Annotated in this window: 42 protein-coding genes (2 of these 42 cut by a window edge); 31 read left to right on the forward strand and 11 right to left on the reverse strand. The window is 70.6% G+C overall.

Features of this window, described 5'->3' with window-relative positions:
• Nucleotides 1-396, reverse strand: partial view of a hypothetical protein gene (locus tag ACWD5F_RS08405; protein ID WP_451252378.1) — the 5' portion only. The gene continues 138 nt to the left of window position 1, outside the view; only the first 396 of its 534 coding nucleotides appear in the window; it begins with the start codon at nucleotides 394-396; its stop codon lies beyond the left edge, outside the window.
• 388 nt (nucleotides 397-784) lie between these two features.
• Here ACWD5F_RS08405 and ACWD5F_RS08410 point away from each other — a divergent pair, with 388 nt between their 5' ends.
• From ACWD5F_RS08410 to ACWD5F_RS08425, 4 genes are all read left to right on the forward strand, one after another.
• The gene (locus ACWD5F_RS08410) at nucleotides 785-4,882 is read left to right on the forward strand and encodes a golvesin C-terminal-like domain-containing protein (RefSeq protein ID WP_451252380.1); all 4,098 of its coding nucleotides are present in this window, start codon (nucleotides 785-787) and stop codon (nucleotides 4,880-4,882) included.
• Between the two features lie 155 nt (nucleotides 4,883-5,037).
• Entirely contained in the window at nucleotides 5,038-5,511 is a 474-nt protein-coding gene (locus tag ACWD5F_RS08415) for a hypothetical protein (RefSeq protein WP_451252382.1), read from the forward strand.
• 3 nt (nucleotides 5,512-5,514) lie between these two features.
• Nucleotides 5,515-7,044 (forward strand): tRNA (N6-isopentenyl adenosine(37)-C2)-methylthiotransferase MiaB, encoded by a 1,530-nt coding sequence (miaB, locus tag ACWD5F_RS08420; RefSeq protein WP_451252384.1) that lies wholly within the window; start codon nucleotides 5,515-5,517, stop codon nucleotides 7,042-7,044.
• 147 nt (nucleotides 7,045-7,191) lie between these two features.
• Complete coding sequence (locus ACWD5F_RS08425; RefSeq protein WP_451252386.1) at nucleotides 7,192-7,908, forward strand: class III extradiol dioxygenase subunit B-like domain-containing protein; 717 nt, start codon at nucleotides 7,192-7,194, stop codon at nucleotides 7,906-7,908.
• Nucleotides 7,909-8,398: 490 nt separating this feature from the next.
• Here the strand turns inward: ACWD5F_RS08425 and ACWD5F_RS08430 are convergent, their stop codons facing one another.
• The gene (locus ACWD5F_RS08430) at nucleotides 8,399-8,680 is read right to left on the reverse strand and encodes an antitoxin (RefSeq protein WP_451252387.1); all 282 of its coding nucleotides are present in this window, start codon (nucleotides 8,678-8,680) and stop codon (nucleotides 8,399-8,401) included.
• Nucleotides 8,681-8,752: 72 nt separating this feature from the next.
• Nucleotides 8,753-9,073, reverse strand: a complete 321-nt coding sequence (locus tag ACWD5F_RS08435; protein WP_401722212.1) for a hypothetical protein — start codon at nucleotides 9,071-9,073, stop codon at nucleotides 8,753-8,755.
• Nucleotides 9,074-9,255: 182 nt separating this feature from the next.
• Here ACWD5F_RS08435 and miaA point away from each other — a divergent pair, with 182 nt between their 5' ends.
• The 6 genes from miaA (at nucleotide 9,256) to hflX (ending at nucleotide 17,644) form a co-directional block, all read left to right on the forward strand.
• Nucleotides 9,256-10,194, forward strand: a complete 939-nt coding sequence (miaA, locus tag ACWD5F_RS08440) for a tRNA (adenosine(37)-N6)-dimethylallyltransferase MiaA (protein ID WP_451252389.1) — start codon at nucleotides 9,256-9,258, stop codon at nucleotides 10,192-10,194.
• Between the two features lie 105 nt (nucleotides 10,195-10,299).
• On the forward strand, nucleotides 10,300-10,809 hold the full coding sequence (locus ACWD5F_RS08445; protein ID WP_451253160.1) for a hypothetical protein: 510 nt from the start codon (nucleotides 10,300-10,302) through the stop codon (nucleotides 10,807-10,809).
• Between the two features lie 120 nt (nucleotides 10,810-10,929).
• Complete coding sequence (gene dapF, locus ACWD5F_RS08450) at nucleotides 10,930-11,805, forward strand: diaminopimelate epimerase (protein WP_451252391.1); 876 nt, start codon at nucleotides 10,930-10,932, stop codon at nucleotides 11,803-11,805.
• A 297-nt stretch (nucleotides 11,806-12,102) separates the two neighbouring features.
• Nucleotides 12,103-14,205: a RelA/SpoT family protein gene (locus ACWD5F_RS08455; protein WP_401722204.1), complete on the forward strand. Its 2,103-nt coding sequence runs from the start codon at nucleotides 12,103-12,105 to the stop codon at nucleotides 14,203-14,205.
• 236 nt (nucleotides 14,206-14,441) lie between these two features.
• Complete coding sequence (locus ACWD5F_RS08460; protein WP_451252394.1) at nucleotides 14,442-15,974, forward strand: M1 family metallopeptidase; 1,533 nt, start codon at nucleotides 14,442-14,444, stop codon at nucleotides 15,972-15,974.
• A gap of 176 nt (nucleotides 15,975-16,150) precedes the next feature.
• Nucleotides 16,151-17,644, forward strand: a complete 1,494-nt coding sequence (gene hflX / locus ACWD5F_RS08465; RefSeq protein ID WP_451252396.1) for a GTPase HflX — start codon at nucleotides 16,151-16,153, stop codon at nucleotides 17,642-17,644.
• A gap of 144 nt (nucleotides 17,645-17,788) precedes the next feature.
• Here hflX and ACWD5F_RS08470 read toward each other — a convergent pair whose 3' ends face one another.
• Together ACWD5F_RS08470 and ACWD5F_RS08475 are read right to left on the reverse strand one after the other, a co-directional pair.
• Nucleotides 17,789-18,994, reverse strand: coding sequence for a trypsin-like serine peptidase (locus tag ACWD5F_RS08470; protein WP_451252398.1), 1,206 nt, complete (start codon nucleotides 18,992-18,994; stop codon nucleotides 17,789-17,791).
• Nucleotides 18,995-19,194: 200 nt separating this feature from the next.
• Nucleotides 19,195-20,421 (reverse strand): trypsin-like serine peptidase, encoded by a 1,227-nt coding sequence (locus tag ACWD5F_RS08475; RefSeq protein WP_451252399.1) that lies wholly within the window; start codon nucleotides 20,419-20,421, stop codon nucleotides 19,195-19,197.
• Between the two features lie 225 nt (nucleotides 20,422-20,646).
• Between ACWD5F_RS08475 and ACWD5F_RS08480 the strand changes: the two genes are divergently transcribed.
• The 6 genes from ACWD5F_RS08480 to ACWD5F_RS08505 all read left to right on the forward strand — a co-directional run bounded on the left by ACWD5F_RS08480 (nucleotide 20,647) and on the right by ACWD5F_RS08505 (nucleotide 30,607).
• Nucleotides 20,647-21,279, forward strand: coding sequence for a DUF1345 domain-containing protein (locus tag ACWD5F_RS08480; RefSeq protein WP_401722190.1), 633 nt, complete (start codon nucleotides 20,647-20,649; stop codon nucleotides 21,277-21,279).
• A gap of 129 nt (nucleotides 21,280-21,408) precedes the next feature.
• A complete protein-coding gene (locus ACWD5F_RS08485) occupies nucleotides 21,409-22,344 on the forward strand; it encodes a Dyp-type peroxidase (RefSeq protein WP_451252401.1) in 936 nt (311 codons plus the stop codon).
• A gap of 132 nt (nucleotides 22,345-22,476) precedes the next feature.
• Nucleotides 22,477-24,801: an FdhF/YdeP family oxidoreductase gene (locus ACWD5F_RS08490; RefSeq protein ID WP_451252403.1), complete on the forward strand. Its 2,325-nt coding sequence runs from the start codon at nucleotides 22,477-22,479 to the stop codon at nucleotides 24,799-24,801.
• Between the two features lie 346 nt (nucleotides 24,802-25,147).
• Nucleotides 25,148-27,250: an IucA/IucC family protein gene (locus ACWD5F_RS08495; RefSeq protein WP_451252404.1), complete on the forward strand. Its 2,103-nt coding sequence runs from the start codon at nucleotides 25,148-25,150 to the stop codon at nucleotides 27,248-27,250.
• Nucleotides 27,251-27,304: 54 nt separating this feature from the next.
• Nucleotides 27,305-28,114 carry a GNAT family N-acetyltransferase gene (locus ACWD5F_RS08500; RefSeq protein WP_451252406.1) on the forward strand — a complete coding sequence of 270 codons (810 nt, stop codon included), beginning with the start codon at nucleotides 27,305-27,307 and terminating at the stop codon, nucleotides 28,112-28,114.
• Nucleotides 28,115-28,558: 444 nt separating this feature from the next.
• Nucleotides 28,559-30,607, forward strand: a complete 2,049-nt coding sequence (locus ACWD5F_RS08505) for an ATP-dependent DNA helicase (RefSeq protein WP_451252408.1) — start codon at nucleotides 28,559-28,561, stop codon at nucleotides 30,605-30,607.
• Between the two features lie 180 nt (nucleotides 30,608-30,787).
• Here ACWD5F_RS08505 and lexA read toward each other — a convergent pair whose 3' ends face one another.
• Nucleotides 30,788-31,567 (reverse strand): transcriptional repressor LexA, encoded by a 780-nt coding sequence (lexA, locus tag ACWD5F_RS08510; RefSeq protein ID WP_123997280.1) that lies wholly within the window; start codon nucleotides 31,565-31,567, stop codon nucleotides 30,788-30,790.
• A 563-nt stretch (nucleotides 31,568-32,130) separates the two neighbouring features.
• On the opposite strand from lexA, the gene nrdR reads away from it, so the two are divergent.
• Both nrdR and ACWD5F_RS08520 read left to right on the forward strand, forming a co-directional pair.
• Nucleotides 32,131-32,682, forward strand: a complete 552-nt coding sequence (nrdR, locus tag ACWD5F_RS08515; RefSeq protein ID WP_401722174.1) for a transcriptional regulator NrdR — start codon at nucleotides 32,131-32,133, stop codon at nucleotides 32,680-32,682.
• 165 nt (nucleotides 32,683-32,847) lie between these two features.
• Nucleotides 32,848-35,745, forward strand: a complete 2,898-nt coding sequence (locus ACWD5F_RS08520) for a vitamin B12-dependent ribonucleotide reductase (protein WP_451252410.1) — start codon at nucleotides 32,848-32,850, stop codon at nucleotides 35,743-35,745.
• 117 nt (nucleotides 35,746-35,862) lie between these two features.
• Here the strand turns inward: ACWD5F_RS08520 and ACWD5F_RS08525 are convergent, their stop codons facing one another.
• A complete protein-coding gene (locus ACWD5F_RS08525) occupies nucleotides 35,863-36,396 on the reverse strand; it encodes a TerD family protein (protein WP_451252412.1) in 534 nt (177 codons plus the stop codon).
• Nucleotides 36,397-36,555: 159 nt separating this feature from the next.
• Between ACWD5F_RS08525 and ACWD5F_RS08530 the strand changes: the two genes are divergently transcribed.
• The 3 genes from ACWD5F_RS08530 to ACWD5F_RS08540 all read left to right on the forward strand — a co-directional run bounded on the left by ACWD5F_RS08530 (nucleotide 36,556) and on the right by ACWD5F_RS08540 (nucleotide 38,858).
• Nucleotides 36,556-37,161 (forward strand): YdbC family protein, encoded by a 606-nt coding sequence (locus ACWD5F_RS08530; RefSeq protein WP_401722166.1) that lies wholly within the window; start codon nucleotides 36,556-36,558, stop codon nucleotides 37,159-37,161.
• Nucleotides 37,162-37,280: 119 nt separating this feature from the next.
• Nucleotides 37,281-37,940: a histidine phosphatase family protein gene (locus tag ACWD5F_RS08535; RefSeq protein ID WP_280879735.1), complete on the forward strand. Its 660-nt coding sequence runs from the start codon at nucleotides 37,281-37,283 to the stop codon at nucleotides 37,938-37,940.
• A gap of 12 nt (nucleotides 37,941-37,952) precedes the next feature.
• Nucleotides 37,953-38,858 (forward strand): ADP-ribosylglycohydrolase family protein, encoded by a 906-nt coding sequence (locus tag ACWD5F_RS08540; RefSeq protein ID WP_451252415.1) that lies wholly within the window; start codon nucleotides 37,953-37,955, stop codon nucleotides 38,856-38,858.
• A 361-nt stretch (nucleotides 38,859-39,219) separates the two neighbouring features.
• On the opposite strand, the gene ACWD5F_RS08545 is transcribed toward ACWD5F_RS08540, so the two are convergent.
• On the reverse strand, nucleotides 39,220-40,752 hold the full coding sequence (locus ACWD5F_RS08545; protein WP_451252417.1) for an MFS transporter: 1,533 nt from the start codon (nucleotides 40,750-40,752) through the stop codon (nucleotides 39,220-39,222).
• A gap of 235 nt (nucleotides 40,753-40,987) precedes the next feature.
• Between ACWD5F_RS08545 and ACWD5F_RS08550 the strand changes: the two genes are divergently transcribed.
• From ACWD5F_RS08550 to ACWD5F_RS08560, 3 genes are all read left to right on the forward strand, one after another.
• Entirely contained in the window at nucleotides 40,988-41,611 is a 624-nt protein-coding gene (locus ACWD5F_RS08550) for a TetR/AcrR family transcriptional regulator (protein WP_451252419.1), read from the forward strand.
• 82 nt (nucleotides 41,612-41,693) lie between these two features.
• A complete protein-coding gene (locus ACWD5F_RS08555; protein ID WP_123997271.1) occupies nucleotides 41,694-42,395 on the forward strand; it encodes a ribonuclease HII in 702 nt (233 codons plus the stop codon).
• Nucleotides 42,396-42,463: 68 nt separating this feature from the next.
• Entirely contained in the window at nucleotides 42,464-43,129 is a 666-nt protein-coding gene (locus ACWD5F_RS08560) for a hypothetical protein (protein ID WP_401722154.1), read from the forward strand.
• Between the two features lie 163 nt (nucleotides 43,130-43,292).
• Here ACWD5F_RS08560 and ACWD5F_RS08565 read toward each other — a convergent pair whose 3' ends face one another.
• A complete protein-coding gene (locus tag ACWD5F_RS08565; protein WP_451252421.1) occupies nucleotides 43,293-43,928 on the reverse strand; it encodes a hypothetical protein in 636 nt (211 codons plus the stop codon).
• Nucleotides 43,929-44,246: 318 nt separating this feature from the next.
• Between ACWD5F_RS08565 and ACWD5F_RS08570 the strand changes: the two genes are divergently transcribed.
• Nucleotides 44,247-46,406: a RecQ family ATP-dependent DNA helicase gene (locus ACWD5F_RS08570; RefSeq protein WP_451252423.1), complete on the forward strand. Its 2,160-nt coding sequence runs from the start codon at nucleotides 44,247-44,249 to the stop codon at nucleotides 46,404-46,406.
• 78 nt (nucleotides 46,407-46,484) lie between these two features.
• Here ACWD5F_RS08570 and ACWD5F_RS08575 read toward each other — a convergent pair whose 3' ends face one another.
• Nucleotides 46,485-47,129 (reverse strand): response regulator, encoded by a 645-nt coding sequence (locus ACWD5F_RS08575; protein WP_451253162.1) that lies wholly within the window; start codon nucleotides 47,127-47,129, stop codon nucleotides 46,485-46,487.
• Nucleotides 47,130-47,218: 89 nt separating this feature from the next.
• Entirely contained in the window at nucleotides 47,219-48,466 is a 1,248-nt protein-coding gene (locus tag ACWD5F_RS08580) for a sensor histidine kinase (protein WP_451253164.1), read from the reverse strand.
• 320 nt (nucleotides 48,467-48,786) lie between these two features.
• Here ACWD5F_RS08580 and ACWD5F_RS08585 point away from each other — a divergent pair, with 320 nt between their 5' ends.
• From ACWD5F_RS08585 to ACWD5F_RS08610, 6 genes are all read left to right on the forward strand, one after another.
• The gene (locus ACWD5F_RS08585) at nucleotides 48,787-49,497 is read left to right on the forward strand and encodes an ABC transporter ATP-binding protein (protein ID WP_451252425.1); all 711 of its coding nucleotides are present in this window, start codon (nucleotides 48,787-48,789) and stop codon (nucleotides 49,495-49,497) included.
• Complete coding sequence (locus tag ACWD5F_RS08590) at nucleotides 49,494-52,055, forward strand: ABC transporter permease (RefSeq protein WP_451252427.1); 2,562 nt, start codon at nucleotides 49,494-49,496, stop codon at nucleotides 52,053-52,055. Before ACWD5F_RS08585 ends, ACWD5F_RS08590 begins: the two co-directional genes overlap by 4 nt.
• Nucleotides 52,056-52,275: 220 nt before the next feature.
• On the forward strand, nucleotides 52,276-52,704 hold the full coding sequence (locus ACWD5F_RS08595) for a cold-shock protein (RefSeq protein ID WP_451253166.1): 429 nt from the start codon (nucleotides 52,276-52,278) through the stop codon (nucleotides 52,702-52,704).
• Between the two features lie 277 nt (nucleotides 52,705-52,981).
• Complete coding sequence (locus ACWD5F_RS08600; RefSeq protein ID WP_451252428.1) at nucleotides 52,982-54,556, forward strand: DUF4192 domain-containing protein; 1,575 nt, start codon at nucleotides 52,982-52,984, stop codon at nucleotides 54,554-54,556.
• A 578-nt stretch (nucleotides 54,557-55,134) separates the two neighbouring features.
• Nucleotides 55,135-57,003, forward strand: a complete 1,869-nt coding sequence (locus tag ACWD5F_RS08605) for a glycogen debranching N-terminal domain-containing protein (RefSeq protein WP_451252430.1) — start codon at nucleotides 55,135-55,137, stop codon at nucleotides 57,001-57,003.
• 151 nt (nucleotides 57,004-57,154) lie between these two features.
• Nucleotides 57,155-57,671, forward strand: partial view of an NUDIX hydrolase gene (locus ACWD5F_RS08610; RefSeq protein WP_451252432.1) — the 5' portion only. The gene runs 242 nt beyond the window's last position; 517 of the gene's 759 nt are visible here — the first part of the coding sequence; it begins with the start codon at nucleotides 57,155-57,157; the stop codon falls past the right edge of the window.

Here is a 57,671-nt window from a genome sequence, read left to right on the forward strand (position 1 = left end):
ACCGCAGGGGTCCGCTGAGGCCGCGTTGTTCTTGATCGCCTGGGCCGCGCCGGGGCGGTTGCCCAGCGTGCTGAAGACGAAGACGTAGATGCCGTTGCCGTCCAGGCCGCCGGAGAAGTCGTAGATGTCGCCGTACATGTCGGCGATGGCCCCGGGGGCCGGCTTGTTGCCGCTGTCGGGTGACGAGTTGTAGTTGATGAAGAGGTCCGCTTCGCAGTCGTCGTCGTAGCCCCGGGAGTCGCGGGAGGTGCACGGCGAGGACGTGTACTTGGCGGTGACCGCGTGGGCGTCGCCGGCCGCCGCGAACGTGGTGACGCCCGTGCAGGAGACGACGGCGAGGGCCGTCGCGACCGCCTGTCTGTTGACGCGGCGGACCGCGGAAAGAGCACTGACCATGAGGGGCACTTCTTCCATTTCATCCGTTGCCCGAAGGCAGGGTGGAAAGGTGGATCGTGCATCGGTTTCGCGCCGCCAGAGAGTTTCACGGCCGTGCATCAAGAGTCAACAGATTTCGACCGACCGTTCTGTGGCTCTCTGATGGCGGCCCTTTCATCACGGGGCGCACCCAGTAAGTGATTTGCGGGAACTTTACGTCGGGTTTAGAACCCCCGAACCAGGCAGCGCTTACCGTGCATTCCGAGCGCCGTGGGGGATGGGGCGCGCTCAGGGGGAACGGGGACATCGGGGCCGTGCGTCCACGTCTGCCCGCACCAGGGGTCCCGTCCCTCGCCCGCGGTCGCGGAGTACGTACAGACACCTGCGCTTGTGGACCTTGGAGAACCCTTTGAGGCTCAGACCTGGAGCACGTACGTCCATCGCGCTGACGGCCGCCCTGCTGGCGGTCGGCGGCCTGACCCAGACCGGACCGGCCTGGGCCGCGCCACCCGTTTCGACGAGTACGACCGCCACCGGCACCCAGGACACGGCGGGCACGACCCAGGACTCCGCGGCCACCGGAACCGGGGATCCGAAGCCGCCGCGGCAGGACCAGTCCGCCGAGGTGCTCTCCCCGGACAGCGTGCTGCCGAAGACCTGGAAGACCTCCGCCGACCGCGCGGTCACGGTGGCCGGCGACGGATCCGGCCTGCACCTGCTCGCCGCCGCGAGCCGTGACGCCTACCAGTGGCGGACGGTCGCCACGCTCTCCGAACCCGGCTTCGGCACCGACCTGTGGATCGGCAACGCCTGTGTGACCGGCTCAGGGAAACGCGCGGTGGTCGTCTACGCGCCCCGCGCCTTCACCAACGACCCGCAGCTGATGGAACGCGGCGGCTTCGCGGCCGTCGTCGACCTGACCAGCGGCAAGGTGACCAAACTCGCGGACACGGTGACGCTGGCGTACTTCGACCCGGGATGCGGCACGGGGGAGACCGCCGTCCTCACCCAGGTCGGCGACGACAAGACCGACCGGACCCGGCTGCTGACCGTCGACACCGTCACCGGCAAGGTCACCCACCGGCAGACCGAGAGTGCCCAGGTCACCTCCGCGGTGCCGACCGGGGACACCATCGTCGGCGCGGCGGCCGGCCGCCTGATCCGCTTCGACCGGACGAACCGTGCCACCGAACTCGCCCGCACCTCGGGACCCGCCTTCGACCTCCGCGTCGACAGCGCCGGTGGCGTCAACTTCCTTGACCAGCAGGGAGACAGGGCCCGCGCCCGCCGTACCGCGGACGGGAAGACCACCACGTACGCCCAGGGCCCCTCGGGCAACGTGGGCCTGCGCTCCGGCACCACCGGCCGGGTGTTCCTCACCGGCACGGCCACCGCGACCGCGTCCCTGCCCGGCGCCGTGCGGCAGTTGAAGGTCGGGGCGGACGCGACCGTCTCCTCCACCGGCGCGCTCGCCGTCGACCAGGCGGTGGCCCAGAGCCTGCGCAGCCATGTCAGCCAGCCGTTGGCGGCCACCGCGTGGAACACCCCCGCACCGGTCCAGCTGACGACCGAGGTGCCGTCGACCGGCAAGAAGATCTCCTTCACCGTCGGCGCGGCGGCCACCGGCCCCAAGGCCACGGGGAAGAAGACCTCGCCGGCACTGACGACTTCGGGCGCCGCGAGCACCAAGTCCTCGTCGGCATCGGTCGGTTCGGGTGCCGGGTCCGGTGTCGCGACCACGAAGGCCACCGAACTCTCCGCCGCCGCGGCGACCGTCGCCGGTGATCCGAACTCCACCGTCGACAACGACCGCACCTGCTCCCAGCCCCGCAACGACCCGGCCCAGCAGGCCTACCAGCCGACCCCCAACCAGGTCGAGTGGGCCGTCGACATGGCCGTCCGCGGTGACCTGACCAGCACCTACGTCCGCCAGGGCGGCTGGCGCACGGCCGACGGACTCGGCACGGTGAACCCGCAGGGCATGTTCCCGCTGCCCGGCCTGACCGGCAGCACCGGACGCATCCCGGCCCAGGTGCTCCTCGGTGTGCTCGCCCAGGAGTCCAACCTCTGGCAGGCCGAGGGCGGCGCCCTGCCCGGTCAGACCAGCTCCACCCTCGCGAGCACCAACGGCTTCTACGGCCACCCGAGCACCCCGGCCACCCCCGAGGACCACTGGCTGATCGACTGGTCCAAGACCGACTGCGGCTACGGCATCGGCCAGCAGACCGACGGCATGAAGACCGGCTCCGTGGACGAACTGCCGGCCGCCCAGCAGAAGGCCATCGCGCTCGACTACACCTCCAACATCGCCGTCGCCGCGCGGACGCTCGAGACGAAGTGGAACGAGCTGCACGACACCGGCATCACCCCCGGCGGCATCAAGCTCAACACGGACGACCCCGCGGGCGTGGAGAACTGGTTCGCCGCCCTGTGGGACTACAACTCCGGCCTCAACTACTACGTCCCGGCCACACCGTCCGCCAACTGGGGCCTGGGCTGGCTGAACAACCCGTCCAACCCGATCTACCCGCCGGACCGGCACGCCTTCCTCGACGCGAACACCTACGCCGACGCGGGCCACCCGCAGGACTGGCCCTACGAGGAGAAGGTGCTGGGCTGGGGCGCCTGGCCCATCGACACCGGCCGCGCCTACGCCGACAGCGGCGCCGTCAACAACAGCAACACCGCCGGTTACTCGGCCGCCTGGTGGAGCAGCGACGCCGACCGCTCCAGCGTCAAGCCGGGACTCGACACCTTCTGCTCCCCGCTCGTGAACGACTGCGACCCGGCGAACCCGCCGCGCTGCGAGGTCGACCACCTGGGCGAGACCTGCGATCCGCCGCACTGGTACCACGCCAACCAGACCACCTGGAAGGTCGGTTGCCCCACAAGTTGCGGCCACGAGTACCTGACCTACCAGACCCTCAAGGTCGAACTGGGCAACGGCAACAACGGCACCGGGCACATGTGCGACAACTCGCCGCCGTCCGGGTCCGTGGTCGTGGACGACGTACCGACGTCCATCCCCACCATGACCGACGGCTGTGCCAAGTCGGGCTGGAGCAACGGGGGTTCCTTCTCCTTCAGCGCCTTCGACGCCGATGCGCAGAGCCACTACGAGGCCAAGGGCGACCTGCACCAGATCGGCGGCGGCTTCGGCGACCACTTCTGGTACGCCCACAGCCGCAACCTCGACACCGGCGCGGACAACCAGTACAGCTACGACCTCTCGCAGCCCCCTGACGTCTCCGGACCCATGGCGGTCACCGGCACGTGGAAGCTGAGCCGGCAACTGGACGGCTGGACCCGGGTCCTGGTCCATCTGCCCGACACCGGATCGCAGACGCAGGACGCCGTCTACACCGTGCACCCGGGCGCCGGAACGGCCGAGAACCGCATCCTGAACGTGCATGCGCAGACCAACTCCTGGGTCAGCCTGGGGGTGTTCGACTTCGCCTCGTCGTCCAGCGCCTACCAGGGGGTCTCCCTCAGCAACTTCGCTCCCGACGGCACCGCGGACGAGGACGTCGCGTGGGACTCGGTGGCCTTCCAGCACCTGTCGGCGAAGCCCAAGGACTTCGTGGTGCAGATGGGCGACTCGTACTCCTCGGGCACCGGCGCCGGGTCCTACGACTACGGCACGGCCACCGGCCCGTACGCCTCCATCGCCACCCAGTCCTCTCCCGGACACACCTGGAACGCCTGCCTGCGCAGCGCCAACTCCTGGGGCCGCAAGGCGGATCTGCCCGGTACCTCGACCTCGATCGGGGCCCGTGCCGACGCCCTCGACACCACGCTCGACTACCACTCGGTGGCGTGCAGCGGCGCCTACTCCTACGACATGGACACCGCCCTCGACACCAACGGCAGCGGAGGGCCCGGCACGCTCGGGCAGTACGGCGAGGTGTCCCAGCTGGACTCCGGGTTCCTCGATCCGAACACCACGCTCGTCGCGCTCACCATCACCGGCAACGACGCCAACTTCGGCGGCATCGCCGGCGCCTGCGGCGACCTCACCCAGGGGTGCCCGTCGAACTCGACGGTCCAGCAGAACCTGACCTACGCGTCCGGGAAGATCCCCCCGCTCCTGGCGGACATCCACGCCAAGGCCCCCAACGCGAAGATCATCCTGCTCGGCTATCCACAGCTCTTCGACACCGGCAGCCTCACCTGCATCAGCGTCATGACGGCGGGCGCGCAGGCCCAACTCAACCAGTGGGCCGACGACATGCAGGCCAAGGAGCAGGCCGCCGCCGACCAGGCGAAGGCGGCGGGAGTCCCGGTGACGTTCTACTCACCCGACGACGAGTTCAGTGGCTACCGCATGTGCGACTCCCCGTCGGGCATCAACGACCTGGTGGCCGGACCCGCGTCCGACAACCCGGCCGACTTCTCCTGCCCGGGCAGCCCGATCTGCCCCGGGATGGAGAGCTACCATCCCACCTCGACGGGCACGACCCGCTACGCCCTGGCGTTCCAGAACGCCATGACAGCGGCCAAGTACTGACCCGGCGTGCCGGCCCGCGGAGTGGTGACCTCCACACCTCGCGGGCCGGCACTCCGGCCCGACTCCCACCCCACCGGTCCGCTCCGGCCCGACTCCCACCCCGCCGATCCGCTCCGGCCCTCATCCCGCCGCTCCGCATCGGCACGGAGAACCCCATGAACCCCGGTGCTGTTCTTCCGCCCCGGCGCACGGCCTACCGGACCGTGGCCGTCTGCGGCACCCTCGTCCTGGCGATCGCCGTCATCGCGTTCGTCTGGGTCCTGGTGTCCTGGCCGCACTCCCCGCCCGCCGGCACCACGACCAGCACCCAGGCGCGCGAGCGCATGAAGCAGGACGCCTGGCGCTACGCCGACGCCCTCGCCGTGGCCCGCCGCACCGCACCCCTCACCCCGACGACCCTGCCCACCCCGGCCAACCTGTCCGTGGGCACCCCGACGGTCACCACCCGGCACGGCACCACGGTCGTGACGTTCTCCACGCACGCGTCCTACGGCAGCCCGGACGCCCGCACGCCGGTGACAGCCTGCTACCGGGCCACGCTGACCTCGGCGAGCAAGGCTCCGGCGGTCGCGGAAGTGGCCGGTGCCACCTGCCGCGCTCAACCCGTTCCGACGAGCACCTACCCTTGAGGAATGACCAGCAGCAGCGACCGGAGCCCGGCAGTGGACGAGCGTTCATCCAAAACGTATGAAGTGCGCACTTATGGGTGCCAGATGAACGTCCATGACTCCGAGCGATTGTCCGGGCTCCTGGAGGACGCCGGTTACGTCCGCGCCCCCGAGGGATCGGACGGGGACGCCGATGTGGTCGTCTTCAACACCTGCGCCGTGCGGGAGAACGCCGACAACCGGCTCTACGGCAACCTCGGCCGGCTCGCGCCGCGGAAGGTCTCGCGGCCCGGGATGCAGATCGCGGTCGGCGGCTGTCTGGCGCAGAAGGACCGCGACACCATCGTGAAGCGGGCCCCCTGGGTGGACGTCGTCTTCGGCACGCACAACATCGGCAAGCTGCCGGTCCTGCTGGAACGCGCGCGCGTGCAGGAGGAGGCGCAGGTCGAGATCGCCGAGTCCCTGGAGGCGTTCCCCTCGACGCTGCCGACCCGGCGCGAGAGCGCGTACGCGGCGTGGGTGTCGATCTCCGTCGGCTGCAACAACACGTGCACGTTCTGCATCGTCCCGGCCCTGCGCGGCAAGGAGAAGGACCGCCGCACCGGCGACATCCTCGCCGAGATCGAGGCCCTGGTCGACGAGGGCGTCTCCGAGATCACGCTGCTCGGCCAGAACGTCAACGCGTACGGCTCCGACATCGGCGACCGCGAGGCCTTCAGCAAGCTGCTGCGGGCCTGCGGGAAGATCGACGGCCTGGAGCGCGTCCGCTTCACGTCTCCCCACCCGCGTGACTTCACCGACGACGTCATCGCCGCCATGGCCGAGACGCCGAACGTGATGCCGCAGCTGCACATGCCGATGCAGTCCGGCTCGGACACGGTCCTGAAGGCGATGCGCCGCTCGTACCGCCAGGAGCGCTACCTGGGGATCATCGAGAAGGTCCGCGCCTCGATCCCGCACGCGGCGATCACCACCGACATCATCGTGGGCTTCCCCGGCGAGACCGAGGAGGACTTCGAGCAGACCCTGCACGCGGTCCGCGAGGCGCGGTTCGCGCAGGCGTTCACCTTCCAGTACTCCAAGCGGCCCGGCACCCCCGCCGCCACCATGGAGAACCAGGTCCCCAAGGAGGTCGTCCAGGCGCGCTACGAGCGTCTCGTCGCCCTTCAGGAGGAGATCTCCTGGGACGAGAACAAGAAGCAGGTCGGCCGCACCCTGGAGCTGATGGTCGCCGAGGGCGAGGGCCGCAAGGACGGCGCCACCCACCGCCTCTCCGGCCGCGCCCCCGACAACCGTCTCGTCCACTTCACCAAGCCGGACGCCGACGTCCGCCCCGGCGACGTCGTCACGGTCGAGATCACCTACGCCGCCCCGCACCACCTCCTCGCCGAGGGCCCCACCCTCGACGTGCGCCGCACGCGCGCGGGCGACGCATGGGAGAAGCGCAACGCCGAGGAGTCTGCGAAGCCGACGGGCGTCATGCTGGGCCTGCCGAAGATCGGCGCCCCCGAGCCCCTGCCGGTGGCCACGGGGAGCGGCTGCGGCTGCGACTGACCTCACGGCCGTCGGCATGATGGCCACCGGCGTCACCGGCGTCACCGGCGTCACCGGCGTGACCGACTCCACCGACGTGCTCGTCAGTCACCGACGTGCTCGTCGAGGACTGACGCCCGCCCGCCCCGCGGGGTTACGCTGCCGATCATGCTTGTAGCCGCCGTAGTCTGTCCCTGCCCGCCGCTCCTGGTGCCCGAGGTCGCCGCCGGTGCCGCCTCCGAACTGGACGTCGCGCGCGCCGCGTGCACGGACGCGCTCGGGGTGCTGGCCGCCGCCCGGCCCGACCGGCTCGTGGTCCTCGGTCCCGCCGAGCAGAGCGGGCGCGGTACGCATCCCGCGGGCACGCCGGGGTCCTTCCGGGGATTCGGCGTCGAGGTCGACGTACGGCTGGGCGAGCGGGGGCCGGATCTCCCGTCCGAGCGACGGTTGCCGCCCTCGCTCGCCGTCGCCGCGTGGCTGTTGGAGCGGACCGGGTGGTCCGATGCCCCGATCGAGGGACTCGGCGTGGGGGAACCTCTCGCCGCCGAGCGGTGTATCCAAGTCGGAAGGGACCTCGCGACCCGTGCCGAGCGGGTGGCGCTGCTGGTGATGGGCGACGCCAGCGCGTGCCGCACGCTCAAGGCGCCCGGTTACTTCGACGAGCGGGCGGCGCCGTTCGACGCGGAGGTCGCACGGGCGCTGGGCACGGCGGACGTGGCGGCCGTCAAGGCACTGGACAGCGAGCTGGCGTACGAACTGAAGGCCTCGGGCCGCGCCCCCTGGCAGGTCCTCGCGGGCGCGGCGGAAAACGCGGAGCTGACCGGCACGCTGCTGTACGAGGACGCCCCGTACGGGGTGGGGTACGTGGTCGCGACCTGGTCTTGAGACGGGCCGTCGAGGCGGGCCTCGCGGGTCCTGGGGTGGGTCTAGGGGGCGGGTCCAGGGGCGGGCTGATCGGGAGCCGGCCACGGCGGTCCCGGCCGGCAGCTCGGAGACGGTAGTTCCGAGACGGAGGGCGGGTCTCGGGGCGGGCTGTCCGGGAGCTGGCCACGGCGGTTCCGGCCACGACGGTCCCGGCCGGCAGCTCCGTGACGGCAGCTCCGAGACGGAGGGCGGGTCTAGGGGCGGGGTGTCCGGCAGCCGGCCACGGCGGTTCCGGGCACGGCAGCTGCGAGACGGTAGTTCCGAGACGGAGGACGGGTTTAGGGGCGGACTGTCCGGGAGCCGGCCACGACAGTCCCGGCCACGGCAGCTCCGACAGAGCAGCTCCGGGACGGCAGCTCCGACAGAGCAGCTCCGGACACGGCAGTTCCGGACATGGCGAACGGCCGGGAGGCCCTTGGCCCCGCGGCCGTCCGTCGATGTGTCGTGCCGGTCAGGTGGTCGGCGGGGGCGGAGTCTCCGGCGGCGGTGTCGTGCCGCCGCTCGGGGGCGTGCCCGCCGGGTCGTCCTTGTGGGCGAGCCGGTCCATGGCGCCCTTGGCCTTGCCCGTCCCCGTCTGGATCCGGTCGCTGTACTTGCCCTTGGTCTTCTCGTCGACGGCCTTCGCGGCCTTGTCGATACCGGTCGAGATCTTGCCCCCGTGCTGCTGCGCGAGGTCCGAGACCTTGTCCTTGGCCGGAGAGAGCTTGGCCTTCAAATTGTCCAGGAGACCCATGGTCCACCTTCCGTGTGTCCCGGCCCCGTACGCCCGCCGGGTACCCCGTCGGCGCACGCGTATGCCGGGCGGCTACGTGCGGGCGCCCTCGCCGGCCTCACTGTCGGCCGTCGCCTCGGCGGACTGCTGCTTGGGGATCTCGACGCCCTCGCCGGAGCCGGCCTCGGAGCCCGCCTGCTCGGCCGGGGTCTCCGCCTGCGCCGCCGTCGGCTCGACCTCGGCCGCACCCGCGTCCTCGGACGGGACCTCGGACGCCTCGGCCGACCCCTTCGCCGCTGCCGCCTGCTCCGCCGCCGACTCCGAGCACGCCGTCAGCGCGCCGTCCTGAGCCTCGGCGGTCGACGCCTCCTCCGTGGCCTTCGACCTCCGGAGAAGTCGTGCGAAAACACCCATATCCACTCCATACGTTACTCGTGCGGGCGAAATCCCGCGTCGTCCGGTGCGCCCGTTCGCGTCACCCGCCCCGCCGCCTCCTGCGAACCGGCGGCGAGGACCTCGACCGGGCAACGACCCCGTCCCGTCACCGTCACGTAACTCGTTCGAGGAGTGGTCGCCGGGTTTGCGAGACTGGTCCGGTGAGCACCGCACCCCCCGCCCCCCGAGTCATCGCCGTCGTCGGACCCACCGCGGCGGGAAAGTCCGATCTGGGCGTCTTCCTCGCCCGGCAACTCGGGGGCGAGGTCGTCAACGCCGACTCCATGCAGCTCTACCGGGGGATGGACATCGGCACCGCCAAGCTGACGCCCGAGGAACGCGACGGCGTCCCGCACCACCTCCTGGACATCTGGGACGTCACCGTCACGGCCTCCGTCGCCGAGTACCAGCGGCTCGCCCGCGAGCGGATCGACGCCCTGCTCGCCGAGAACCGCTGGCCGATCCTCGTCGGCGGCTCGGGCCTGTACGTCCGCGGGGCCGTCGACAACCTCGAGTTCCCCGGCACCGACCCCGAGGTGCGAGCCCGCCTCGAGGAGGAGCTCACCCTGCGCGGCTCGGGCGCGCTGCACGCCCGCCTCGCCGCCGCCGACCCCGAGGCCGCGCACGCGATCCTCCCCAGCAACGGCCGCCGTATCGTCCGGGCACTCGAAGTGATCGAGATCACCGGCCGGCCCTTCACCGCCAACCTCCCCGGCCACGACTCGGTCTACGACACCGTCCAGATCGGCGTCGACGTGGCCCGCCCCGAACTCGACGAGCGCATCGCCCGCCGCGTCGACCGGATGTGGGACGCGGGGCTCGTGGCGGAGGTGCGCGCGCTGGAGGCGCAGGGCCTGCGTGAGGGGCGTACGGCCTCGCGCGCGCTGGGCTACCAGCAGGTCCTGGCCGCGCTCACGGGAGAGTGCACCCTCGACGAGGCGCGCACCGAGACCGTCCGTGCCACCAAGCGCTTCGCGCGCCGTCAGGATTCATGGTTCAGGCGCGATCCACGGGTGCACTGGTTGAGTGGGGCCGCGGCGGATCTCACAGAACTTCCGCACCTCGCACTGGCGTTGGTCGAACGACCGGTCACAGCCTGATCACGTCATGGCATCGGGACGCTCCGGCCGTCATCGCGGCCTCCGGTGCCGTGCCATCATCGAGCTTCGATCGACCTAGTTCCTAAGTTGGGAGGGCGCGTGGCGATGGAGGCCGGCCCTCGCGACACCGCACACGGCACCGAGCCCCTGACCGCTGAGAACAGTGGGCCGGAGCTGGAACTGGACGAGGACCGTCTGAGCCCCGACGGGCCCGACGACACCCAGGGCGGAGTGACCGCGGACGGTCCCGAGCCCGAGGAGATGTTCGCGAGCGGCCCCGAGGTCGAGGTCGAACTGCGCCCGCAGCGCCGACTGCGCATCTGGCAGCTCGCCCCCATCGTCGCCCTGGCCGCGGTCGGCTCCCTGATGTTCGCCTTCCCGCTCGCCTTCGACTTCGGCGACAGCGGCGCCGTGATCGCCATGCTGGGCCTGCTGATCTGCTCCTGCGCGGCCGGCTGGGGCATGATGGCCGCCCGCCGCGTCGGCTACACCGGGCCCGGCCTGCCGCAGCGCGGTTCCGGCTCCCGGCCGGACTGGCGGGTCGTGCTGGCGTACGTCGTGGTCGTGGCCGCGGTGGTCGTGCTGGCGGTATGGCGCGTGGCGCGGCTCCGCTGAAGGGCCTTTCGGGCTTTTGAGGGGCGCGGGGCTGCTGTACCGATGTGCGGCACCGCAGTGCGGGCGCGACCAGCTCCCACCGGCCCGCAGTCGAAACGCGACACCCTTTACGATCGAAGAATGAGCACCCGCGCGCGGATCCCCTTCCTCAAGGGCCACGGCACCGAGAACGACTTCGTCATCGTCCCGGACCCCGAGAACACCCTCGACCTGCCGGCGGCGACCGTCGCCGCCCTGTGCGACCGCCGTGCGGGCATCGGCGGTGACGGGCTGCTGCACGTGGTCCGGTCCGCCGCGCACCCCGAGGCTCGGGAGATGGCGGCCGAGGCGGAGTGGTTCATGGACTACCGCAACGGCGACGGCTCGATCGCGGAGATGTGCGGCAACGGCGTACGGGTCTTCGCGCGCTACCTCCTGCGCGCCGGACACATCGGCGAGGGCGACCTCGCGGTGGCCACGCGCGGGGGCGTGAAGGCCGTGCACATCGCCAAGGACGGTGACGTCACCGTCGGCATGGGCCGGGCACGCCTCCCCGAGGGGGACGTCACGGTGAGCGTCGGTGAGCGCAGCTGGCCCGCGCGGAACGTGAACATGGGCAACCCGCACGCGGTGGCCTTCGTCGACGACCTCGCGCACGCGGGCGACCTGTACTCCCCGCCGCCGGTCGGCCCGGCCGCCGCCTACCCGGACGGGGTCAACGTGGAGTTCGTCGTCGACCGCGGCCCCGGCCACGTGGCGCTGCGCGTGCACGAGCGCGGGGCCGGCGAGACCCGCTCGTGCGGCACGGGCGCGTGCGCGGTCGCCGTGGCCGCCGCGCGCAGGGACGGCGCCGATCCCGCCGTCACCGGCGCCCCGGCGACGTACACCGTGGATGTGCCCGGCGGAACGCTGGTGATCACCGAACGGACGGACGGCGAGATCGAGATGACCGGCCCGGCGGTGATCGTCGCCGAAGGCGAGATCGATGCCGAGTGGCTGGAAAAGGCCGCCAGTTGAGCTGTGTGATGGCTTGGCATCCGAGGCGCGCACGCGTGCGTGGTGCATGAGTTGTCACCCGGGGAGCGGTCGTGGGTTCGAAAGCACGGCCGACCGCTTTCCGCGTGGCGCGAAACCGTAAACCTACAAACCTTCGCTCGAATGGGTGATCCGTTTCACGCTCGACGAGAGGCGGTCAGTCGCACGTGGTGGGCTCGGTAGCATCAAGCACCGGCCCGGACGGGGAGTGTTGCCGCTCCCTGAGCCGTGTCCGCCCTGGGGCACCCCGTCCGCCGGTCCACGCAGCCGGAGGTGCCCATGAGTGCGGAGGCCACGAACCCCGCGACCCCAGGTCCGATGACCGGGTCCGCGGCTCGCTGGCGGGCGCGGATCGATCTGCGCCGGCTGGGCCGGGCGGCCCTGCTCGGCCCCACGGCCCGTGACCGGCTGCCCGACGCCATCGGCCACGTCGCCGAGGCCCACCGCGCCCACTACTCCGACGCCGACCTCGAACCCCTGCGCCGCGCCTACGTGTTGGCCGAGTCCTCGCACCGCGGCCAGATGCGCAAGAGCGGCGAGCCGTACATCACGCACCCCCTCGCCGTGACCCTGATCCTGGCCGAACTCGGCGCCGAGACCACGACCTTGACGGCCTCTCTGCTCCACGACACCGTCGAGGACACCGACGTGACGCTGGACCAGGTCGGCGAGGAGTTCGGCGCCGAGGTCCGCTATCTCGTCGACGGCGTCACGAAGTTGGAGAAGGTCGACTACGGCGCCGCCGCCGAGCCGGAGACCTTCCGCAAGATGCTCGTCGCCGCCGGCAGCGACGTACGCGTGATGTCGATCAAACTCGCCGACCGGCTGCACAACATGCGCACCCTCGGCGTGATGCGCCCCGAGAAGCAGGCGCGCATCGCCAAGGTGACCCGCGACGTCCTCATCCCGCTCGCCGAACGGCTCGGTGTCCAGGCGCTCAAGACCGAGCTGGAGGACCTGGTCTTCCAGATCATCCATCCCGAGGAGTACGAGCACACACGGGAGTTGATCGTCGACAACGCCTCCCGCGCGGACGATCCGCTGGCCGAGATGGCCGAGGAGATGCGCGTGGTGCTGCGCGACGCCGACATCCCGGCCGAAGTCCTCATCCGGCCACGGCACTTCGTCTCCGTCCACCGCGTCGCCCGCAAACGCGGCGAGCTGCGCGGCGCCGACTTCGGGCGGCTGCTCGTGCTCGTGAACGAGGACGCGGACTGTTACGCGGTCCTGGGCGAGCTGCACACCTGTATGACGCCCGTCGTCTCGGAGTTCAAGGACTTCATCGCCGTACCGAAGTTCAACCTGTACCAGTCGCTGCACACCGCGGTGGCCCGCGGGGACGGCCAGGTCGTCGAAGTCCTCATCCGCACCCCCCAGATGCACAAGGTCGCCGAGGCCGGCGTCGTCGCGCTCGGCAACCCGTACGCCCCCGCGCCCGAGGACCCCGCCGACGGCGAGCGCGTCGACCCCACCCGGCCCGGCTGGCTCTCCCGTCTCCTCGACTGGCAGGAGGCGGCGCCCGACCCCGACACCTTCTGGTCGACCCTGCGCGAGGACCTCGCCCAGGACCGCGAGATCACCGTCTACCGCCCCGACGGCGGCACCCTGGGCCTGCCCGACGGCGCCACCTGCGTCGACGCCGCCTACGCGCAGTACGGCGAGGACGCGCACGCGTGCATCGGCGCCCGCGTCAACGGCCGCCTGGCGACGCTCAGCACGGCCCTGCGCGACGGGGACACCGTCCAGCTCCTCATGGGACAGGACCCCGCCTCCGAGCCCTCCAGGGAGTGGCTGGAGCACGCGCACACGCCCGCCGCCCGGATCGCCATCCAGCGCTGGATCACGACGCACCCCTCGCAGGACGCCGCCGAGGAGGCCGAGGGCCCCGCCGTCACGCAGCGGCCCACCGCCGAGGCGCCGACCACCCGCCCCGCCACCGATCACGTCACCGTCGACCAGCCCGGCGCGACCGTGCGCCTCGCCGGCTGCTGCACGCCCGTGCCGCCCGACGACGTGACCGGCTTCGCCGTGCGCGGGGGCGTGGTGACCGTGCACCGCGTGGAGTGCGCCGGGGTGGCGCGGATGAAGACCGCGGGGCGCCCGGAGGTCGGCGTGCGCTGGGGCGACACCGCCGAGTGCCGGGTCACCCTGGTCGCCGAATCGTTCGTCCGGCCCCACCTGCTGGCCGACCTCACCGAGGCCATGGCCCTCGAAGGCGCGGAGATCGTCTCCGCGACGGTCGAACCCCCGACACAGCAGCAGGTGCGCCACACGTACACCGTCCAACTCCCGGACGCGGCCCACCTTCCGGCCCTGATGCGGGCCATGCGGAACGTGCCCGGGGTGTACGACGTGAGCAGGGCGCAGACGGCGGGGCTGTGAAGGACGGGGCTCCGAAAGACGGGGCTCCGAAGGCCGGACTCTGGAGGCCGGACACTGGAGGCGAGCTCGCCTCCGCAGCGGTCCCTCGGCCTCCTCGACGGCGTCCCGCGAGGGGCGTGCGCGATAGCTGACGCGCCGGTGTGTCACGCCATGCACCCCCGCCCGACCTACCCGTTCGGGTGGGCCGAACGCGCGCCGTCGCCGCAGCGCACGCGCGCGCTGGTAGGTCGTGGTGCATGCTGCTCACCCCCCGCGTCCGGGCGGCCCGCCCCCAGGCCGCCGCCCCGCACACCGCAGGCCCCCGCACGAGGAGCCCCCGCCGCCTGAAGGCGACCGCGCTGCTCGCCTCCGCCGTCTCCGTCTGCCTCCTCGCCGCGAGCGCCCCGGCGGCCCCGCTGGGCGTCGGCGACCGCCTCTTCCCGTACCTCGGCAACCCCGGGTACGACGTGGCGTCGTACGACCTCTCCTTCACCTATCCGGGCTCCAACAGCAAGCCCCTCCAGGCGGTCACGACGATCGACGCCTGGACGACGACCAACCTGGACCGCCTCAACCTCGACTTCGCGCACGGCAAGGTCGAGTCGGTCGACGTCGACGGCGAGCCGGCGTCGTACACCAAGGCGGGTGACGACCTCGTGGTCACGCCGCGGGAGCCGCTGACCGAGGGGAGTTGGACGCGGATCACCGTGCGGCACACCAGCGACCCGGTGCCCGCCGACGGGCAGGACGGCGGCTGGGTGCGCACCAAGGACGGGCTCGCGATGGCCAACCAGGCAGATGCCGCGCACCTGGTGTTCCCGTGCAACGACCACCCCTCCGACAAGGCGATGTTCACCATCAGGGTCACCGCCCCGAACGGCTACACCGCCGTCGCCAACGGCCTCCCCGCGGGCGTGGACCGCGTCGGCAGGGCGACCACCTGGACGTACCGCACCCAGCACCCCATGGCCACCGAGCTCGCCCAGGTCTCCATCGGCCGCTCCAGCGTGGTGCACCGCGACGGGCCCAACGGGCTGCCGGTGCGCGATGTCGTGCCCACCAAGGACCGCGCGGCGCTCGAACCGTGGCTCGCCAAGACGCCCGACCAGATCGCCTGGATGGAGAGCAAGGTCGGCCCGTACCCCTTCGAGACGTACGGCGTGCTCATGGCGGAGGCCACCACGGGCTTCGAGTTGGAAACTCAAACCCTCTCCCTCTTTGAGAAGGACCTCTTCACCGAGCCCGCCTACCCGAAGTGGTACGTCGAGTCGATCATGGTCCACGAGCTGTCCCACCAGTGGTTCGGCGACAGCGTCAGCCCGCGCGCGTGGTCCGACCTGTGGCTCAACGAGGGACACGCCACGTGGTACGAGGCGCTGTACGCGCAGGAGAAGGCCGGCCGGTCGATGGAGGCGCGGATGAAGGCCGCGTACGGCGCCTCGGACCGCTGGCGCGCCGCCGGGGGACCGCCCGCCCGGCCCAAGGCGCCCCAGCCCGGCCAGAAGATCAGCATCTTCCGCCCCAACGTCTACGACGGCGCCGCGCTCGCCCTCTACGCCCTGCGCGAGGAGATCGGCCGCTCCGACTTCGAGCGCCTGGAACGCACCTGGCTCGAACTCCACCGCGACGGCACCGCGACGACCGCCGACTTCGAACAGCTGGCCGCCGAGATCTCCGGCCGCGACCTCGGTGACTTCTTCAAGGGCTGGCTGTACGGCGAGAAGACCCCGCCGATGCCCGGTCACCCGGACTGGAAGGCCGTCGAGCCGGTGAAGAAGGCCGGGAAATAGGCGACTGAGGCCGGTAAGGAAGGCGCTGAGGCTGGGAAATAAGTCGGTGACGAGACGAGGCGTCCCGTGCGACCATCGTTCGGTCGGCGCGGGACGGGACACGGGAATCTCCCGGGGTACTCGGACGTTGAGACTGATGAGCGCCGTATCGCACTCCCCATCTACGTAAGGATCCAATGACCTCCTCTTCTTCCCCTTCCCAGGACGCCAAGCGCTTCGCGCACGACAACCCAGACGGTCTTCGGGCCGATGCCCTGATGGAAGAGGACGTCGCCTGGAGCCACGAGATCGACGGAGACCGGGACGGCGAACAGTTCGACCGCTCCGAGCGCGCGGCCCTGCGCCGTGTGGTCGGCCTCTCCACCGAACTCGAGGACGTCACCGAGGTCGAGTACCGCCAGCTCCGGCTGGAGCGGGTCGTCCTCGTCGGCGTGTGGACCACGGGCACCGCACAGGACGCGGAGAACTCCCTCGCGGAGCTCGCCGCCCTCGCGGAGACCGCCGGCGCACTCGTGCTCGACGGTGTCGTCCAGCGTCGCGACAAGCCCGACGCGGCCACCTACATCGGCTCCGGCAAGGCGACCGAGCTCAGGGACATCGTCCTGGAGACCGGCGCCGACACCGTGATCTGCGACGGTGAGCTCAGTCCGGGCCAGCTCATCCATCTCGAAGACGTCGTCAAGGTCAAGGTCATCGACCGTACGGCCCTGATCCTCGACATCTTCGCCCAGCACGCCAAGTCCCGAGAGGGCAAGGCGCAGGTCGCGCTCGCGCAGATGCAGTACATGCTGCCGAGGCTGCGCGGCTGGGGTCAGTCGCTGTCCCGGCAGATGGGCGGCGGCTCGGGCGGCGGCCTCGCCACCCGTGGTCCCGGTGAGACCAAGATCGAGACGGACCGGCGACGGATCCGCGAGAAGATGGCGAAGATGCGCCGGGAGATCGCGGAGATGAAGACCGGCCGCGACATCAAGCGCCAGGAGCGCAAGCGCCACCGGGTGCCGTCGGTCGCCATCGCGGGCTACACCAACGCCGGCAAGTCGTCCCTGCTCAACCGCCTCACGGGCGCGGGCGTCCTGGTCGAGAACTCCCTGTTCGCGACCCTGGACCCGACCGTCCGCCGGGCGGAGACCCCGAGCGGCCGGCTGTACACGCTGGCCGACACCGTCGGATTCGTCCGGCACCTGCCGCACCACCTGGTCGAGGCGTTCCGTTCCACCATGGAGGAGGTCGGCGAGTCCGACCTGATCCTGCACGTGGTGGACGGCTCGCACCCCAACCCGGAGGAGCAGCTGGCCGCCGTGCGCGAGGTGGTCCGGGACGTCGGCGCCACCAAGGTGCCCGAGATCGTCGTGATCAACAAGGCGGACGCGGCCGACCCGTTGACGCTCCAGCGGCTGATGCGGATCGAGAAGCGTTCCATCGCGGTCTCGGCCCGTACCGGCCAGGGCATCGCGGAGCTGCTCGCGCTCATCGACAACGAGCTGCCGAGGCCGTCCGTCGAGATCGAGGCGCTCGTGCCGTACACCCACGGCAAGCTGGTCGCCCGCGCGCACGACGAGGGCGAGGTGATCTCCGAGGAGCACACCCCGGAGGGCACGTTGCTCAAGCTGCGGGTGCATGAGGAACTGGCGGCGGAACTCACGCCGTACGTTCCGGCGCCGCTGATCTGAGTGTCGTAGGACGTCTGTCGCGACTGGGCGTCCGTGGCATGTGGGACGTCCGTCCCGTTGAACGGCCCGAAGGCCCGCCCCTGTTCGATCGGGGGCGGGCCTTCGGCGTTGCCTGCGGTGTCGGTTTCTCCGGCTTCTCCGGCCTCACCGGCCGCCGTACGTCCGGCTCATGTTCTCGTAGAGCGACTCGGCCGTCCGTCCCAACTGCGGGCCGGCCAGCCAGGTGTTGTCGGACGGGCCGATCGACGTGTTGGAGACCAGCTCGGTCTCGCCGTCCACCACCCGGAACCAGCCGCCGCCGGACGAGCCGCCGGTCATGGTGCAGCCGATGCGGTACATCGTCGGCAGGGTCGGGTCCAGCGAGAACCGCCCTGGCCGGTCGAGGCACTTGAACATCTGCAGACCGTCGTACGGCGGCGCCGCCGGGTATCCCCAGGCGCCCATCTCGGGAACCTTGGGCGCGGACGGCGCCGAGAAGTCGACGTCGAGCGCCGCACCGACCGTCTCCTCAAGGGACTTGGTGCCCTGTTCGGGCTTCACATGCAGCACGGCGAAGTCGTACGCCGCACCCGCGCCGCCCGACTCCGAGCCGCCCTGGATCCACTGGCTGGAGGTCGACGCCCAGTCCGCCCACCAGTTGCCGTACGGGGCGATCTCGGCGGCGTTCACGTTGCTGAGCTGCGACGCCGACTCGCCGAGGTCGTTGTAGGCCGGGACGAAGGCGATGTTGCGGTACCAACCGCCGCCCGCGCCCGCGTGCACACAATGCCCGGCCGTCCAGACCAGGTTGGACCTGCCCGGATGGTTCACGTCCTTGATCACCGTGCCCGAGCAGACCATCGAGCCCTCGGGGGAGTCGAAGAACACCTTGCCGACCGGGGCCGCGTTCTCGTGGTACGGCGTCATCTCGGCCGTGGCCTCGACGGGCGCCGGCACCGGGTCACTGACGCCCTGGTCGGCGGCGGCGTCCTTGGTCGACACCGTCTTGTTCGCCTCGTGGGCGGACTTCATCCGCTCGGGTTTCCAGAGGTCGTCGATCACCGGGTTGACGAAGTCCTTCGCGGCGCTGAGCCACTTGTCCTTGTCCCAGTCCTTCCAGCCGCCCTTGGCCCACTCGTCGACATCGATCCCGTGCTCCTTGAGCCTGCTCGCTATGTCGGCCGGGATGTACGGCTTGCCGTCGCCGGTGCCGGACGACTGCGAGGCGGTGGCCGGCTTGTCGCCGGCGCTGTCGTCGTCCGCGCCGTTGCACGCGGTCGCGGTCAGGGCGAGCGCGGTGAGCAGGCCGGTGGCTGCAAGTGCGGTGCGCCGGTGGCGGCCCGGCCCAGTGGGTGTGCGGGTGGAAGGCATGGTGCGATAACCCCCGTTGAAACGTGCGGTGTTGGTGCTCCCAGTGGTGCCGTGGCCGGTGAGTGGTGTCGCCCGGGGGTCGAGGGCGGACGGGGACGGGGTGGTGAATGTGTTCCTGGGCACCCCGTCGCCCGCCGTGTCCGTCTACCGCGTCCGCTGATCCGTCACGGTCCGCTGTCCCGTCACCGTCCGCTGCTCCGTCACTGACCGGCGAACTTCTCGCTCACCGAGTCGTACACGCCCTTCGCCACGTCGCCCAGCCGCGGACCGGCCAGCCAGCCCGCGGTCACCGGACCGATCGAGGTGTTGGACACCAGCGCCGGCTTGCCGTCCGACCCCGTCGCGACCCAACCCCCGCCGGACGAACCGCCGGTCATGGTGCACCCGATCCGGTACATCGTCGGGTCCGCGGTGTTGATCGACAGCCGACCCGGCTTGTCCTGGCACTGGTACAGCAGTTGGCCGTCGAACGGAGCCGCCGCCGGATAGCCGGTCGCCGTGATGCTCGCGACCTTCGGCACGGCCGGGGCGTTGAAGTTCACCGGCAGCGCCGCACCGACCGTCTCCTCGAGGGACTTGCCGTTGCTGCCCTTCTCGGGCGTCACATGAATGACGGCGTAGTCGTACGAGGCTCCGTCGCCGCCGGTCTCGCCGCCCTGCTCGATCCACTGCTGGGAGGTCTGCGCCCAGTCACCCCAGTACACGCCGTAGGGAGCGGTCTCCTCGCGGGTGGCGTTCTCCAACTCGGCGGCCGACTTGCCCTGGTCGTTGTACGACGGCACGAACGCGATGTTGCGGTACCAGCCGCCCTTCTTGCCGGCGTGCACGCAATGGCCCGCCGTCCAGACCAGGTTGGACTTCCCCGGGTGCGCCGGGTCCTGCACGACCGTCGCCGAGCAGACCATCGTGCCCTCGGGGGAGTCGAAGAACACCTTGCCGGCCGTCGCCGCGTTGGCGTGGTACGTAGGCGGCACGGCCTTCGCGTCCACCGGCTCGGGCGTCGGGTCGGTCACGCCCTGGTCGCCCGAGAGGTCGCTGTCGTCGACGCCCTTGTCCGGGTCGTCGGCGTCCCGCATCCGCTCCGGGTCCCACAGGCCCTTGATGATCGGGTTGACGAAGTCGTCGGCCTCGCGCAGCCAGTCGTCCTTGTCCCAGTTCTTCCAGGCGCCGTCCTTCCATTTGTCGATGTCGATGCCGTGCTCTTTGAGCTTGTCCCTGATGTCGTCCGGGATCTTGAGCCCGCCGTCGTCCGACGCGGCGGCCGCGGCCGAGGCCCGCCCGTCCGCCTTGGTGTCGTCGCCGGAGCCACAGGCGGTGGCGGTGAGTGCCAGCGCGGAGGCGATCGCGACGGCGGTCAGCACGGGGGAGACTCTGCGGCGCGCACTCCTCCCCGGGCGGGTGGTGAAGGACGGCCGGATGGGTCGCATGGTCTGACTCCCCCTGGGTTCAACGGATTTCGGCGGAACGGCAACACAGACTATGGGTCCGCTGTGGGTGACGTCGCACGGAACGGCAACGGTTCGGCTACAAGCGGTCTGACCTGGGTGTCGAGGGTTCTGACCTGGCCATCGAGGGGGCCGACGCGACCCGCTTCGCCGACCCGGCGGGCCCTGCCGAGCCGGACGGTGCCGATGGGGCTACGGTGTTCACCCATGGGGACTCGTCAGCCGCTGAACGCCCTGTCCAGGCTCGCCGGCGCGACGGTCCTCGGAACCGTCGTCGGTGTGGCCGTCGGGCTGCCGACCGACCTGGATCTGGGTCTGATCGCGGGCATCGCCGCCACGGAACTCATCTTCGTCGTGACGGGCTGGGTGGTGCTGTGGCCGATGGACGCCACCGACACCCACCGCAACGCCCAGCGCGAGGACTTCCGGCCCCTCGTCGAGGAACTCCTGGTCGTCGCGGTGGCCCTGGGTGGACTGGTGGCCATCGTGCTGCTGCTCGTGCGCGGCCGATCCGATCCCGGCCACGCCACGGCCACGACCGCACTGTGCGCGGTCTTCCTGGCCTGGGCAGCACTGCACCTGATGTACGCCGCCCGCTACGCGTACGTGTACTACGAGACCGGCAAGGGGATCGACTTCAACTCCGACCAGCCGCCGGCGTACCGGGACTTCTTCTACTTCAGCTACAACCTCGGCATGACCTACCAGGTCTCCGACACCGACGTCTCCAGTCCGGAGATCCGCGCGATCGTGCTGAGGCACTCGCTGCTGTCCTACGTCTTCGGCACCAGCATCCTCGCCACCGCCATCAACCTCGTCGTGGGCCTCGTCGGCGGCTGAGCCACTGTGTCCCTTGTGTCCTCGGTGTCCTCGTGCGGATTTCCCGGGGACACAGCAGGATGGCGGAGAACGGACCCACCCCGGGACCCCTCGCGGGACCCGTCTCGTACAGGTTGAGGAGGCCGACCCGTGGTCGAGTCGCAGCCAGTGATCGTCCCTCCGGCCAGGGCTGCCATGTTTCTCGTGGTCACCATCACGCCGGGGCAGGAGGAGACGGTCCGCGATCTGCTGGAGGACGTCTCGGGGCTGCGCCGCTCGGTCGCCTTCCGCGCTCCCGACGACGAACTCACCTGTGTCGTCGGCATCGGATCGGACGCCTGGGACCGGCTGTTCAGCGGACCGCGCCCGCAGCAACTGCATCCGTTCGTCGAGTTGACCGGTGACCGGCACCGGGCCCCGTCCACGCCGGGCGACCTCCTCTTCCATGTACGCGCCCGTCGGATGGACCTCTGCTTCGAACTGACCCGGCTGTTCGCCGAACGGCTGGCCGGCGCGGTCACGGTCGTCGACGAGGTGCACGGCTTCAAGTACTTCGACGAGCGGGACCTGCTCGGCTTCGTCGACGGCAGCGAGAACCCCGAGGGCCGGCTCGCTTCCGACGCCGTGCTCATCGGTGACGAGGACCACGCCTTCAAGGGCGGCAGCTACGTGATCGTCCAGAAGTACCTGCACGACATGACGGAGTGGAACGCCCTGCCCGCCGACGAGCAGGAGAACGCCATCGGACGCACCAAGCTGGCCAACCTCGAACTCCCCGACGACGTCAAACCCGCCGACTCCCACGTGGCCCTCAACGTCATCACCGACGAGGACGGCAACGAGCTCAAGATCGTGCGGGAGAACATGCCGTTCGGGACCGTGGGCACCGGCGAGTTCGGCACGTACTTCATCGGCTACGCCCGTACGCCCGAGGTGACCGAGCGGATGCTCCGGAACATGTTCCTCGGCAACGACGGGGCCAAGCACGACCGGATCCTCGACTTCTCGACGGCGATGACGGGATGCCTGTTCCACGTGCCGACCGTCACCTTCCTGGACGACCTGCCTGCGGCGCCGACGGGCTGACCTGGGCTGGTCGGACGGGCGAGCGGTTCGGGCGGAAGCGTGTCCTGCCGAATCGCGTCGGCGTGGGCACTGTGGAATCGTAGATGTCTGAAAAGCGCATTTCTCCTGGTGCCTGCCCGCCCGGACGGGGAGATGGTGAGACCCGTGACCACCACGCACGACGGTCAGAACGGTCCGCAGCCGCACGTGGGGCCCGATCCACAGGGCGAACCACAGGCCCACCCCTACCGCCACCCCGCCGCCGGCTGGGGCGCGGCCAAGAGCGTGGGCAAGGTGCTGGTGCGCGAGGGCGCGCTCGTGGACGGGCCACGGGCGATCATGCGGATGAACCACGAGAACGGCGGCTTCGACTGCCCCGGGTGCGCCTGGCCGGACGACACCAAGGGCCTGCACCTGGACATCTGCGAGAACGGCATCAAGCACGTCACCTGGGAGATGACCCCCAAGCGGGTCGGCCGTGACTTCTTCGCCGCCCATTCGGTCACCGAACTGTCCGGCTGGAGCGACTTCGACCTGGAGGACCAGGGCCGGCTCACCGAACCGATGGTCTACGACCCCGAGTCCGACCACTACGTCCCGATCGGCTGGCACGACGCGTTCGAGACGGTCGGGCGTGTCCTGCGCGAACTGGACAGCCCGAACCAGGCTGCCTTCTACACCTCCGGCCGGCTCGGCAACGAGGCCACCTTCCTCTACCAGTTGATGGCCCGCGAACTGGGCACGAACAACCTGCCCGACTGCTCCAACATGTGCCACGAGGCCAGCGGGCGCGCGCTCACGGCGTCCCTCGGCACAGGCAAGGGGACCGTCGACCTCAAGGACTGGGAGGCCACCGATGCCCTGTTCATCATGGGCGTCAACGCCGCCTCCAACGCGCCCAGGATGCTCACCGCCCTGGCCGAGGCATACCGGCGCGGCGCGCAGATCGTGCACATCAACCCGCTGGTCGAGGCGGCGGCGACCCGCACCATCGTGCCGCACGACTTCACCGACATGGCCCTCTTCAAGTCGACGCGGACCAGCACCCTGAACCTGCAACCGCGCATCGGCGGTGACATGGCCCTCCTGCGCGGCGTCGCCAAGGCGATCCTGGAACAGGCCCGGACCGACCCCAAGGCACTGGACCAGGTGTTCCTCGACCGCCACACCGAGGGCTTCGACGCCTACCGGGCGCTGTGCGAGGCCACCCCCTGGGCGGAGATCGAGCGCCAGTCGGGGGTCGACCGCGACGACATCCTCAAGACGGCACGCGTCTACCGCGACGCCGACCGCAGCATCGTCAGCTGGTGCCTCGGCGTCAGCCAGCACGAACACGGCGTCGACACCGTCCGCGAGATCGTCAACCTCCTTCTGCTGCGCGGAAATCTGGGGCGCGAGGGCGCGGGACCGTCTCCCGTACGCGGGCACAGCAACGTGCAGGGCAACCGCACCTGCGGCATCGACCACCGGCCCACCGAGACGTTCCTGGAGCGCCTCGCCGAGGTCTGCGCGATCGACCCGCCGCACGAGCACGGTCTGGACACCGTCGGCACCATCCAGGCCATGCACCGCGGCGAGGTGAAGGTGTTCGTCGGCATGGGCGGCAACTTCGCGCTCGCCGCCCCCGACACCCCGTACACCTACGAGGCCCTGCGCACCTGCGACCTCACCGTCCAGGTCAGCACCAAGCTCAACCGCAGCCATCTCGTGCACGGCAGGCGGGCGCTCATCCTGCCGTGCCTGGGCCGCACCGAGAAGGACCAGCAGCGCCACGGCGTCCAGCGCACCTCGGTCGAGGACTCGATGAGCATGGTCCACCTCTCCCTCGGCATGAAGCGCCCCGCCTCGCCCCACCTGCTCTCCGAGCCCGCCGTCATCGCCGGAATGGCCCGCGCCGCCCTGCCCGACAGCTCCACCCCCTGGGAGTGGTACATCGAGGACTACGACCGCATCCGCGACACCATGGCCCAAGTCCTGGACGGCTTCGAGGACTTCAACCGCCGGGTACGGCTCCCGCTCGGCTTCCGCATCAAACAGCCCGCCCGCGAACTGGTTTTCCTCACCCCGTCGGGCCGCGCCGAATTCTCCACCGCGCCCCTGCCCGACGTGGTCCCCGCCCCGGGCACCCTGGCGCTGGGCACGATGCGCTCCCACGACCAGTGGAACACCACCATCTACTCCGACAACGACCGCTACCGCGGCATCGAGAACCTCCGCACCCTCGTCTTCATGAACAAGGACGACATGCGCGAACGCGGGCTCGCCGAGTTCGACCCGGTGGACATCACCAGCACCGCCAAGGACGGCACCCGCCGCCACCTCAACGGCTACCTGGCCATCCCCTACGACATCCCGCGCGGCTGTGCGGCCGGCTACATGCCGGAAATGAACGTCCTGTGCGCCATCGGCGACTTCAGCACCCAGAGCGACCAGCCACTCATGAAGCACGTCAAGGTCACCATCGAACCGGCCGCCTAACAGCGCGACTTGGGACGCGACGACATCAACGTCCATGCCCCGGCAAGGATTGTGAGGCCACCCGTAACCCCGTGCACGCAGCGGGGTTGGTACCGATGGGGGTCCTGCTGTCCGTGTCCGGCCTCCGCGGTGGCAAATCCCCTTTCCACGGCGGCAGGACAGGAAGCCTCGGCGCGCGCGCAGCTCTGCCGACTGTCTTCCACACATGACCGGTACCCCTAACTCCTTGCATTCAGCACGATCACCAGACCAGGCAAAACACCAGGCTGACCACCAGGCAAAGCACCAGGACGAACCGCCAGCGCGAGCCGACCGCACGGCCCAGAACCACCCATGAGGAACCACCTTGAACACCACCTCCGCACCCGACTCCCACGCACCGACGCCCACACCGGTGCCGTGCCAACAGGGCGACACCTCGGCGCAGGTCAGGGTTCCGGAGCAGGCCAAGGCGCCGGAGACATCGGAGACGCCGGAGGCCCCGGTCCCGTCGCAGAGCCGCACCCCGCACGTGGAACCCCCGCGCCCGCCTCACACCCTCGCCAACCCGCTGGACCACGCCGACCCACTGGAAAACGTCGACCCCATCACCGCAGCTGACGCCGCCACCGTCGAAAACCTCCTCCGCTGCTGGGTACGCGAGACCGGCATCCCCGCCCCCGCCGACGGCACCCTCCGCATCTCCCTCCCCGCAAGCGGTACGACTCTGCACGCCCCGATCCACTACTGGTCCCCGACCGGCTGGCACCGCTTCGGCATCCCGTACTTCGCCGACGCCCCTGACTCCGACGCCTCTGAATCCGACCGGTCCTCCTCACCGGCGGACGCGGTCACGGTTGCGGCGCTGCTGGCCCGGGAGACGCCTGTTGCTACCCCTGCGCCTGTTGTCACCCCTGCGCCCTCGACTTGCCCTAAGTCCACCGCTGGTCCTGAGTCCACCTCCGGTACCGCGCCCACGACGAACCCCGCGCCCGCACCTGACCTTGCCGACATGCCCGGCCCCGACCTGGTCGCCCGCGTCATCGACTCCCTCCGCCGTACCGCCACCTTCCTCACCCACCGCCGCCGGCACCCTTCCGACGGCCCCGACCTCTTCCTCGCGGCCGAACAGGCCCTCCTGCTCGGACACCCCCTGCACCCGACCCCCAAGAGCCGCGAAGGTCTCTCCGAGTCCGAAGTACGGCTGTACTCACCGGAATTGCGAGGCTCCTTCCCCCTGCACTGGCTCGCTGTCGCTCCATCCGTACTCGCCACCGACTCCGCCTGGACCGAGCGCGGTCGTCTCGTCCCCGCGCCCCACCTCACGGCACGACTTGCTGGTGGCGAGCACCCCTTGCTGCCCGATGGTTACGCGGCCCTGCCCATGCACCCCTGGCAACTCCGGGAGCTCCGCCGGCGCAGTGAAACCGCGGCCCTGCTCGACGCCGGACTGCTCCGCGACCTCGGAGTACAAGGCCTCCCGTGGCACCCCACCTCCTCCGTACGAACCGTCCACCGCTCGGGCGCCCCCGCCATGCTCAAGCTGTCTCTGGGCCTCCGCATCACCAACTCCCGTCGTGAGAACCTCCGCAAGGAACTGCACCGAGGCGTCGAGGTCCACCGCCTGCTGCGCAGCGGCCTCGCCAAGCAGTGGCAGGCAGCCCATCCTGGGTTCGACATCGTCCGCGACCCTGCCTGGCTCGCCGTCGACGATCCGAACGGTGTCCCGGTTGCCGGCCTCGACGTGGTGGTCCGGCACAACCCGTTCAGCCCCTCGGACGACGTCTCCTGCATCGCCGGACTCGTCTCGCCCCGACCGCGTGACCCGGAGGCGGAGGGCCGGCCGACCATGCGATCCCGACTCGCCGACCTCGTCACGAGCCTGGCCCGCCGAACCGGCCGTCCGCGTGGGGCCGTTGCCGCCGAGTGGTTCCTGCGCTACCTCGAACAGGTGGTCCGCCCCGTGCTGTGGCTGGACGCGGAGGCCGGGATCGCGCTGGAGGCCCACCAGCAGAACACGCTGCTTCTGCTGGACGCCGACGGTTGGCCCGCAGGCGGTCGTTACCGCGACAACCAGGGCTACTACTTCCGCGAGTCCCGTCGCGCGGAACTCGACGCCCGGTTGCCCGGTATCGGCGAGCACAGCGACACGTTCGTCTCCGACGAGGTCACCGACGAGCGGTTCGCCTACTACCTCGCCATTAACAACGTGCTTGGCCTCATCGGCGCGTTCGGCTCCCAACGTCTGGCCGACGAACGCGTGTTGCTCGCCGCCTTCCGCCGCTTCCTCGGCGATGTCGCCTCCGGCCCCGCGCGGCTGCGCACCTCCCTGCCCGCCCGCCTGCTCGACTCACCCGTACTGCGCTGCAAGGCCAACCTTCTGACCCGACTGCACGGCCTCGACGAACTCGTCGGTCCGGTCGACACCCAGTCCGTTTACGTCACCATCGCCAACCCCCTTCACCTCTGAGCACCTGAGGAACGTCCCACCCCGCCTACCGAGACCTCTGAGAGGAGCGTCACTGTGCTTCCCACTGACGCCGGAGCGAACGCAGCCCCCGCCTCTGTCTCCGCCGCCCCCGCCTCTGCCGTCACCGACCTGGGCGCCGGCATCGGATCCGACTGCGAGGACACGCTGGACCTGCGTCTGCCCGACGAGCTGATCGCGCTCTTCGCTCAGGACACCGCTGCCGGCACCGACTCTCACGCCGACCTCCGCGACCGGTCCCCTCTAGACGCGTCCGTCACCGATCCGTTCTCCGACGACCTACTCGACCAGATCGCCGACTGGGGCCCTGTTCTCACGCCCGCGGGCGTGTTCCAACTCGTCCCCGTCCACATCGAGCGAGACGTCCCGCTGATCAGCCGCTGGATGAACGACCCCGCTGTCGCGGAGTTCTGGGAGTTGGCCGGCTTCCAGGCCGTGACCGAGGACCACCTGCGGGCCCAGCTCACCGGCGACGGACGCAGCCTTCCCTGCCTCGGGGTGTTGGAGGGCACGCCTATGAGCTACTGGGAGATCTACCGGGCGGATCTGGACCCACTGGCCCGCCACTACCCCGCTCGACCTCACGACACCGGAATCCACCTCGTTATCGGCGGCGTCGCCGATCGCGGGCGAGGGCTCGGCAGCACGCTGCTCCGAACCGTCGCTGATCTGGCCCTGGACAAGCGGGCCGCCTGCGCGCGTGTCATCGCGGAACCCGACATTCGCAACACCCCTTCCGTAGCTGCCTTCCTGCGCGCCGGATTCCGTTTCTCCGCCGAGGTCGACCTGCCCGCCAAGCGGGCCGCCCTCATGATCCGAGACCGGTCCCTGCGCGACCTGCTGTAACGCCATGCCGCGACATCGCTACTTTTGGTACACCGCTCGCGCCGAGCCGGTTCCCACTTCCGCCGAACTGATTTCCGCGCCTGCGGATCGGCTGCCGCCGACCGAACGCCGACCGAACGCCGAATACCGCACTGCCGGCCGCGTTCCCGTTCCACCTCTCGGACGCCCGGCTTTCGGACAGCCCATTCGCGACCACGTCCCGCGCGATCGGGCCCCCCTCGCGACCCGACGCGAAACCGCACCCACGCCCCACCGATCGGATCCGATGCCACCCCAACCACAGCCGATCCCCACTCGGCCCTCATCCGATCCGACTCCGGTCGGACTCCGACCCCATCCCGCTCCGCCCCGGTCACCGGCCGAGACGACCAAGGTCCTGATCCCATCGCTCCCACCAGGCTTGATCACCCGTTTGTCAGTCCCGGGCCGTAGGGTGGTCGCCCTATGACGAAGTCCTCACTCCCCGAACTCCTGCATGCTGCCGTCACTGCTGTCGGCGGTTCGGAGCGCCCTGGCCAGGTGACCATGGCCGAAGCCGTCGCGGAGGCTTTCGACGGCGGTTCCCATCTGCTGGTCCAGGCCGGCACAGGCACCGGAAAGTCGCTGGGCTATCTGGTGCCCGCGCTCGCGCACGGGGAGCGGGTCGTCGTGGCGACGGCCACCCTCGCCCTGCAGCGCCAGCTCGTCGAGCGCGACCTGCCGCGTACGGTCGACGCACTGCATCCCTTGCTGCGCCGCCGCCCGGAGTTCGCGATGCTCAAGGGCAGGTCGAACTACCTGTGCCTGCACCGTCTGCACGAGGGAGTTCCGCAGGACGAGGAGGAGGGCCTCTTCGACCAGTTCGAGGCGGCCGCGCCGACCAGCAAACTGGGCCAGGACCTGCTGCGCATGCGCGACTGGGCCGACGAGACGGAGACCGGCGACCGCGACGACCTCACGCCCGGTGTCTCCGACCGCGCCTGGGCCCAGATCTCGGTCTCCTCCCGCGAGTGCCTGGGCGCGACCAAATGCGCGTACGGCGCCGAGTGCTTCGCAGAGATGGCCCGTGAGCGCGCCAAGCTCTCCGAGGTGATCGTCACCAACCACGCGCTGCTCGCGATCGACGCCATCGAGGGCGCCCCGGTCCTCCCGCCGCACGAGGTACTGATCGTCGACGAGGCGCACGAACTGGTCTCCCGGGTCACCGGTGTCGCCACCGGCGAGCTCACTCCCGGACAGGTCAACCGCGCTGTGCGCCGCGCCGCGAAGCTGGCCAACGAGAAGGCCGCCGACCAGCTCCAGACCGCCGCCGAAGGCTTCGAACGGCTGATGGAACTGGCTCTGCCGGGCCGCCTCGAAGAGATCCCGGAAGACCTCGGCTACGCGCTCATGGCGCTGCGCGACGCCTGTCGTACGGTGATCTCCGCGATCGGCGCGACGCGTGACAAGTCGGTCCAGGACGAGGACGCGGTCCGCAAACAGGCGCTGGCGTCCGTGGAGAGCGTCCACGACGTGGCGGAGCGGATCACGAACGGCTCCGAGTGGGACGTCGTCTGGTACGAGCGTCACGACCGCTTCGGCGCCTCCCTGCGGGTGGCCCCGATGTCCGTGTCGGGCCTGCTCAGGGAGAAGCTCTTCACGGACCGATCCGTGGTCCTGACCTCGGCCACGCTGAAGCTCGGCGGCGACTTCAACGGCGTCGGCGCCTCGCTCGGGCTGGCCCCGGAGGGCACCGAGGGCGAGGACATCCCGCAGTGGAAGGGCGTCGACGTCGGCTCGCCCTTCGACTACCGCAAGCAGGGCATCCTGTACGTGGCCAAGCACTTGGCGCGCCCGGCGCGCGACGGTGACCGCGCGGACATGCTGGACGAGCTGACGGAGCTGATCCAGGCCGCCGGCGGGCGCACCCTCGGTCTCTTCTCCTCGATGCGGGCGGCCCAGCTCGCCGCTGAGGAACTGCGCTCCCGCATCCCGGAGTTCCCGATCCTCCTACAGGGCGAGGAGACCCTCGGCGAGCTGATCAAGAACTTCGCGGCCGATCCGAAGACCTGCCTCTTCGGCACCCTCTCGCTCTGGCAGGGCGTCGATGTCCCGGGAACCAGCTGCCAGTTGGTCGTCATGGACAAGATCCCGTTCCCGCGCCCGGACGACCCGCTCATGAGCGCCCGCCAGAAGGCAGTCGAGGACGCCGGGGGCAACGGCTTCATGGCTGTCGCTGCCACCCACGCGGCGCTGCTCATGGCCCAGGGCGCCGGCCGCCTCGTACGGGCGTCGGGGGACCGTGGCGTGGTCGCCGTACTGGATCAGCGCCTTGCCACGGCTCGATACGGCAGCTATCTGAAGGCGTCACTGCCCGACTTCTGGTTCACGACGGACCGCAACCAGGTCCGGAAGTCCCTCGCCGCGATCGACGCGGTCGCGAAGAAGGCCGAGGAGCAGGCGGAGACCGAGGAGCAGGCGGAAGTCGAAGAGCAGGCGGAAGCTGAAAGCCAGGCGTCGGCCGAAGACGAGTGATCGGGGGTCGGCCTGGCGCACCTGTGCCAGGCCGACCCCCGATCCACATCAATCAATTGACCACCGAGGGCCGAGACCCGCCAACCGCCGGAGGGCAACGCACAGGGCCCCGGAACCGGCGCAGGGGTTCCGGGGCCCGGTCAGGGAGCGGGGTCCGTCAGGGCCCGCCCGTCGCGGCTGTCACACGCGCCGCAGGACTGCCACCACCTTGCCCAGGATGGTCGCGTCGTCGCCGGGGATCGGCTCGTACGCCGAGTTGTGCGGGAGGAGCCAGACGTGGCCGTCCTCGCGCTTGAAGCGCTTCACGGTGGCCTCGCCGTCGAGCATCGCGGCCACGATGTCACCGTTCTCGGCGACCGGCTGGCGGCGGACCGTGACCCAGTCCCCGTCGCAGATCGCGGCCTCGATCATCGAGTCACCGACGACCTTGAGGACGAACAGCTCACCGTCACCGACCAGTTGGCGGGGGAGGGGGAAGACGTCCTCGACCGACTCCTCGGCCAGGATCGGGCCACCGGCGGCGATACGGCCCACGAGGGGGACGTAGGACGCGGCGGGCTTGCCGGCGGTGTCGGTGGGCTGCACGGAGGCGGCCTGGTCGGAACCGCGCACCTCGTACGCGCGCGGGCGGTGCGGGTCACGGCGCAGGAAGCCCTTGCGCTCCAGTGCCATCAACTGGTGTGCGACCGAGGAGGTGCTGGAGAGGCCGACGGCCTGTCCGATCTCCCGCATCGACGGTGGATATCCCCGTCGCTGCACCGAGTCCCTGATGACCTCGATCACCCGGCGCTGCCGGTCGGTGAGCCCTGAGCTGTCGGCCCGGATGCCTGGCGGTCGCCCTGGTAGGGAACGCTTGTGTCCCTCGGGATTCACGGCTTCGTTCATCGCATGCACCGGCTCGAGTCGGCCCTGGGAGCGGTCCTGGGCAGTGATGGTGGCACTGTCTGCGGTGGTGGTCACGTCGGCCCCTCTCGATGGTCTCCCTGCTGGACAACGGTAGTTGCTTTCGAAAGGTTGCGCCAAACACACGTTCGAGTGAAAAACCGTGGATAACCTGACTTGATCATGTGTCTGGGTGTATGGCTGACGCGCTTCCGGTGGACGAAGGTGCCCGAGTTCGTGCTCTTCACCGCCGGGGTGGTGGCCTCGTGGGTTGTCGCCCCAGTCTGCCATCCGGCATCCCGTCGACCGGGTACCGGCCCCCATTTCTGCGGGAGTCGCACGTCCTCTCCGTGTGGCGCCCACGGTATCTCCGCATGTGTCGCAGCGGTACGGTCGTGCCCGCTCGTTTCCGCTGCGGCGGGTACAGGCGTACGGCACATGCCAATACGTGCGCGACACGCGTGTTCGGCGTGTTTGGCAAGCCAAATCCCACATCTAGTGGTTGGATTGCGGCAGCAGCCCAGAAGTTGTGGTCCCCCGGGTCTTCGAACGCTTGGCGATCGCCTATGCTTGGGGCTGCTTCGAGGGTCCGACGGGCCCGGCGAGGCCATTGAGTCTGCTGTGAGGAGGGTTGGAAGATCATGCACTGCCCCTTCTGCAGGCACCCCGACAGCCGTGTCGTCGACAGTCGTACGACCGACGACGGCACGTCGATCCGCCGGCGCCGCCAGTGTCCGGACTGCTCCCGTCGTTTCACGACCGTGGAGACGTGTTCGCTCATGGTGGTCAAGCGGTCCGGAGTCACCGAGCCTTTCAGCCGTACCAAGGTCATCAACGGTGTGCGCAAGGCATGCCAGGGACGACCTGTCACCGAGGACGCACTCGCCCAGCTCGGCCAGCGGGTCGAGGAGGCGGTGCGGGCCACCGGAAGTGCCGAACTGACCACCCATGACGTCGGGCTGGCCATACTCGGCCCGTTGCAGGAACTCGACCTCGTCGCCTATCTGCGATTCGCCTCCGTCTACCGGGCGTTCGACTCGCTCGAGGACTTCGAGGCCGCGATCGTGGAACTGCGGGAAGCGACGCCAGGCCCCGCCGCGGACGACGAAGACGCGGGATCGGGAAGCCAGGAAGACGACGGCGGGTCCGGAGGGACTGTTCAGGTCCCCGTACCCGCCCACTCCGCCGACTGACCGGCGGGCCGGAACCGGGCGCGAGCCCCGGGTCCGGCCGGGCGGCGGCGGACCAGGACTTGTCGCGGAGCCATGAGCGTTTCGGCGGCCGCGACACCAGACAAACACTCTGCCACGGGAACATCGTGGCATTTCAGGGCGTTTTTGCCTGTACAGGGAGGCGGCATGACAGAGACGGCGAGCGGTCCGGCACGAGGTTCCCGCACGAAGGGCACCAAGGCGACCAAGGGACTGCGTATCGAGCGTATTCACACCACTCCCGGCGTGCATCCGTACGACGAGGTGGAGTGGGAGCGTCGTGACGTCGTCATGACCAACTGGCGCGACGGCTCGGTCAATTTCGAGCAGCGTGGCGTCGAGTTCCCCGCCGAGTGGGCGGTGAACGCGGTCAACATCGTCACCAGCAAGTACTTCCGCGGCGCTGTGGGCACCCCGCAGCGTGAGGTGAGCCTCAAGCAGCTCATCGACCGCATCGTGAAGACGTACCGGAAGGCCGGCGAGGACTACAAGTACTTCGCCTCGCCCGCCGACGCCGAGATCTTCGAGCACGAGCTGGCGTACGCCCTCCTGCACCAGATCTTCAGCTTCAACAGCCCCGTGTGGTTCAACGTGGGCACCCCGCAGCCCCAGCAGGTCTCCGCCTGCTTCATCCTTGCCGTCGACGACTCCATGGAGTCGATCCTCGACTGGTACAAGGAAGAGGGCATGATCTTCAAGGGGGGCTCGGGCGCCGGTCTGAACCTCTCCCGGATCCGCTCCTCCAAGGAGCTGCTGTCGTCCGGTGGCAACGCCTCCGGTCCGGTCTCCTTCATGCGCGGCGCCGACGCCTCCGCCGGCACCATCAAGTCCGGTGGCGCCACCCGGCGCGCGGCCAAGATGGTCATCCTGGATGTCGACCACCCCGACATCGAGGACTTCATCCAGACCAAGGTCAAGGAAGAAGAGAAGATCCGCGCCCTGCGTGACGCGGGCTTCGACATGGACCTGGGCGGCGACGACATCACGTCGGTGCAGTACCAGAACGCCAACAACTCGGTCCGCGTGAACGACACGTTCATGAAGGCCGTCGAGAACGGCGACCAGTTCGGCCTGACGTCCCGCATGACCGGCGAGGTCATCGAGAAGGTCGACGCCAAGCAGCTGTTCCGCAAGATGGCCGAGGCCGCCTGGGCCTGCGCCGACCCGGGCATCCAGTACGACGACACCATCAACCAGTGGCACACGTGCCCGGAGTCCGGCCGCATCAACGGCTCGAACCCGTGCAGCGAGTACATGCACCTGGACAACACGTCCTGCAACCTCGCCTCGCTGAACCTGATGAAGTTCCTCAAGGACGACGGCAAGGGCCACCAGTCCTTCGAGGTCGAGCGCTTCGCCAAGGTCGTCGAGCTCGTCATCACCGCGATGGACATCTCCATCTGCTTCGCGGACTTCCCGACCCAGAAGATCGGCGAGAACACGCGCGCGTTCCGCCAGCTCGGCATCGGCTACGCCAACCTCGGCGCCCTGCTGATGGCGACCGGCCACGCGTACGACTCCGACGGCGGCCGTGCGCTCGCCGGTGCCATCACCTCCCTGATGACCGGCACGTCGTACAAGCGCTCCGCCGAACTCGCCGCGGTCGTCGGCCCGTACGACGGCTACGCCCGCAACGCGCAGCCGCACCTGCGGGTCATGAAGCAGCACTCCGACGCCAACACCACGGCCCCGCGCGCGGACGACCTGGACACGCCGATCTGGGCCGCCGCCACGGAGTCCTGGCAGGACGTGCTGCGGCTCGGTGAGAAGAACGGTTTCCGTAACTCCCAGGCGTCCGTCATCGCCCCGACCGGCACCATCGGTCTCGCGATGTCCTGCGACACCACCGGACTTGAGCCCGACCTCGCGCTGGTCAAGTTCAAGAAGCTGGTCGGCGGCGGCTCGATGCAGATCGTCAACGGCACCGTCCCGCAGGCCCTGCGCCGCCTGGGTTACCAGGAGGAGCAGATCGAGGCGATCGTCGCCCACATCGCCGACAACGGCAATGTGATCGACGCCCCGAGCCTCAAGCCGGAGCACTACGAGGTGTTCGACTGCGCCATGGGCGAGCGTTCCATCTCCGCGATGGGCCACGTCCGCATGATGGCCGCCATCCAGCCCTGGATCTCCGGCGCGCTGTCCAAGACGGTCAACCTGCCGGAGACGGCGACCGTCGAGGACGTCGAGGAGGTCTACTTCGAGGCCTGGAAGATGGGCGTCAAGGCGCTCGCGATCTACCGCGACAACTGCAAGGTCGGCCAGCCCCTCTCCGCCAAGACCAAGGAGAAGGAGAAGGTCGAGGTCACCGAGAAGGCCGAGGCGACCATCCGCGAGACGGTCGAGAAGGTCATCGAGTACCGCCCGGTCCGCAAGCGTCTGCCCAAGGGCCGTCCCGGCATCACGACGTCCTTCACGGTCGGCGGCGCCGAGGGCTACATGACCGCCAACTCCTACCCGGACGACGGTCTCGGCGAGGTCTTCCTGAAGATGTCCAAGCAGGGCTCCACCCTCGCGGGCATGATGGACGCCTTCTCCATCGCCGTCTCGGTCGGCCTCCAGTACGGGGTGCCGCTGGAGACGTACGTCTCGAAGTTCACGAACATGCGCTTCGAGCCGGCCGGTATGACGGACGACCCGGACGTGCGGATGGCACAGTCGATCGTCGACTACATCTTCCGCCGCCTGGCGCTCGACTTCCTGCCCTTCGAGACGCGGTCCGCGCTCGGCATCCACTCCGCTCCGGAGCGTCAGCGTCACCTGGAGACGGGTTCGTACGAGCAGTCCATCGACGACGAGGTCGACGTCGAGGGCCTGGCCCAGTCGGCGCCGCGCGCCCAGGAGCTGAAGGCCGTGGCCACGCCGAAGGCCGAGGTCGAGGCTGCCAAGCCCGCCCCGCAGCAGGCGCACACCAGCGCCGAGTTGGTGGAGATGCAGCTGGGCATCCAGGCCGACGCCCCGCTGTGCTTCTCCTGCGGCACCAAGATGCAGCGGGCCGGCTCCTGCTACATCTGCGAGGGCTGCGGCTCGACCAGCGGCTGCAGCTGACGGAGGGCGGGACCTATCCGTCCCGCCTGACAGGCAGTCTCTGAGAGAACATCTTTAAAAGAGGAGGGGCACCGGCCATGTGTCGGTGCCCCTCCTCTTCGTGTCGCCGCTCCTCGGTCAGGGCTGGTGCGCCTGGCCCATGCTCCTGATGAAGGTCGCGGGATCGTCCTCGAAGCCGTGGATCCCGGGACGGAACGTCCAGGTGCCGGAGCCCTCACGCACGAACTCCCCGACGGCAGCCGCCGTCGACCCCAGGACGTCACCGAAGTCGTCCTCGGCCAGGACGGTGTAGCCCTCGCGGATCCGCAGGCCCGGGTTGAGCACGCCCACGAAGGTCTTGTGCGTCGAGGGCTGCTGGATGACGATGCCGACGACCACGCGCGTGTAGCGGCTGTTGAGCCGGTCGAGCTCCAGCGTCATGACCTCGTCCCAGCCGAAGCCCTTGCCGTCCTTGCTGTCCCGGTTGAGATAGATGGTGCCGTCGGGGGACCTGCTGTCGAAATACACCACGTACGAGGGAGCGCCGTACGGATCGCTCTCCTCGTAGGTCGCGGCAACGATGTCCAGATCGGTGGGCGGCTGCCCAGTGGGACTCGGATCCCATTTCAGCCCGACCTCGACCTTGCGGATGCCCTTCTTGAGGCCGTTCACCAGACTTCCCCTTCCCCGTTTCCCCTATGCCTTCTGCGGCCCGAACTACCGGGCGGACAGGGCCGATTGTCCATCCTGCCACGCGCGTGTGTACGTGGATGGACGAGCTGTCCGCCCGAGCGTGACCGGCGCCACGCTCCGTGGCCTTACGATGGCGCGGTGCTGGTCAAGTGGATTCGCTGCACCGTGGTGGACCGCCGCGGCTTCGAGCGCGGGCAGCGAAAGTGGGCGGGGCTTCTGGGGGAGCCGGGGTTTCGGGGACAGGGTGGTGGGTGGAGTCGGCAGAGGCAAGGCGTGGCGCACGTTTTCGCGTTCTGGGAGAGCCGCGCCTTCTACGACTCCTTCATGGCCCGCTCGCACGACCGGCTGGCCTCGGCTCAGTCGGGGACCTTCAAAGATGCCCAGGTCAAGCTCTTCGACCACCGCTTCGACGTGAAGACCGGCTTCGAGCCGCGCTTCACGGACGCCGACCTGGTGCGGGTTGCCCTGGCTCGTATTCACGAGGAGCGCGTGGACAACTTCACGCTCATGCAGGAGAAGGTCTGGAATCCCGCCATGGCCGGCTCGCCGGGCATGATCCGCGGGCTGTTCGGCGAGGCGCCCGGGCACGAGTTCCTGGTGCTGTCCATGTGGCGGCAGGCCGCCGAACACGGCAAGTACCGCACGGAACGGGTGGAGCGGCTCGCCCTGCGGGCCCAGACGGAGGCCGACGTGGCAGCCCTCACCGGCGACATCGTGGACCTGGAACCGACCTGGACGGTCTGAGCACCGACCGCGTGACACACGCACTCCTACGGGGCGCGAGGTGCGGGAATTGTGTGACCTACGCCGTATGGAGCCCGTACGAGTGCTCGATCTGCCCTCACCCGATCTAGGGTTTTGGCATGGCACGACCACGGCGGATCATCCTTGTCCGGCACGGAGAGTCAACGGGCAATGTTGATGACACCGTGTACGAGCGCGAGCCCGACCATGCGCTCGCGTTGACCGAGCGCGGCTGGCAGCAGGCGGAGGAGACGGGTAAACGCATTCGCGAGGTGCTCGGCCGGGAGCGCGTCAGCGTGTACGTGTCCCCGTACCGCCGCACGCACGAGACCCTGCGCGCCTTCCACCTCGACCCCGACCTCATACGGGTGCGCGAGGAGCCCCGGCTGCGTGAGCAGGACTGGGGGAACTGGCAGGACCGCGACGACGTACGCCTCCAGAAGGCCTACCGCGACGCATACGGTCACTTCTTCTACCGCTTCGCCCAGGGCGAGTCCGGCGCCGACGTGTACGACCGGGTCGGCGGTTTCCTGGAGAGCCTGTACCGCAGCTTCGAGGCCGCCGACCACCCGACGAACGTGCTGCTGGTGACCCACGGTCTGGCCATGCGGCTGTTCTGCATGCGCTGGTTCCACTGGACGGTCGCCGAGTTCGAGTCGCTGTCGAACCCGGGGAACGCGGAGATGCGGATGCTGGTGCTCGGGGACGACGGCAAGTACGTCATGGACCGGCCGTTCGATCGCTGGCGCGACCCGGAGCCGTACGGGGTCACCGGATAGGGTCGGAGGAACATGACCTCTGACTTCTCTTCCAGTGGGCGCCTGGATCGCGCCCTGAACAGTCTGCGCGGCCTGACGGTCGGGGACGCGTTGGGCTCGCAGTTCTTCGTACCGGAGAACTATCCGCTGTTGCAGCGCCGCGAACTGCCCGCCGACCTCTGGCAGTGGACCGACGACACCGAGATGGCGTGCTCCGTGGTCGCCGTCCTGGCCGCCCACCACCGCATCGACCAGGACGCCCTGGCCCGTTCCTTCGCCGTGCGCCACGACTTCGACCGCGGGTACGGCCCCGCCGTCAACCGGCTGCTGCGGTTGGTCCGGGAGGGCGGCGACTGGCGCGAGCTCTCCGCCCAGCTCTTCAACGGGCAGGGATCCTGGGGGAACGGCGCGGCGATGCGGATCGCCCCTCTGGGCGCCTGGTACGCCGACGACCCCGAGCAGGCGGTCCACCAGGCGGAGATCTCGGCGTATCCCACACACCAGCATCGTGAGGCCGTGGTCGGCGCCATGGCCGTCGCCGCGGCCGCCGCGCTGGCCGGTGCCCCCGACGGCCCGCCCAGCCCCGAGAAGCTCCTGGACGGCGTCCTGGCGCTCGTCCCCAAGAGCGCCGTCGGTGCCGGACTGCGCCGCGCCCGGGACATGCTCGACTACGACGATGCGGGCACCGTCGCTGCCGTACTGGGCTGCGGACGGCGTACGTCCGCCCACGACACCGTGCCCTTCGCGCTCTGGTCGGCGGCGCGGGGCCTCGGGGACTTCGAGCGGGCGTTCTGGACGACCGCACAGGTCGGCGGTGACGTGGACACGAACTGCGCGATCGTGGGCGGTGTGATCGCCGCGGGGAAGGCGGGGGCGCCGCCGGTCGAGTGGGTGGAGCGGACGGAGGCGCTGCCGGACTGGGTGCCGGCGGTGGCGTAGCGGGCGGCAGGTTCACCGGCGGGTCGGTCGGCAGGCCATATACGGGTCGGCAGGCGACAGGCGTTCGCGGGCGGCTTCCGCGGTGTTCCGCTCCGCTTTGAAAACTCTCTGTGGTCGTCGGGAACTCTCCGTGACCGCCCGGCCGTTGTGCTGGCAGATGCTGTGCGGCGTACGGGTCCGCATATGCGGGTGATGTGCCAGGGGCCAGGGGGTGGTCATGGAGTTTCCGCGGGCGTTGCTTGCGTTGATCGCGCTGTTCTGTCTGGTGTTCCGGCTGAGGCGGACGGCCGGACCGGCGTCCTCGCCGTCGGTTTCCCGGACGAGGTCCGGCCGTCCGCGGTCCTTCGTGGGCCCGGCCGGGTCAGACGGCCGCGGGACCCGCCGTTCCGGCGAGCGCCTCCAGGTCGCTCTTGCGCACCCGGATCACGAACCAGGCGGTGGCCAGGGCGAGTACCGCCATCGCGGCGGCCGGAATGAAGGCCGTCGAGATGCCGTGGGCGAGGACCTCGTGCCCCCAGGGCGCCGGGAGTTGGTGCGTCTTGGTGAACTCGGCCTTCTGTTCCGGCGTGCCGTCGGTGAGGAAGGAGGGCAGTTGCTTCTTCGCCTCGTCCCTGCTGGCCGAGCCGAACACCGTCGTCAGAATGGACAGGCCGAGCGAACCACCCACCTGCTGCATGGCGTTGAGGAGTCCGGAGGCCGCGCCCGCCTCGTGCGGAGCGACACCCGAGACAGCGGTGACCGTCAGCGTCACGAAGTTCAGGCCCATGCCGAACCCGAACACCAGCATCGGTCCGAGCACGCCGCCGACGTAGGAGCTGTCGGAGCTGATGAGGGTCTGCCAAGCGAGCCCGATCATCGCGAGGGTCGAGCCCGCGAGCATGAACGGCTTGGGGCCGAGCACGGGCAGGAACCGCTGCGAGAGTCCCGCGCCGGCCGCGATCACGACGGTCACGGGCAGGAAGGCGAGACCGGCCTGGATCGGGGTGTACCCCAGCACGTTCTGCACGAAGAGCACGATGTAGAAGAACATGCCGAACATCGCCGCGGCCAGGCACAGCATGATCACGTACGTTCCCGAGCGGTTGCGGTCGGTGAACATCCGCAGCGGGGTGATCGGTTCCTTGGCCCGGGACTCGATGAGCCCGAAGCCGACCAGCAGCACCACGGCCGCCACGAAGGAGCCGATCGTCAAGGTGTCCCGCCAGCCCTGGTCGGCCGCGCGGATGAAGCCGTAGACGAGGGCCGCCATGCCGGCCGTCGAGGTCAGCGCGCCGGGGAAGTCGAAGCGGCCGGTGTGCCGTTCGGACTCGTTGATGTACATCGGCGTGAGCACGGCGATCAGGACGCCGATGGGCACGTTGACGAAGAGGACCCAGCGCCAGTCGAGCCACTCGGTGAGCATGCCGCCGGCCAGCAGGCCGATGGCGCCGCCGCCCGCGGAGACCGCGGCGAAGACACCGAACGCGCGGTTGCGCTCGGGGCCTTCGGGGAACGTGGTGGTGATCAGTGCGAGCGATGTGGGCGAGGCGATCGCGCCGCCCACACCCTGCAGGACGCGTGCGGCCAGCAGTTGCCAGGGCTCCTGGGCGAGACCGCCGAGCAGGGAGGCGAAGGTGAAGAGCAGGATGCCGGACATGAAGACCCGGCGGCGGCCGAGGATGTCGCCGGCCCGGCCGCCGAGAAGCAGCAGGCCGCCGAAGGTGAGCGTGTAGGCGCTCACGACCCAGGTGAGGTCGGTGGTGCTGAACTTGAGAGCGTTTTGAATGTGCGGGAGCGCGATGTTCACAATCGTCGCGTCGAGGACCACCATGAGTTGGCAGGCCGCGATGACGGTGAGCGCTATGCCGGGATGCCCTTCCCGACGAGCGGCACCGGGCTTCCGTTCTTGGAGCACAGGAGAGGTTGTCACTATGGGTCCCCCACGAGAGATTTAGTGAACGCTCGCGTTCACTGTCGTGGTAACGGTAGTGAGTCCCCACTAGTGAACGCAAGCGTTCACTTATCTTGGAGTCATGTGGCGGGTCCCCCGTCGCTGCCGCATGGCGCGCACCCGAACCCCCATCCCCACCCGCGCGCACCCGCATCCGCACCCGAAATCCCCGCTTCCCTTGCTTGCTGGAGACACTCAGATGGTTACCTCGCGCTGGACGGCCGCCCCCGCTCAGGCGGCCTCCCTCCGTCGGCGCGGAGCTGTGCTCGAACGCGCGATCCTCGACGCCGCGTTGGAGCAACTCGGCACGGTCGGCTGGAACGGCCTCACCATGGAAGGCGTCGCCGCCGGCGCCCAGACCGGGAAGGCCGCGGTCTACCGCCGCTGGCCGTCCAAGGAGGATCTCGTCGCCGACGCGCTGCGGGCCGGTCTGCCGTGCATCGAGGGCGCCCCGGATCTGGGCAGCGTGCGCGAGGACCTCCTCGCGCTCTGCCGTACGGCTCGTGACGCCATGTACTCGCGGCCCGGGTTCGCGGTCCGGTCGGTGATTCACGAATGCGATCCGGTGCAGGCGGAGCGCTTCCACAGCGTGATCTTCAACGGGATCGTGGAGCCGACCGTCAACCTGCTCCGGGAGGTCATCACCCGTGGAATCGAGCGCAAGGAGGTGCGGGCCGACGCGGCGAACAGCTACGTCATCGATGCCATGCCGGCCATGATGATGTACCGCTCCAAGATGAGCGGAAGCGAATGGGGGGATCGTGATCTGGAGGAAATGGTCGACCAGTTGATGGTCCCGCTGCTGCGGCCCGACGCCGGCTGAGCGGGTGCCGGGAGGGTCGTGCCGCCACATGGGGAAACCGGGGTGTCGCAGGGTGATCCCGGCGGCGTACGCTTAGCTCGCCATGCCGTACGAACCTCCTACTCACACTGTCGAGCGCTCCCTTCGCGCCACGACCGGAGCCAAGGTCATTGCCGGTGTCGACGAGGTGGGGCGCGGTGCGTGGGCCGGCCCCGTCACCGTCTGCGCGGCCGTCACCGGACTGCGCCGGCCGCCCGAAGGTCTCACCGACTCCAAGTTGATCGCCGTCAAGCGGCGGACCGTGCTCGCCGAGACACTCCAGCAGTGGGTGACCTCGTACGCGCTGGGTCACGCCTCTCCGGAGGAGATCGACCAACAGGGCATGACGGCGGCGCTGCGGTTGGCCGCGGTGCGTGCTCTGGAAGCCCTGCCCGTCCGACCCGACGCGGTGATCCTCGACGGCAACCACGACTACCTCGGGGTGCCGTGGAAGGTCCGTACCGTGATCAAGGGCGACCGGTCCTGCGTGGCCGTCGCTGCGGCGTCGGTGATCGCCAAGGTTCAGCGCGACAAAATGATGGCCGAACTGGGTATGGACCATGCAGACTTCGGTTTTGCGGACAATGCCGGGTATCCGTCGCCCGTGCACAAGGCCGCGCTGGAGGAGCGGGGACCCACCCCGTACCACCGGTTGTCGTGGGCGTATCTTGATGCGCTGCCCCAGTGGCGGCACCTCAAGAAGGCCCGCAGCTGGGCGGACGGGAGCGTTCCGGAGATCGAGGGGCAACTCGGCTTCGACTTCTGACGATTCCGCTCGCACTCATGTGCCACCCGCTGACGCGAGTCGTACCAATGTTTGATAGATATCAGCCCATGCCTCTCATTCCCGAGGAGCCTCAGATTCACGAGAGTGCCCAGGGTCCCCGCGCCACGCCGGCCAGCGGCCGTACCGCGCAGACCCCTCGTCCCGTACCCGGTCCCCGTCCCATGGGATCGCCGCGCCCCGGTCGTCCCGGTCCGCTCCGGCCTGCGCCGCCGGTGCAACGTACGCCGCGAGACGTGGCCGCGCCGAAGCCCGACCCCTCGGGGCCGGTCGCTTCGGGGCCGGTCGCGCCCGTCGCTCCGGTCGCGCCCGTCGCGTCTTCGGCGACCCCCCAGATCCAGCTGATCCCGGCCTCGGTGGAGGGCGCGCTCGACGCCGCCGAGGAGGCCGTGGACCTTCTTCTCGACGCCGGCCGTGCCCCCGGTGACGTGCTGGTGATCACCACCGGTGAGCAGCATCCGTGGGCCGCCCACGAGCTGTCCTTCGGTGAAGCCGCCTACTGGGCGCAGCACGACGCGGGTGACGACGTCTTCTACACGGACGCCTCCGTCGCCGAACGTGCCGTGTCGCGTCCCGTGGTCGTGGTCGCCGTCAACGGTGGCTCCGCCACGACTGCCGCAACCGCCCTGCCGCTGGCCCATGCCCGGGCCGGTGCCCTGCTGGTCGTCTGCGGCGACCCGCAGCAGATCAACTCGCTGCTGGGCGCGGGCGTCTGAGTCCGCTCCGGTAGGTCCGCGAGGACCTGCACCGGAGCGGCAGGAGCGTTGTCGCGGTATCGCACGGTGGGCGTTTCGGCGTGCGCGGACGGTCGACGGGGCCGTCCGGAGTGAGGTGGGCGAGGGAGACGTGCCGTGCGGTGGGCACGGCCCGTCGACTCCCTCAGCGGGCCGCCGCGCGGCGCAGGACCTCCGAGGCGGCACCGCCGGTGCGGGGCAGCGGGGGCGGTGCCTCGGACAGCGCGAACGGCTCCGGCTTCGAATCCGAGTTGGGGCGGCGACCACCGCGGCCCTCACCCAGGACCTGCCAGCCGTCCCGGGTCAGCGTGATGTACGCCCCACAGCGCAGACCGTGCAGCGTGCAGGCGTCCCGCAGGCCCCACATCCACGCGCCGTCCTCCTCGGTCCACCGGGCGTCGCCGTCACGGCAGTAGAGCAGCACGGCGGTCCGGATCGGGGTGCGGCGACGCAGGTCGTGGGGGATGACCCGGCGCAACTGGGCGAGCAGCACGTTACGGAACATCCAGCCGTCGGCCGGGGCCGGGCGGCGGGTGAAGGAGGCGCTGGCCCGCAGCCGTTCGTCCGGGTCGAGCACGGCCACGACCGCGGTGGCCGGTCTCGGGCGGTGCCGGGAGTGGAGGCCGCTGACGACCTCACGGGGATTGCGCAGCAAGGGGATTCCGGCGGCGGTCCACTCCGCCGGTTCGAGCACGCGGGCGAGGGGGTTGGCGGATGCGGCGGACAGGTCGGCAGACGTCGACGTGGATGCCGCGGAGGACGGAGCGAATCCGAAGGTCACGGTCCTCCCTTCGGCTACGCGCCCACACTGCGGGCGGGGTCTGAATCGGGGGAGCGCACACCACAGCAGAGCCCTACCGTGTCACGGGCGAGCCATGCGGGGAGCGGAGTCCAATTCTTGCTGTCGAACTGGGATGCGGCAACGAGCAATTGGGGCCAGAGACCGAAATCCGGCGGTATGAGGCTTAGATCCCTACCCGGTGATCCCCTACGCGATGTGTGAGACGACCGTTCACTCTGTGTTCGTACACCGTTCGAGTGCGGCCGGTCCAGAGCGGTGCGGTCGCCGATTGTCAGTGGCATCGGGTTGCATGGGGGTATGGAAGAACTGGAACTGCGCGCCGAAGCCGATGCCATCCTCGCCGAGCTGGTCGGCGGCCCGGGGGGTTCCGCGCGGTTGCGGGAGGACCAGTGGCAGGCGGTGTCCGCCCTGGTGGAGGACCGCAGGCGCGCGCTGGTGGTGCAGCGCACCGGCTGGGGCAAGTCGGCGGTGTACTTCGTGGCCACCGCGCTGCTGCGCAGGCGCGGCTCGGGCCCGACGGTGATCGTCTCGCCCCTGCTGGCGCTGATGCGCAACCAGGTCGAGGCCGCGGAGCGGGCCGGCATCCGGGCACGCACCATCAACTCGGCCAACCCCGAAGAGTGGCAGACGGTGTACGAGGAGGTCGAGCGCGGCGAGACAGACGTCCTGCTCGTCAGCCCGGAGCGCCTCAACTCCGTCGACTTCCGCGACCAGATGCTGCCCAAGCTCGCGGTCACCACCGGTCTGCTCGTGGTCGACGAGGCGCACTGCATCTCCGACTGGGGACATGACTTCCGGCCGGACTACCGCCGGCTGCGCGCGATGCTCACCGAACTCGCCCCGGGCGTCCCGGTGCTGGCCACCACCGCGACCGCCAACGCCCGGGTCACCGCGGACGTGGCCGAGCAGCTGGGCACCGGCGCGGGGGAGGCCCTGGTGCTGCGCGGCCCGCTGGAGCGGGAGAGCCTGCGCCTTGGCGTGGTCCAACTGCCGGACGCCGCGCACCGGTTGGCCTGGCTCGCGGAGCACCTGGAGGAGCTGCCGGGCTCCGGGATCATCTACGCGCTCACGGTCGCCGCCGCCGAGGAGGCCACCGCCTTCCTGCGCCAGCGCGGCTTCCCGGTGGCCTCGTACACGGGCCGCACGGAGAACGCTGACCGGTTGCAGGGCGAGGCCGACCTGCTGGCGAACCGGGTCAAGGCATTGGTCGCGACCTCGGCGCTCGGGATGGGCTTCGACAAGCCGGACCTGGGCTTCGTGGTCCACCTCGGTTCGCCGTCCTCGCCGATCGCCTACTACCAGCAGGTGGGCCGTGCGGGCCGCGGGGTGGAGCACGCCGATGTGCTGCTGCTGCCGGGCAAGGAGGACGAGGCCATCTGGCGCTACTTCGCCGACACCGCCTTCCCGCCAGAGACCCAGGTCCGCCAGACCCTCTCGGCCCTCGCCGACGCGGGGCGGCCACTGTCCGTGCCCAGCCTGGAGGCACAGGTCGACCTGCGGCGCACCCGGCTGGAGACGATGCTCAAGGTGCTCGACGTGGACGGGGCGGTCAAGCGGGTCAAGGGCGGCTGGACCTCCACCGGCGAGCCATGGACGTACGACGCCGAGCGGTACGCGTGGGTGGCGCGGCAGCGGGCGGCCGAGCAGCAGGCCATGCGGGACTACGTGAGCACGGACGGGTGCCGGATGGAGTTCCTGCGCCGTCAACTGGACGACGAGGGCGCGGTTCCGTGCGGCCGGTGCGACAACTGCGCGGGGGCGTGGGCCGATCCCTCCGTCTCGGCCGAGTCGCTGACGGGGGCGGCGAAGGAACTGGACCGGCCGGGCGTGGAGGTCGAGCCGCGCCGGATGTGGCCGACAGGGCTGCCCGCGCTGGGCATCAACCTCAAGGGCCGTATCCCGGCCGGAGAGCAGTGCTCCACCGGACGGGCCCTTGGGCGGCTCTCGGACATCGGCTGGGGCAACCGACTGCGTCCGTTGCTGGCCGAGCACGCCCCCGACGGGCAGATTCCCGAGGCCGCCTTGCGGGCCGCGGTGGACGTCATCGCCGACTGGGCGCGTTCCTCGGGCGGTTGGGCGTCCAGCGGCCCGGACGCCTCCGCGCGGCCCGTCGGAGTCGTCGCCGTACCGTCCCTGGCCCGCCCGCAGTTGGTCGGTTCCCTCGCCGAGGGCATCGCGTCCGTCGGCCGCCTCCCCTTCCTGGGCGCGCTGGCGTACACCGGACCGGGCGGCGAGCACGCGACCCGGCGCAGCAACTCCGCGCAGCGCGTCAAGGCGCTGTCCGGCGCCTTCGCCGTACCCGATCAACTGGCCGAGGCACTGGCCGCTTCACCCGGTCCCGTCCTGCTCGTGGACGACTACAGCGACTCCGGCTGGACCCTCGCGGTCGCCGCCCGGCTGCTGCGGAAGGCGGGCAGTGGGCCGGTGCTTCCGTTGGTTCTCGCGGTGGCGGGCTGAGCTGTGGCGCGCGGGGGGAGCGGGGCACTGAACAGCCGGGCGGTGAGCGCCGGTTGGGCCGGCGGACCCGGTGGGCCGTCAGCCTGCCGACGGGCTCTCCGCCGTCGGAGTCTCCAGGGAGCCCGGCGTGATCAGGCCCGTCTCGTAGGCGGCGATGACCGCCTGGGCGCGGTCACGGAGTCGGAGCTTGGCGAGGATGTGCGTCACGTGGGTCTTCACCGTCGCCTCGCTCAGACGGAAACGGGCGGCCAGTTCCGCGTTGCTCAGGCCGCGCGCCAGGGACTCCAGGACTTCCAGCTCCCGCCGGGTGAGCGCGGACAGGTCACGGTGCATCGTGGCCGTACGCTCCGTGGGCACGGCGAAGCGCTCCACGAGTCGGCGGGTGATGGACGGCGCGAGCAGCGCGTCGCCGGAGCGGACCAGGCGCACGGCGGCGGAGAGGTGCTCCGGGGTGACGTCCTTGAGCAGGAAGCCACTGGCGCCGGCCGCGAGGGCCCCGTAGACGTACTGATCGAGGTCGTATGTCGTCAGGATGATGACCCGCGGCGGGGGCGAGGGGGCGTCCGGGCCGAGGATGCGGCGGGTGGCCTCCAGACCGTCCGTCCCCGGCATGCGGATGTCCATCAGCACGACGTCGGGGAGCGTGCGTCGGACGACGGTCACGGCCTCGTCGCCGTCGGTCGCCTCGCCGACGACCTCGATGCCGTCCGCGGCGAGGATCATCCGGAAGCCGGTGCGGACGAGCGCCTGGTCGTCGGCGACCACCACCCGGGGCGGCCCGCTGCCGTCGTCGGTGTGCCGTGCCTCGGTGCTCACTCGACCTCCACCGGGATGATCGCCAGGACCGCGAAGCCCCCGCGCGGGCGACTGCCGGCGGACAGAGTACCGCCGTACAACGCGAGCCGTTCGCGCAGTCCGATCAGGCCGCGGCCGCTGCCCGGTGCCCGTGACCTGCGCTGTCCGCCGGTGTCCTCGACCGCCACCCGCAGCTCGCCCGGCGCGTACTCCACGGACACCGTGACCGTGGCACCGGCGGCGTGTTTGACGGTGTTGGTCAGTGCCTCCTGCACCACCCGGTACGCCGTGAGGTCCACGCCCGCGGGCAGCGGGGCCGGGGTGCCGGTGACGGACACCTCGACGGGTACGCCCGTGCCGCGCACCCGGCCGGTCAGTTCGGTGAGTTGGCCCAGGCCCGGTTGCGGTGCCAGGTCGGCCGTCGCGGCCGACTCCGCTCCGTCCGAGGCCGTCGTCAACAGGCCCATGACGTGCCGCAGTTCCGCGAGCGCCGCCCGGCCGCCCGCCTCGACGGCCCGCAGCGCCTCGCGGGCCTGGTCGGGGGAGGCGTCGAGGGTCTTGCGCGCCGCGCCCGCCTGGATCGTCATCATGCTGACGTTGTGGGTGACGACGTCGTGCAACTCCCGTGCGATACGCGAGCGTTCGCGCTCGACCGCGAGCCGGGTCGCCTCCTGCTGGGCGCGGCCCCGCTGCTGCCAGGCGTGCACCAGGTTGGCGGCGAGCGCCACCGGCAGCAGCATCAGCAGCGGGATCAGACCGCGGTCTATATCGGGCAGCAGGGACAGCGTGCCGAACGCGACGCCGCCCGCCGCCAGGCTCACCAACGACGGCACGCGGTAGGGGCTGTACGTGGCCGCGCTGTAGGCCGCGATCAGCGTGCTCGCGAAGGTGAACACCGCCGCGTCCTCGGTGATCTCGCCGAGGTGGAACAGCCCGGTGGCGGCCAGCACCGCCCAGAACGCGGCCAGTGGATACCGCCGGCGCAGTGCCAGCGGGGCCGCGGAGAGCAGGGCCAGCGCCAGTTCCCACGGCTCGACGGGGGGCAGTTGCCGGTCGGTCTGCTGGGCGGGAACGGGGTCCGGCTCCGGCGGCGGGACAGGGCGGGCCGGCGGGATCGAGGGCGCCGTCGAGGCCGAGACACCGGGTACCTGCGGCCGGTTCTCGTAGGTCGAGCGGTCCAGGTCGGTGGAGACCGTACCCACCGCGAGCACGGCGGCCAGCAGCACATCGGCGATCCAGGTCCAGCGTGAGCGCCGCGGCGGCATGCCGATGGCGCGCAGCACCGAGGCGCCTCGCCCACGGAACGACTGAACTGCGCCTGCCCACAACCCCCTCGCGGGGAACGGCCACCGTCGACGGATCCGGCCCGCTGAATTCACCGGCCCATTGTGGCAAGCGGGCGCACTCCGGGGATCGGCCCACGAGTCGATCCGGCCTCAACCTCTCGACTACATCGTTGGGTTGAGGCCGGCGGGCCTCCGCCGCACACGGTAGGAACCTTCGGCACAGCGACCGACGCGGTGCCCGACCTCTCACACCTAGCTTCTGCGAGCACGAGACGAGATGTGGCACACCTGGAGGCGCCGTGAGGGACCTGATCGACCCGCTCATCGAACTGCGTGACGTGAGCAAGGCGTACGACGAGGGCCCGCCCGCGCTGGCCGGACTGACACTGGACGTGCGGTCCGGCGAGGCGGTCGCCGTGCTGGGCCCGTCCGGCAGCGGCAAGTCGACGCTGCTGAACCTGGTCGCGGGCCTCGACCGGCCGACTGAGGGCGGCGTGACCGTCGCCGGAGTGCGGGTGGACGAGCTGAACGAGACCGGGTCCGCCAAGTACCGCAGGGCCTGGATCGGCATGATCTTCCAGTTCTTCAACCTGCTGGACGACCTGACGGTCATCGACAACGTCCTGCTGTCGGCCCGGCTCGCGGGCATGCCCCGCGGCCGGGCCGCAGCACGCGCCGACGAACTGCTCGGCCGTCTCGGCATCGCCCGGCACGCGCACACCCACCCCGGCCGGCTCTCCGGCGGTGAGCGCCAGCGGGTCGCGGTTGCCCGGGCACTGATGAACAGTCCCGCGCTGCTGCTGGCGGACGAGCCGACCGGAGCGCTCGACTCCGCGTCGGGGGCGGACGTACAGGCGCTGTTGCGCGATCTCAACGCGGACGGGCAGACGATGATGCTCGTCACCCACGACCTGTCTCTGGCGGAGGCCTGCGCGACCCGGACCGTCGAACTGGTCGACGGACGGGTCGCCCGGGACACCGCGCACAGCATGCCGAAGGCGGCCCGATGAGCGCGCTGGGGCCGACGAGCAGCCGACTCGCGGAGCTCGGCGCGTCTCCGCCACCCGGGGGCGCCCAGGACGGCCGAGCGGGCCGGAGCGGCGGCGGTGCGCTCGGCTGCGTGGTCCGCGCGGGCGTGGGGCGGCGGCGGGTGCAGACCGTCGTGATGGTGCTGACGACCCTGCTCGCGGTGGCGGCCTCGGTGCTCGGCGCCGGGCTGCTGGTGGCTTCGCAGGGGCCGTTCGAGCATGCGTTCGCCAAGCAGCAAGGGGCCCATCTGAGTGCGGAGTTCGACGCGACGAAGGTGTCGTCGACGCGGCTGGCGGCGACCGGAGACGCCGACGGCGTGGCCGCGGCGGCCGGTCCGTTCCCCGTGGCCTCGCTGCGGCTGGAATCGCCGAGCGGCGGGCCCCCGGGCGTGGCTCCGCTGCCCATGACGGTGGTCGGCCGTGCCGAGGGGGAACAGCCGGTGGACCAGGTGAACCTCGTCGAGGGCAAGTGGGCCTCGAAGCCCGGCGAGATCGTGCTGGAGACCGGCGCGCGCACCCCGGACACCGCGGTGGGCAGCGAGCTGGAGGCCATCGGCCCGGACGGCACAGCGGAGTTGACCGTGACGGGGATCGCCGAGTCGGTCGGCGAGAGCGCCGACGCCTGGGTGCTGCCCGCACAGCTGAGCCGACTGGCCGCGTCCGGCGCGGACTCCGGCTACCAGATGCTCTACCGCTTCGACGACGCCGACAGCAGGTCGGCGGTCGCGGCCGACAAGAAGGCCGTCACCGCGGAGCTTCCCGACGGCGCCCTGCGCGGTGCGCAGTCGTGGCTGGACGTGAAGCAGATCGCGGACAACAACGTGTCGGCGTTCGTCCCGTTCGTGAGCGCGTTCGCACTCATCGCCCTTGCGATGTCGGTGCTCATCATCTCCATCGTGGTCAGCGGCGCGGTCGCCGCGTCCACCCGACGGATCGGCATCCTCAAGGCCATCGGCTTCACGCCGTCCCAGGTAGGCCGGGCGTACGTCGCACAGGCCCTGATCCCGGCCTCGCTCGGGGCGCTGCTGGGCGTGGTCGTCGGAAATCTGCTCGCGGTCCCGATGCTCAACGAGGTCGAGACCGCGTACGGCACGAGCGCCCTCCTCATCCCCCTCTGGATCGACCTCCTGGTGCCCCTCGCGGCCCTGGCGCTGGTGACGGCCGCGGCGCTGGGCCCGGCGACGCGTGCGGCCCGACTGCATACCGCGGTGGCGATCAACGTCGGGCGCACGCCCAGCGAAGGCCGTGGGCAGCGCGTCCGCGGGCTTCTGGCCCGGTTGCCGGTGCCGCGCTCCGTGAGCCTGGGTCTCGCGACGCCCTTCGCGCGTCCTGCGCGCGCGGCGACCACCGCGGCCGCCGTCGGCTTCGGCGCGCTGGCGATCACCTTCGCGGTGGGGCTGGGCAGTTCGCTGTCCGCGATCCAGACGAGCGGCGACCCGGACTCGTCCGGTGATGTCACCGTCAGCACGGTGGGACGGCCGGACGTGGCGGGGCGGGGTGGAGCGGGCGACAGTGCAGGAACGGTGGGTGGTGACGGTGAGGCCGTGGCGCGTGCGGACCAGGAAGGTCGTGGCGCGCCGGGCACGACGGCGGATCCGCAGGGCGAGGTGAAGCTGGCCGACCCGGACAAGGTCGCGGCGGTGATCAAGGCGCAGTCGGGCACGGGGTCGTACTTCGGCACCGGCAAGACCTTTGTGAGCGTCGCCGGTGTCAAGGGTGGTACACCGCTGGTGGTGTACGAGGGTGACGCCGAGGGCGCTGGCCACGTGATGGTGTCGGGGCGCTGGTTCTCCGCGCCTGGCGAGGCGGTGGCGCCGGCCCGCTTCCTTCAGGCCACCGGGGTCAAGATCGGGGACACCGTGACGCTGACCGATCAGGGGCACAGCGTGCGGCTCAAGCTGGTCGGCGAGATCTTCGACCTCGGTGACCAGGGCATGGCGGTGCGGGCCGACGCCGCGTCGGTGGCGCGGATCGTGCCCGACGCGAAGCTGGACAACTTCACGGTCGAACTCACCAAGGGCACGGACAGGGTCGCCTACTTGGACGGGCTCAACACCCAACTGGAGAAGATCGGGGGAGTCGCGACGAGCTCCGACGACGGCCGCGCCTCGACCGTCATCCTGGTGATGCAGTCCTTGATCGCGATGTTGACGGCGATGCTCGTGGTCGTGGCCTGCCTGTGCGTCCTCAACACGGTGGTCCTCGACACCCGCGAACGGGTCCACGACCTAGGGGTGTTCAAGGCGCTGGGGATGATCCCGCGCCAGGTCGTCAGCATGGTGCTCACCTCCGTCGCAGCCACCGGTCTGGTGGCCGGGGCCATCGGCGTACCGCTCGGCGTGGCCCTGCATCACGTCGTCATGCCGGCGATGGGCCGCTCGGCCGGCACCGAGATCCCGACCGCCGACATCGACATCTACGGTCCCGGCCTGCTGGTGCTCCTCGCACTGGGCGGCGTGGTCATCGCGGCCACGGGCGCGCTGCTGCCGGCGGGGTGGGCGGCTCGGACGGGGTCGGGGCGGGCGTTGCGTACGGAGTGAGGGGTGCGGTGTTCGGGCTGAGGGGTGCGGTGTACGGGGTTAGGGGGCGGCGTACGGAGTGGAGGGTGTACGGAGCGGGGCGCGGCGTACGGAGTCGGGGCGCGGCGGCGTACGGGTGAGCGGCAGCAGCGTTGACCTGAGCCGTGCTGATGACATGCTGGAGCCGTGTGTCCGGGGAAGGGCCCCGGACGGGTGGGGTTTCGAAGAGTTGGGGGTCCGCATGGTTGCGGGTCGTGTAGTGCGTTTCGACAGTGTGCGTGGGTATGGGTTCATCGCGGCGGATGCCGGCGGCGAGGACATTTTCCTGCATGTGAACGATCTCCTCATTCCCGAGGAGTACATCCGCTCCGGTCTGGTCGTCGAATTCGACGTGGAGAGCGGCGATCGAGGACTGAAAGCGTCGAACATCCGTCTCCCCGAGGGTGCCGCACCGCCGGTGCCGCGTCGGTCGCACGAGGCAGGCCCGAGGGCGGTGACGCTCGACGAGAACGGCAACGTGATGTGCGACGTGCTCAGCGCCCAGGAGTACCGGCGTGATGTGACGGAACTGCTGCTCGCCGCGAGTCCGCTGCTGACCGCGGAGCAGATCCTCACCATCCGCGCCGCGCTGGTGAAGTTCAGCGAGGGCCACGGCTGGGTCGAGGATTGAGCCGCACTGTCGGATAGCTGACGCCACCGGTCCCTGTCGGCGGCGGGCACGCGCGCGTTGGGGCTGGGAACCGTGGTCGGGCGTTCGTCCGCGGCCAGGTGATCGGCTCCAGCCGGGCGTGGTCGCGGTGATCGGGCCGCCATGACCGGTGTTGTCGTAGGCGCTGCTGTCGCAGGCGGTGTCGTCGTAGCGGTGCCGGTCATGGCGTTGTCGTGTCCCTGGCCCGAGTTATCCACAGGGCAAAGCGGAATATCAAGATCCGCGAGATCGTCTGCGCATGACGAATCACGGCGAAACCGCTGGATCATCCGAAAACGGCACACCGTCCCTCGAACCGAGCGCATACGACCATCACGGCGCAGACCATCAGGTCACCCTTCGCACCCCGGCAGAACTGGCGGACGCCCTGCCGTATCTGCTCGGGTACCGCCCGGAGGACAGCATCGTGCTGGTCGCCCTGCACGACAAGGACGGCCGAGGCAGGTTCGGCGGCCGGGCCAGGCTGGGCATTCCGCCCGGCGCGGACGACTGGGCGTCCGTGGCCCGGCAGTTGGCCCACGGGCTGGTGACGGGCAGCGAGCGCAGGGGCGCCAAGCCCGAGCAGATGGTGGCGTACCTCTGCCAGGAACCGGCGGAGGGCGAGTCGGGCCGCCAGGTCATGGAGCGGCTGCGCCCGTTGGCCCAGAAACTGCGCGTCGAGTGCGGACAGCTGGACGTGCCGGTGATCGAGGCCTTGTGCATCTCGGACGGCCGCTTCTGGTCCTACTGCTGCGCGAACCAGGCCTGTTGTCCTCTCGACGGCCTCCCCATGGGCCTGCCCGGCACCTCCGTGCTGGCGGCCGCCGCCACCTACGCCGGCCTCCAGGTGCGCGGCACCCTTCGCGAGCTGCGCGCCAGGCTGCTGCCCTGGGAGACAGCGGCTGCCCTGGCACAGGAAGTCGCCCTGGACGCGGCCAACATGGCGCTGGTTCCGAGGATCCTCGACGACGCCAGCCGCGCGGAGGTGGGCAAGGAAACCCTGGAGCTGGCCGGACGGATCATCTGCCGCCTGACCGAAGTACCGCCCGCCTCCGGCCCGTTCACATCCGACCTCCGCGACGACGAACTGGTCGGACACGACGAAGCGGCCACTCTGATCCTCGGCTTGCAGGACCGCGCCACCCGCGACCGCGCGGCCGAATGGATGGAGGGCGACGACGCCGTCCCGGCACTCCGACTCTGGCGCACCCTCGCCCGCCGCTGCGTCGGCCCGTACCGCGAACACGCCGCGGCACCCCTGACCCTCGCGGGCTGGGTCGCCTGGTCCACCGGCGACGAACTCGAAGCCCGCGAAGCCCTCGCCATGGCACTCGGCGCCGACCCCGACTACCTCTTCGCGCGCCTGCTCCACCAAGCCTGCAACGAGGGCCTGGACCCGGAATCCATCCGCCGCTGTCTGCGAGCGGAACGGCATGAACGAGGGCGAGCGGGGGCGGCGCGAGCGGAGCGGAAGGAGTGGGGGGAGCCTGAGGTGCCGTTCGAGGGGGAGTTGGAAGGGGATACGGCGGGGGCCGTGCCGTCGGCGGGGGTTGCGCCGACGGGTGGTTCTACGTCGGCGGGTCGGCTCGCGTCGGCGATCGAGTCTGCGCCCGCGTCCCGGCCTACGTCGGAAGTCGGGGCGGTGCCGGCACCCGGGGCTGCACCGGCACCTGCGTCCGCATCGGGGGGTTCCTCCCGCCTCCGACGCCGTGTTCGCCCGACCGGCGCCCGCTCCCGTCCTCGCCCCGCCCGGACGGACGGTCGTGGAAGCGGGGCGAGCGTTCCGCGTCCCCGGGCACCGTTGGCGGACGACGGTGTCGAGGGCAAGCCGTGAGCAACTGCCAGGTGGGCAAGGGGTGGTGCTGCCGAACCGACGGCCACCGCGAAGCGTTGCGCGGGCGGCGAGAGGAGGCAGGCGGAGGCAATCCGGTCCACCGCCGCCATTCGGTCGGCTCGAGCCGCTTGGGGCGTGACCAGGAGGAGTCCGGTTCCGTTCACCTGAGTGGCGGAACGCCTGGATGGGCCCTGCCGTCGCATCGCCCACGTCCGTCCGGATCTCCTACGGCGCCGCGCACGCCCGAGGTGCACAGAGAGCAGAAGAAGCCGCCCATGTATGAGCCGACTCCGCCCTCCTCCGCCGCCGACCGTTCCGACCATCACGGACCTGAACAACGTCCAGCGAGCCCGGGCCAACCCGCCCGCGGCGGTCCGACACCGCTGAGTCCACACGGTCCACACGGTCACCGCGGTCCATACGGGCAGTCCGGTGCGCCCGGGCAGTCCGGTCAGCCCAGTTCATCCGGCCCCACCACTCTCCCCACCCCCCGCCGTCCCTTCGACCTGCCCCCTACCCACACCACCCTCATCTGCGTCGCCCTCCCCGCCCTCGCCATCTCCACAGACCAAGGACAGTTGACCGGCCAGGGACTGGAGGGGTTCTACCGAGCGGGCCGACGCGTGCTCTCCCGGTGCCAGATCCGAGTCGCCGGACGCGAACCGCTGGCGATCCAGGCCCGGATGACCGCCGCCGACCGGGCACGCTTCGTGGGGACGCTGCGCGCGTCCCCGCAGTCCGGCCCGGACCCGGACGTCGTCGTCGAACGCATCCGTCACGCGGACGGCACCGAGCGGATCACGTTGCACAGCGCGTCCCTCCGCCCGCTGCGCGTGCCTGTCGAGGTCGCCCTCGCCACGGACCTGGCCGACCTGGCGGCGATCGCGTCCGGGGTCACGGGCCCCGAACTGCCCGCCAGCGTCCACGACTCGGGTCTGCGCTGGACCGGCACCGCCGGACGCTCGTCGGTCACGGCGGACCCACCGCCCGCCGACATGCTGGCCTCCGCGGGGCTGCTGCGCTGGGAGTTCGAACTGCCTCCGGGCGGCAGCAGAAGCCTGGAGCTACGGGTGCGCTCGGACGGAACGGGACCCGTCCGAGCCGTGGGCCGCGCCGCGACGAGCCCGCTCGCCACGGCCCGCGCCTCGGGCGACGACCCCAGAGTCGAGCCGCTGCTGCGGACAAGCATCGAAGATCTCCAGGCCCTGCAGTTACGGGACCCCGCCCACCCTTCCGACACACACCTCGCGGCGGGGGCACCATGGCGCTGCGGTCTCGCCCCGGCCGAGGCGCTCGCCGCGGCCCGGATGACCCTGCCCCTCGGCACCCGCCTCGCCTCGGGCACATTGCGCACCCTCGCGCGCACTCAACTCCGGGACCCGGCGCCACGATCCGGCATGATCCCCGGACCGCGCCGGGACGCAGGCCCTCATCTGCCGCCGGGGTGTACCGGCACGGAAGCAACGCTGCTCTTCCCCGCCCTGCTCGCTGAGGCCCGCCGTTGGGGGCTCCCCGAGCAGGAGACGGAGGAGTTGCTGCCGGCGGCCGAGCGCTGTCTGACCTGGCTGCTGGCGACTGTGGGCGACGGCACCTACCTGCACGACCCGCACCCGGGCGGCCCGGTCCGCTGCGAGACGCAGGCCCACGCCCACCGTGCGGCCCTGCTCGGCGCCGATCTGCTCCAGGACTTCGGCAGACCGGGCGGCGCCGAGCTGCGGCGGTGGGCGCAGGCGCTGCGCGGGGCGTTCCGGGAGGAGTTCTGGATCGACGACCTGGGCGGAGGCAGACCGGCTGCCGCCCGCGCGCCCGACGGAAGCGTGGTGCCCTACCTGTGTGCGTCCGCCGTCCACCTCCTGGACACCGGCCTGCTGGGCGGGGGAGAACTGGCACCCGGCCTGCTCGACAAGGTGCAGACCGAACAACTCGCACGACTGCTGGGCGGTCCCGCCATGGACACGGGCTGGGGACTGCGCGGACTCGGCGCGAAGGAAGCCGGATACAACCCCTTCGGTCACCGCAGCGGCGCCGTACGGGTCCACGAGACGGCGGTCGCGGTCGCCGGCCTCGCCGCCGCCGGTTACGAGAAGGAGGCGGCCTCGCTACTGCGGGGCACCTTGGGGGCGGCAGAGGCCTTCGGCCACCGGCTGCCCGAGATGTACGCCGGCGTGCAGCGCACCGACGGGAGCGCTCCCCTTCCGCACCCGGCGGCCTGCCGACCGGCGGCCACCGCGGCGGCGGCCGGCGTGCTGCTCCCCACCGCGCTCGTGGGCATCCGCCCCGACGCCCCGGCAGGCACGCTCACACTGCGCCCCGTGCACAGCGCACCCCTCGGCGAGCTCGTCCTGACGGGCCTGCGGGTCGCCGGAGCCCCCTTCTCCGTCCGGGTCAGCCGACTGGGCCTCGCCATGGTCGAGGAGGCAGCCGACGGTCTGCAATTGGGCGTGTGACCTCGGACGACCCACCGGCGCACGCCGGGCGCGAGCGGCCGGGAACGGGGAGGAGCGGCCGACGGGACCCATACCGGAACGAAGTGGATCAGCCACCGAAGCGACCGACGAAGGGAGTGTTTATCGTCAGGCAGACGACTATGATCGCCGCATGCCCTACGACCCGTCAGCCTTTCCGCCTTTCGCCGTCACCGTGGACCTGGTCGTGCTGACCGTGCGCCGCCATGCCCTGTGCGCGCTGGCGGTACGGAGGGGCGAACCACCCTTCCAGGGGCGTTGGGCGCTACCGGGCGGATTCGTACGGGCCGACGAGGACCTGGCACAGGCGGCGGCACGCGAACTGGCCGAGGAGACCGGGCTGCGCGCCCACGACCAGACCGTCCCCGCCCCGGACAACGGGGCGCATCTGGAACAGCTCGCGACCTACGGCGACCCCAAGCGGGATCCCCGGATGCGCGTGGTCAGCGTCGCGCACCTGGCCCTCGCCCCCGACCTGCCCGCACCCCGGGCCGGCGGCGACGCGAGCTACGCCCGCTGGGCACCGGTCGACGAACTGCTGCAACAGAGCGGCTACGGCCGTGACGAGGAGCCCGTGGCACCGCTCGCCTTCGACCACGCCCAGATCCTGGCCGACGGCGTCGAACGCGCCCGCTCCAAGATCGAGTACT

The organism is Streptomyces sp. NPDC002499 (assembly GCF_053595415.1).

Bases quoted from the DNA above. Each gene is read 5' to 3' on its own strand.
- miaB (WP_451252384.1), top strand. From the start codon at position 5,515: ATGACCAGCAGCAGCGACCGGAGCCCGGCAGTGGACGAGCGTTCATCC.
- ACWD5F_RS08520 (WP_451252410.1), top strand. From the start codon at position 32,848: ATGACAGAGACGGCGAGCGGTCCGGCACGAGGTTCCCGCACGAAGGGC.
- ACWD5F_RS08480 (WP_401722190.1), top strand. From the start codon at position 20,647: ATGGGGACTCGTCAGCCGCTGAACGCCCTGTCCAGGCTCGCCGGCGCG.
- ACWD5F_RS08475 (WP_451252399.1), bottom strand. From the start codon at position 20,421: ATGCGACCCATCCGGCCGTCCTTCACCACCCGCCCGGGGAGGAGTGCG.
- ACWD5F_RS08425 (WP_451252386.1), top strand. From the start codon at position 7,192: ATGCTTGTAGCCGCCGTAGTCTGTCCCTGCCCGCCGCTCCTGGTGCCC.
- ACWD5F_RS08470 (WP_451252398.1), bottom strand. From the start codon at position 18,994: ATGCCTTCCACCCGCACACCCACTGGGCCGGGCCGCCACCGGCGCACC.
- ACWD5F_RS08595 (WP_451253166.1), top strand. From the start codon at position 52,276: ATGGTTGCGGGTCGTGTAGTGCGTTTCGACAGTGTGCGTGGGTATGGG.
- ACWD5F_RS08575 (WP_451253162.1), bottom strand. From the start codon at position 47,129: ATGATCCTCGCCGCGGACGGCATCGAGGTCGTCGGCGAGGCGACCGAC.
- ACWD5F_RS08415 (WP_451252382.1), top strand. From the start codon at position 5,038: ATGAACCCCGGTGCTGTTCTTCCGCCCCGGCGCACGGCCTACCGGACC.
- ACWD5F_RS08460 (WP_451252394.1), top strand. From the start codon at position 14,442: ATGCTGCTCACCCCCCGCGTCCGGGCGGCCCGCCCCCAGGCCGCCGCC.
- dapF (WP_451252391.1), top strand. From the start codon at position 10,930: ATGAGCACCCGCGCGCGGATCCCCTTCCTCAAGGGCCACGGCACCGAG.
- ACWD5F_RS08600 (WP_451252428.1), top strand. From the start codon at position 52,982: ATGACGAATCACGGCGAAACCGCTGGATCATCCGAAAACGGCACACCG.
- hflX (WP_451252396.1), top strand. From the start codon at position 16,151: ATGACCTCCTCTTCTTCCCCTTCCCAGGACGCCAAGCGCTTCGCGCAC.
- ACWD5F_RS08445 (WP_451253160.1), top strand. From the start codon at position 10,300: ATGGAGGCCGGCCCTCGCGACACCGCACACGGCACCGAGCCCCTGACC.
- ACWD5F_RS08505 (WP_451252408.1), top strand. From the start codon at position 28,559: ATGACGAAGTCCTCACTCCCCGAACTCCTGCATGCTGCCGTCACTGCT.
- ACWD5F_RS08560 (WP_401722154.1), top strand. From the start codon at position 42,464: ATGCCTCTCATTCCCGAGGAGCCTCAGATTCACGAGAGTGCCCAGGGT.
- ACWD5F_RS08535 (WP_280879735.1), top strand. From the start codon at position 37,281: ATGGCACGACCACGGCGGATCATCCTTGTCCGGCACGGAGAGTCAACG.
- ACWD5F_RS08435 (WP_401722212.1), bottom strand. From the start codon at position 9,073: ATGGGTGTTTTCGCACGACTTCTCCGGAGGTCGAAGGCCACGGAGGAG.
- ACWD5F_RS08590 (WP_451252427.1), top strand. From the start codon at position 49,494: ATGAGCGCGCTGGGGCCGACGAGCAGCCGACTCGCGGAGCTCGGCGCG.
- ACWD5F_RS08430 (WP_451252387.1), bottom strand. From the start codon at position 8,680: ATGGGTCTCCTGGACAATTTGAAGGCCAAGCTCTCTCCGGCCAAGGAC.
- ACWD5F_RS08550 (WP_451252419.1), top strand. From the start codon at position 40,988: ATGGTTACCTCGCGCTGGACGGCCGCCCCCGCTCAGGCGGCCTCCCTC.
- ACWD5F_RS08490 (WP_451252403.1), top strand. From the start codon at position 22,477: ATGGTGAGACCCGTGACCACCACGCACGACGGTCAGAACGGTCCGCAG.
- ACWD5F_RS08455 (WP_401722204.1), top strand. From the start codon at position 12,103: ATGAGTGCGGAGGCCACGAACCCCGCGACCCCAGGTCCGATGACCGGG.
- ACWD5F_RS08540 (WP_451252415.1), top strand. From the start codon at position 37,953: ATGACCTCTGACTTCTCTTCCAGTGGGCGCCTGGATCGCGCCCTGAAC.
- nrdR (WP_401722174.1), top strand. From the start codon at position 32,131: ATGCACTGCCCCTTCTGCAGGCACCCCGACAGCCGTGTCGTCGACAGT.
- ACWD5F_RS08555 (WP_123997271.1), top strand. From the start codon at position 41,694: ATGCCGTACGAACCTCCTACTCACACTGTCGAGCGCTCCCTTCGCGCC.
- ACWD5F_RS08580 (WP_451253164.1), bottom strand. From the start codon at position 48,466: ATGCCGCCGCGGCGCTCACGCTGGACCTGGATCGCCGATGTGCTGCTG.
- ACWD5F_RS08570 (WP_451252423.1), top strand. From the start codon at position 44,247: ATGGAAGAACTGGAACTGCGCGCCGAAGCCGATGCCATCCTCGCCGAG.